Source organism: Alishewanella sp. WH16-1, from assembly GCF_001441695.1.
Lineage (GTDB): Bacteria > Pseudomonadota > Gammaproteobacteria > Enterobacterales > Alteromonadaceae > Alishewanella > Alishewanella agri.
The window spans coordinates 57,672-111,879 of record NZ_LCWL01000092.1 but is presented as its reverse complement, the minus strand read 5'-3'; the positions used below and the strand labels follow the sequence as shown (position 1 = coordinate 111,879).

The following is a 54,208-nucleotide window of genomic DNA, read 5'->3' as shown; positions in this document are numbered from 1 at the left end:
TTAACTGACCGGCATTACGCAGATGCGGCCTTTTTTATTTTTGCAAAAAGAAGCTTACTTCTTCTTCGCTTTTGGATTTGGCAGGTCGGTGATTGAACCTTCGTAGATCTCTGCTGCTAAACCGATAGACTCGTTTAGCGTTGGGTGAGCGTGGATGGTTAACGCGATATCTTCGGCGTCGGCACCCATTTCTACTGCTAAACAGATTTCCCCCAGCATTTCACCGGCGTTAATACCAACAATGGCGCCACCTAAAATACGGTGAGTTTCTTTGTCGAAGATTAACTTAGTGAAGCCTTCAGTACGGGCTGAAGCAATAGCGCGGCCAGAGGCTGCCCATGGGAAGGTAGCGGTTTCTACTTTTAAGCCTTGCTCTTTTGCTTCTTTCTCAGTTACACCTACCCAAGCCATTTCCGGATCGGTATAGGCGACTGATGGAATGCAGCGTGGATCGAAGAAGTGCTTTAAGCCAGAGATCACTTCAGCCGCTACATGGCCTTCGTGTACCGCTTTGTGCGCTAACATTGGCTGACCGATCACGTCACCGATAGCATAGATGTGTGGCACGTTGGTGCGCAGTTGCTTATCAACATTGATAAAGCCACGCTCATCGACGTTAACACCGGCTTTCGCCGCGTCTAACAGGTTACCGTTTGGCTTACGGCCAACCGCAACTAAGATCTTGTCGTAACGCACTGGGTTAGCCGGGGCGTTTTTGCCTTCAAACGTCACATATAAACCATCTTTCTTGGCTTCTACTGCTGTTACCTTGGTCGACAGCATAATGTTGAAGTTTTTGCTGTTGTACTTGGTGTAGGCTTTAACGATATCGGCATCAGCGGCTGGTACTAACTGATCAGCAAATTCTACTACTGATACTTTAGAACCCAACGCACGGTATACGGTACCCATTTCCAGGCCGATAATACCGCCACCTAATACCAGCATTTCGCCTGGGATATCTTTTAATTCCAGCGCGCCGGTAGAGTCGATTACGCGGTCATCTTTTGGAATAAATGGCAGCGCCACTGGCTCTGAACCGGCTGCGATAATAGCGTGTTCAAACGTAATGGTAGTATCGCCAACCTGTAAGGTGTTCGCGCCGGTAAATTTACCGTAGCCGTTAACTACCTTCACTTTGCGCATTTTCGCCATGCCGCCCAGGCCGTTGGTCAGCTGACCAATGACCTTGTCTTTCCAGGCACGGATTTTATCTAAATCAATTTCCGGTGCGCCAAAGGTCACGCCGTGTGAGGCCATTTCTTTGGCATCATCGATCACTTTTGCAACGTGCAGCAGTGCTTTAGATGGGATACAACCCACGTTTAAGCACACGCCACCTAAGGTGCTGCGTGCTTCAACCAGTGTTACTTCTAAGCCTAAGTCTGCGGCACGGAAGGCTGCAGAGTAACCGCCAGGGCCTGCGCCCAGCACTACCACTTGGGTTTTGATTTCGTTGCTCATCATTTTACCTTTTATCATCAGTAAATTTTTCCAACAGCCAAGTGTAGGGCAAGGGCTGTCAGGCGAAAAAATTGGCGGAATTTTAACATCAGAGCCGCCGCTCTGTAACCATAGATTGCATGGCTGAGTGAAAATTACGCCACTTTTCGTGGCGTAATGGCTTTTTTACATAATAATTTGCCGGATATCGGCCAGATAACTGGCTAAGGTGGCAGTAAAGCGCGCCGCCAGAGCACCGTCAATTACCCTATGGTCGTAGGATACCGATAATGGCAGCATCAGCTTAGGCTCAAACTCTTTGCCATTCCATTTTGGTTTGATGTCGGATTTAGAGACACCCAAAATGGCCACTTCCGGCGCGTTAACGATAGGGGTAAAGGCGGTACCGCCAATGCCACCCAGGCTGGAGATAGTAAAGCAGCCGCCCTGCATATCGCTGGCCGTCAGTTTACCTTCGCGCGCCTTCACCGAAATGTCCTGCAGCTCGCGGGATAATTCGATAATGCCTTTTTTGTTAACATCCCGTACCACCGGCACCACCAAGCCATTTGGCGTATCAACGGCAATGCCTAAATGCACATACTTTTTCAGGATCAGGCTGGCGCCATCTTCTGATAAAGAACTGTTAAAGGTTGGGAACTCTTCCAGCGCCTTGGCCACCGCTTTCATAATAAAGACCAGCGGGGTGTATTTAACGCCCATCTTTTTCTTATCCGCCAGCGCATTCTGCTCTTTGCGGAAGTCTTCCAGGCCAGTGATATCGGCTTCGTCAAACTGGGTGACATGCGGAATGCGTACCCAGTTGCGATGCAGATTGGCACCAGAGATTTTCTGGATCCGTGACAGCGGTTTCTCTTCTACGGCACCAAACTTGGCAAAATCGACTTTTGGCCAGGCCAGTAAGTCAAAGCCCATATTGTTACCACCGGTAGAGGCTGAGGCAGCAGCCGGTGCCGCACCGCTTTCTACCTGCTTCACTAATTGCTTCACGTAGTTCTGCACGTCTTCTTTCACGACGCGGCCTTTACGGCCAGTACCTGTTACCTTGGCCAGGTTAATGCCAAACTCGCGCGCTAAGCGGCGGATCACCGGCGAAGCATGGGCATAGGCACTATTGGCCACAAAGCCATCAGCCGCTGCCGTTGTTGTTGGCGCAGCCGCTGGGCTGGCGCTAGCCGTTGGCGCGGTAGCAGTGGTAGCAGCTACACTGGCAGCGGCAGGCGCGGCCGCTTTGGTGGCGCCGGCCACTTCGAACACCATAATCAGGCTGCCGGTTTTCACCTTGCTACCGGTTTGCACCTTGATTTCTTTTACCACACCGGCGAACGGTGCTGGCACTTCCATCGAGGCCTTGTCGCCTTCAACGCTAAGCAGTGACTGATCGGCCGCAACGGTATCGCCAACCTTGACCATAATTTCGGTGACTTCGACTTCGTCACCACCGATATCAGGTACCTTAACGTCTTTTTGCTCTGTGCTGGCAGCAGCCGGCGCAGCCGCAGCCGGAGCACTGACTGGAGCCGCAGCGGCCGGTGCTTTGCCGCTGCCGGCAACTTCAAACAGCATAATCAGGCTGCCGGTTTTCACCTTGCTGCCGGCCTGTACTTTGATTTCTTTTACCACCCCGGCGAACGGCGCTGGCACTTCCATCGAGGCCTTGTCACCTTCGACGCTAAGCAGTGACTGATCGGCCGTGACGCTATCGCCAACCTTAACCATAATCTCGGTGACTTCCACTTCATCACCACCGATATCCGGAACCTGTACTTCTTTTACTTCTGCACTTTTAACCTCGGCGCTGGCCGCTGCTGCGGGTGCCGGGGCGGCTGGCGCTGGCGCAGCCTTGGCTTCGGTTTTGGCTTCGGCACCGGCAAAGACCATAATCAGGCTACCGGTTTTAACTTTATCGCCTACCTTAACCTTAATTTCCTGCACTGTGCCGGCAACGGCAGCGGGTACTTCCATTGAAGCCTTGTCACCTTCTACGCTTAACAGCGACTGGTCGGCAGCAACAACGTCACCCACCTTTACCAGGATCTCGGTCACTTCTACTTCATCGGTACCAATATCTGGTACTTTAATTTCAATCGTCATGACAAATCCTCTTATGCGTACAGCGGGTTGGTTTTGTCGGCGTCAATGCCAAATTTCTTAATCGCTTCGGCCACTACCGCTTTTTTCAGCTCGCCTTGCTTCGCCAGTTCGTTTAGCGCTGCTACCACGATATAGCCGGCGTTAACTTCAAAATGGCGGCGCAGGTTTTCGCGGCTATCTGAGCGACCGTAACCGTCGGTACCCAGTACCTTGTAGCTATTGGCCGGAATAAAGGCACGGATCTGTTCGGCGTAGTTTTTCATATAGTCGGTGGCTGCAATCGCCGGCGCCTTGTTCAGCACCTGCGCCACAAATGGCACCTTCTCGGCCGCTTCCGGATGCAGCATATTGAAACGCTCGCAATCCTGACCATCGCGCGCCAGCTCGTTAAAGGAAGTCACAGAGTACACATCTGAGGCAACATCGTAGTCTTTACTCAGAATGTCGGCCGCTTTACGCACTTCGTTCAGGATGGTACCTGAGCCCAGTAACTGCACCTTCCCGCGCCCACCGTTGTACGACTCCAGCTTGTAGATACCCTTGCGAATGCCCTCTTCGGCGCCTTTTGGCATCGCCGGATGATGGTAGCTTTCGTTCATTACGGTAATGTAGTAATAGATATTTTCCTGCTCCGGGCCATACATGCGACGGATACCGTCTTGCAGAATCACCGCCAGCTCGTAAGCATAGGTCGGATCATAAGAAATACAGTTCGGTACTGTACCGGCCAGAATATGGCTGTGACCATCTTCGTGCTGTAAGCCTTCACCGTTTAGCGTAGTACGACCGGCAGTGGCACCTAACAGGAAACCACGCGCCTGCTGATCACCGGCCAGCCAGGCCATATCGCCAACGCGCTGGAAGCCGAACATCGAATAGTAGATATAAAACGGGATCATCGGCAGATCATTGGTGCTGTAAGACGTTGCCGCCGCTACCCAGGACGACATGGCACCCAGCTCATTGATACCCTCTTGCAGTACCTGACCCGCGGTATCTTCTTTGTAGTAAGACACTACTGAGCGGTCTTCCGGCGTATAGTTCTGACCGTGCGGGTTATAGATACCAATCTGACGGAATAAACCTTCCATACCAAAGGTACGGGCTTCGTCGGCAATAATCGGCACGATACGCTGACCAATATGCTGATCTTTCAGCAGGATATTCAGCGCCCGCACATAAGCCAGCGTAGTGGAAATTTCGCGCTTTTGCTCTTCCAGCAGCGAATCAAAGGCCGACAGCTCTGGCAGTGTCAGGGTTTCGCTGAACTTCGGTAACCGCACCGGCGTATAGCCATGTAAGGCTTTACGGCGATCGTGCAGGTATTGCAGTTCCGGCGAGCCTTCCGGCAGCTTGATATAAGGTAAATCGGCAACCTGCTCTTCGCTGATATAGTCTTCTAGACCCAGGCGGGTACGCAGCTGTTTAACATGCGTCAGGTCCATTTTCTTGACCTGGTGCGCAATGTTTTTACCTTCGGCGGCGTCACCCATGCCGTAACCTTTAACGGTTTTCGCCAGAATAACCGTTGGCTTATCGGTGCAGGCCTGGGCTGCTTTAAAGGCCGCATACAGCTTCGATGGCTCATGACCGCCGCGTTTTAAGGCGAAGATCTCTTCGTCGGTCATGTCGGCAACCAGTGCCGCCGTTTCCGGGTAACGGCCAAAGAAATGCTCGCGTACATAGGCGCCATCTTTGGCTTTGTAAGTCTGGTAGTCACCGTCTACTGTTTCATTCATCAGCTGCAGTAACTTACCGGTAGTATCCTTGGCCAGCAGCTTGTCCCAACCACGGCCCCACACCACTTTGATCACGTTCCAGCCGGCGCCGCGGAATAACCCTTCCAGCTCCTGGATAATCTTGCCGTTACCCATTACCGGGCCATCCAGGCGCTGCAGGTTACAGTTAACCAGGAAGCACAGGTTGCCCAGTTTTTCACGGGCCGCAAACGAAATGGCGCCGCGTGATTCCGGCTCGTCCATCTCACCGTCACCGAGGAAGGCATAAACGCGCTGTGCGCTGGTGTCTTTTAAACCACGACCATTTAAGTACTTTAAGAACCGCGCCTGATAAATGGCGGTAATTGGGCCTAAACCCATCGATACGGTCGGAAATTGCCAGAATTCCGGCATCAGTTTCGGGTGCGGGTAGCTCGACAGGCCCTTGCCATCCACTTCCTGACGGAAGTTATCCAGCTGCTCGGCGGTTAAACGGCCTTCAACAAAGGCACGGGCATAGATACCCGGTGAAATATGACCCTGATAGTACACCAAGTCGCCGCCGTCTTTTTCGTTCGGCGCGCGGAAGAAGTGGTTAAAACAGGTTTCATAAAAGGCGGCAGAAGACTGGAACGACGCCATATGGCCACCCAGTTCCAGATCTTTTTTCGAGCCACGCAGCACGATCATAATGGCGTTCCAGCGGATCACCGAGCGAATACGCCGCTCCAGGTTCACATCGCCCGGATAGGCCGGCTCTTGTTGCGGTGGAATAGTATTGATGTAGTTGGTGGTGACACCGGTCGGCATATCGACGCCTTCCAGCCGGGCCTGCTCCAGTACCTGCTCCAGCAAAAACTGCGCCCGCTCTACCCCTTCGGTACGCACCACCGACTCCAACGCTTCCAGCCACTCTTTGGTTTCCAGAGCGTCGATGTCAACCTTACTGACTTCAGACATATCGAGGTTTCCTTTGGTTAATCACGCCGAGGCGTGCTGCAAAAATAATTATGCCTGCTGCGACCGTCGCAACGAGCGCTCAATACGGGAGCGCTCTTTGCTCACTTCCAGCAAAGCTTCTTCTATATAAGCTAAATGCCCGTTACTGGCCTGACGGGCCAATTCGGGCTCCCTGCTAATTACCGCCTGCATTAACCGGCGCCGATGCTCATTTAATTTGTCGGCGTAGCCGTCACGCTGTTGCAAGGCGGCTAAGTTTAAGCGGATATTCTGTTCGGTCAGCGGTGTTAGACTTCTGACCAGATGTAACAACACGATATTGTGTGACGCCTCCGCCACCGCCAGATAAAACTGGGTCACGGCTTTGGCTTCGGCATCACTGTCCTGCAACTGCTGCTGCAGGCAGATATCCTCATACGAGGCTTTAATCTTTTTATGATCGGCTTCAGTACCACGCAGCGCCGCGTAATAGGCGCAAATACCTTCCAGTGCGTGGCGAAATTCCAGAAAGTCGAACTGCGAGTCCGGATATTGCGCCAGCAGCATAAACAGCGGATCAGTCAGCTGTTTGACCATATTGTCGCAAACGTAAGTGCCACCGCCCTGGCGCCGGTTGACCAGGCCCTTGGCTTCCAGCTTTTGAATAGCTTCCCGCAGCGATGGACGCGATACCGCAAAGCGCTCAGCCAGCTCGCGCTCTGAAGGTAGCTTCTGGCCGGGCTTAAAGCTGCCCTCCAGTAGTAAATGTTCCAGCTGCGCCACTATCTGATCGGATAATTTGGCAGGCTTAATTTTTAAATCAGCCATAATGGGTGGCAGAGATCCTTTATTTGCTCGCCAGGCTAGCTGCAATTTCGCGCCCGGTAAATTGGTCTTACCAATTTTCAACATTTGGGCAGCAGGCTAGCATTTTCTGCACAGCTTGTAAATAAAGCAGAATTTTTCGGGGCTGGCAAGCCCGATTTCGTTAGAGTAATTACTCAATAATTGACAAATGTTTCAATACTGAAATAAATTGGTCTGACCAATTGAGCAAGATGTTTACTATGCCTTGTTATGAGCAAGAAATAAGGCGCCAAACGGCGCCTTAGTATGAGAAAATTCCCGCGGCCTGTTTTAACCCAACCAACCGGTTAACGTTAAAATCGCGGTAAAGGCCAGGAAGAACAGCATATTACGTTTAGATAACTGCACCATGCTGCTGGTATCTTCAATACCATTCAGTGCTTCTTCCGGTAAAGGTTCAGCGGCACGCGCCACATCCTTTACCACCTGTTCGTTGCTGGCAGTAAAATCCAGGAAATAGCCAAGCAAGGCATTCGAGGCGCGCGAGAAATGCCCCACCAGCGCAAAACCCAAACCAAATAACCGTGCCGGGAACCAGTCCGCCCAGTGCAGCATGCAACTTAAGGCATCTTTTTTCGCAACTGCTGCGCTGCTGTCAGGCGTATCGGCTGCGGTTTCGGCAAAGACAACAGGCTCATCAACCGTCACCGCATCTGCTGTGCTGGCGGCACCGGTTTCAGTCTCTGCCAGCGCATCATCAGTGGCGGCAAAAGTATCACTGCTGGCAGCGACCGGTTCAGCACCGGTTTGGGTTTGCTCATTCAGATGCCGTAATAAGGCATAGGTAATCACGCCAAAAGCGCCTAACACCAGGAACCAGAACACCACGGCAGCGTAATAGCGGAAATTCAACCACACCAGGGTTAAACCGTTACTGCTATCGATATCGCTTCGGCTATCGTGGCGGATCTGCTGCATCGCCAGATAAGCGGCTTCTTCATCACCGCGTTCCTGCGCATTTAAATACTGCTTATACAGCTGCCGGTAATGCCAGCAACCAATCCCCACCAGTAACACTAGCGTATTCACCACCAGTGTCAGTAAACGGTTATCCAGCAGGTGCAGCAGTAATGCGACCAGTAAGCCGGGTAACAGGATCCAAAGATAACGGCCAAGCTGATGCTCAGCCAGTTTAGTCAGGCCGGAACCTGCGGTCAGTTTCAGATACGCCTGGCAATAAGGGCGGGCTTGCCAGGCGTCGCTACGCACTGCCAGCCGCTCAATAATTAATGCCAATAACATACTTATCAGGGTCATGCCTTGTTCTCCTTTAGCGCCGTTTTATAGCGGGCCCAATCAAAAGCCGGGCCAGGGTCAGTTTTGCGACCGGGCGCGATATCGCAATGGCCAACAATCCGCTCCGCGGTGATGGCAGGGTACTGCGCCAACACATAACGGCTTAGCTGAAGCAAGCTGCTATATTGTTGTTCAGTATAGGGTATATTGTCGGTGCCCTCTAACTCAATACCGATCGAAAAGTCATTACAGCGTTCGCGACCGGCAAACTGGCTGACACCGGCATGCCAGGCGCGTTTTTCGAACGGCACATACTGGAAGATTTGACCATCGCGCCAAATCACACAATGCGCCGCCACTCTGAGGTTGGCTAAATCACTAAAACTCGGATGGGCGCTGCAATCCAACTGGCCGCAAAATAGCGCATCGACATAACTCTGCTCCGGGCGGGCCGCAAATTCACCGGCGGGTAAACTGATATTGTGGATCACCAGTAAACTGATATCGGTGGGGTCAGGTCGCTCATCAAAATGCGCACTGGGGCGAAGGATCAGCGGTGGCTTGGCTGCAATCATCGGGAATTTTGCCGTCGCGCTCTGGTCTTAGTACACTGTAGGCCTATTGTCGATGCTGGGGATCTTTTATGCAAGCACCTGAAGTCAGTTCTTCCTTTGGTCGGATCTTTCATATCCTGGCCTGGATAGTGCTGCTGGTTGTGCTGTTCTGGTTCTTCCAGGATTATCTGGGCAAGCAACAAAACCCGAATCAGCAACTGCAAAGCAGCCGCAGTAATGGCGAAATTATTACCCAGCTAACCCGCAATCGTGCTGGCCATTATCTCGGCGTAGCGCTAATTAACGGTCAGCGCGCCGAGTTTTTACTGGATACCGGCGCGACCACAGTTGCAGTCTCAGAGCGCAGTGCGGCCTTACTTGGCATGCAAAAGGGTCAGCCAATTCGGGTCGCCACTGCCAATGGCGTCAGTAACGCCTGGCGCAGTGAAATTGCCGAGTTACAGCTTGGCGATATAGTGTTGTATCAGGTCCCGGCCAGCATAGTGCCCAATTTAGGCGGAACTGAGATTTTGTTAGGTATGAGTGCCCTAAAACAGTTAGAATTTCGCCAGCAAGGTAATCAACTAACCCTGATCCAACCTTTGTAGCCGTGTCGCCTTGCTCAAGTCACCTTGTTCAAGGCGCATTCAGCTTTGGCGTTGTATACCCTTTTTAAACCGGATAGTGACCATCACCATGAGTAGCTCTGTAAGCCCTTTTCAGCACCCTTTGTTAGCCGACGAACTGCGCCGCGCTGTTACTGCCGCCCTGGCTGAAGATCTTGGCCAGCAAAACGCCGAGCTTGGCGATATTACCGCCTCGCTGATCCCTGCGACCCAGCAAGCCGTTGCAACCATAATCACTCGCGAAGACTGTGTGCTGTGCGGCAGCGGCTTTGTTAATGAAGTCTTTCTGCAGCTGGGTAATCAGGTCAGTATTCAGTGGCACGCCACTGATGGCGATCGCTTAAGCGCGAATAGTCTGATCTGTACCTTGCAAGGACCGGCAAGAGCACTGCTTACCGGCGAGCGTACCGCACTGAATTTTCTGCAACTATTAAGCGGCACAGCTACCACCACCGCCCATTATGTGCGCTACCTAGAAGGCAGCAACACCCGGCTGCTGGATACCCGTAAAACCCTGCCCGGCTTACGCTTTGCCCAGAAATATGCTGTCAGCTGTGGCGGTGGCCTGAATCATCGTTTTGGCCTATTTGATGCTTTTTTAATCAAAGAAAATCATATCGCAGCGGCCGGCTCAATCAGCCAGGCGGTGCAACAAGCGCGGCAAAATTTCCCCGGCAAGCCGGTCGAGGTGGAAGTGGAAAACCTGGACGAGCTGAAACAGGCACTGACTGCCGGCGCCGATATTATTATGCTGGATAATTTCTCGACGCCGGAAATCCGCCAGGCAGTACTGCTAAATCAGGGTCGGGCCAAGCTGGAAGTATCAGGCAATATTACCAGTGAGCGGCTAGGCGAACTGGCAGCAACCGGCGTCGATTTTATCTCCAGTGGCGCTCTGACCAAACATGTCCAGGCCATCGATTTATCGATGCGCTTGCAGCAAAGAGGCTAAGAATGCGCCCGCGCTCTGCTACACTTAAACCTTGGGTGCACCGGGAGTGTGGCAGATGCAGCTGACGGGTAAGGTAGTATTCTGGCAGGATAAAAAGGGCTTCGGCTTTTTGCTGTGTCAGCAAACTGAGCAGAAGCTGTTTTTTCATATCCGGGATTTTACCGATAGTAAAAGCCGCCCGGCCGAAGGCGATGAGCTACAGTTTAGTCTTGGCACCGACAAACAGGGGCGGCCTATCGCCACTGCGCTGAGCATCCTGAGCGCCAACCCGGCGGCCCGGCAACAACCTTTGCCGCAACTTAGTAATGTCGATTTGGATTATACCCAGGATATGGCGCTGTATTTTCGTGCTGCCTTTTTGATGCTGGTGATTATTGCGCTGCTGTTCGGCACCTTGCCCTACCTGTTACCTATCTTGTATCTGGAAGCCAGCCTCTTTACCTACTGGTTGTATCAGGCCGATAAAAATGCCGCTGTTGCCCGGCAAACTCAACGCCTGCCGGAAGAAAGTCTGCAAATGTTTAGTCTGATTGGTGGTTGGCCCGGCGCGCTGGTGGCGCAGAAAAAACTGGCGCATAAACGCAGTAAGCCATTATTTCAGCGGGAATTCTGGTTAGTGGTACTGGGTAATTGCCTACTGTTAATCTGGCTGCTATCCCAGCATGGTCAACAGTTTTTAAGCCGGCTGGCCTTATTCAGTTAGCTGCTACACCTTAAAAATCCAGCCGCGACGATAGCAGTAAAGCATGCCGATATAAGACAACAGCAAAAAGCAGATGGCGTAGGCTAAGGAGCCGTTATAGTCACCAAACAGTGGCTGGAAAGTACTGCGGTACAGCCAGTTTCCCAACGTAGTGCCGGCAACCGGCACCATTGATAACACCCGCGCTGCCACTCCGGCCAGCATAAAAAATAAAATAGCATTAACGCCAAATACCAGCAGCGGGGCCGTCCAGAGCCGGTAACGTTTCATTTCTGTGAGCCACAAAAACAACCCAAGGATTAGCGCAGTGAAGCCACTACTTAGCAGCACAAAGGTTGGCGTCCACAGCATCTTATTAATTGGCAAGGCCGGATGTGCCAGCTCAGCAACCCAGATTGCCGCTAAACCCGCTAAAAATAATACCCGCAGCTTAAATGCCAGCTCCGCCTTACTCTGTAGCAGCTGCGCCATTAATACCCCGCTCAAACAGCTGGCAATGGCCGGCAGGGTGCTTAAAATCCCTTCAGGGTCAAAGGCAAAGGGGGTGGCGCTACGAAAGAACACATGGTTTGGACCCAGCACATGGTGATCGAGCCAGGCCGCCAGATTATTGCCATGCTCCCACAAGCCAACAAAGGTATGGCCGTAGTTATCGCGGTAGGGCACAAACTGCATCAGCAAAAAATAAAACAGGCATAACCCGCTTAACCACAGCACACGGCCACGGGTACCGCTGTACAGCACAATCACTAAAGTACAAAAATAGACAATACCAATGCGTTGTAATACGCCGGACCAGCGCACTGTCAGCAGTTTCTGTTGCAGGTAGCTGTAATTAGGATCGCGGAAATTATAGTAAAACAGCACCAGAAACAGCCCCAGCAGATACAGCTTCAAAGCGCGAATGGCACCCTGACGGATCTGCTCAGCTTTAGGTAGCGTCTGCCGGCCAGCCAGGCTGTAGGGGATCGCCATCCCCACCATCACCAGAAAGGCCGGGAAAATCAGATCGGTGGGCGTCCAGCCATGCCATTCGGCATGTAACAGCGGCGGATAGACATACTGCCAGCTGCCCGGGTTATTCACCAGGATCATCGCCAGGATCGCCAGCCCGCGCAGCGCATCCAGCGCCAGCATGCGGTTGGCCGGTTGCTTGGCTAAAATACTCTGGCAATGCTGACGCAACGGGCTAAGCACCAGGCGCCTCAACCAGGGTCACCGGTAAGCGGCCGGTTGCTTTACTCTGGCCTAATAACACCTCGGCCAATGCCTGATACACCGGGCTAACCCAGTTACCTGTTTCATCCTGCCAGCCATGGTAGGCATAGGTCGCCAGTGCCCGCTCGACATAAGGGGCATACAGGCTAATTTCATAAGGCGAGCGCAGGCTGACGAAGGTTTGCGGCTTTTTCAGCGCGGCACCGTATTGCAGTAGTTGTAAAAAATACTGCTGCTGTTGTTGATAGGCTTCACCGAGATTGCGAATGCCGGATAAGTCATCCATGCCACCGATTTCCGCTAACGACTGCATTGGCGAGATAAAGCCAGCGATTACCTGATCAGCCGCGGCAATTTGCCGCTTGGCAAGATCCAGGTCCAGCCGTTGCAGGCTAATCAGTTCAATCTTGCCGGCCTCCGGTGCCAGCTGCTGCAGGTAGTTTTTTAGCAAGGTGCCTTTGCTCAGGTCAGGCATCAGCAGCACAGTAGTTTTATGGTTTACCGTCAGCGGCAAGCTGGCCTCACCTTTTACTACCGTGACCGCAGCGCGTGCCAACGCCAATTCACTGGCGCGATGCAATGGATTCGCCAGCACACTTTGCGCCAGAGTTGTATCAGCTTTGGGCAGTTCCTTTAAACGCTGCTTGGCGGCAACGATACGTTGGTAGGATGCCAGCAGTTCCTGCTGTTGTAATTTACCGCTTTGTACTGCAGCTTCCAGCTCGTTCAGCAACGCCGCCAAATTTGCCAGCTCAGCCGGGCTTTGCAGCTTAACCGGCATCAGCGCAATGTCAGCGCCAGCAGCAAAGGTTTCAATCACCGCCTGCGGCACAGTAAAGAAATGGCTGATCCCCGCCATGTCCAGTGCATCAGTAACAATCAGGCCACGGAACTTCAGCTGCTCGCGCAGCACACCGGTCAGAATACTGCGCGATAAGGTCGCAGGCTTGATCATCTGTTCACCGGTTTTGCTGCTAAAGGTGCTACTGTCTAATGCCGGAAACTGAATATGCGCCGTCATAATCATCGCCGGCGCGGCCTGCTCAATAATTTGCGCAAACGGCAATAAATCGACACGGGCGATCTGCTCTTTACTGTGATCAACCCGCGGCATGCCAAGGTGACTATCTACATGGGTGTCGCCATGGCCAGGGAAATGTTTTAGCGACACCAGCATACCCTGCTGCTGCATCGCCTCAGTCATCGCCTTACCCAGCAGGGCGACCTGCTGCGGATCCTCACCGAAGGATCGCACATTAATCACCGGATTTTGCGGATTCACGTTCACGTCGACCGTCGGGGCAAAATTAACATTGATTCCCAGGCTCAGCAGCTCTTTCGCCATAATTTCGCCAACTTCGGTGGCGAAACGGTTACCATGCTCAGCAAAGGTGGCACCAATCGCCATATTGCCGCTAAAGGAGGTTGATTGCTGGCGCGGTAGCCGGGCAACCCGACCACCTTCCTGATCGATACCAATAAATAGTGGCAAGCCCGTACCCTGGGCAGCAGCAGCCTGTTGTAACTGCTGATTCAGCGTCACGATCTGCTCTGGATGCTGCAGGTTTTCTGCAAACAGGATCACCCCACCAATATGATGTTTGCTAATTAGCTCTGCCAGCGCCGGTGGCAATTGCGTTAAGGGGGTGCGGCAGGCACCTGGCGCTACCGGCTGCTCACAGTAGTAGCGCAGATCCAGCATTAACTTCTGTCCCAGCACCTGCTGTAATGAGGGCGTTGTTTTACTGGCGGCGGCAGTAACCAAGCCAGAGGCTGCCATACTACACATGACGATTACACTCCCGAGCCATCCGCAGATGGCAGATCTTTTGCGTTGTGACACACCCTGGTCCTTTTGCTGATTTTGTGGCCATGGCAAACATAAATTATTCATAGAAATTTCGCAAACAAGAATAGTTTAGTCTGTTCAACCAATTCGAGTTATGCTTTACTGCTGCTTAAAATAACAGCCGGCATCTGATGCCGCGCAGTTTACCTGATTCGGAACCGGCTTATGCAGCTCACCTTAGTAGATTGGCTGGTCTTTTGCAGCTATTTTTTTATCCTGGCCCTGCTTGCCTGGTGGGTTAATCAAAAGCGCGCCAGTAACAGCAGCGACTACTTTCTTGGCGCTAATACTATGCCGGCAGCCTTAGTCGCGATCTCAGTGCTGGCGACCTCTCAGTCTGCGGCCACCTTTCTTGGCGGGCCCGATATGGGGTTTCGTGGCAATCTGAGTTATCTGGCCTCTAATCTTGGCGCGATACTGGCCGCGTTTTTTGTGATCCGGTTTTTAATCCCGCGCTATTACGCCCTGAAAGTCACCACCGTCTACGAACTGCTGGAGCAGCGCTTTAGCGCCAGTGCCAAAAACCATGCTGGTCAGATGTATCTGTTTGGCCGGGTTTTTGCCAGTGGCGCCCGGCTCTTTATGGCAGCCCTCGCTGTTTCAATGTTGCTGTTTAATCATATCAACGCCGATGGCATCATTCTGTCGGTGCTACTGTTAGCCGTGATTGGTTTGTTAAGTACCATGGCCGGCGGCATCCGCTCGGTGATCTATACCGATGCGCTGCAGTGTGCGGTCTATGTTACTGCCGCACTGGTGGTGCTGGTGTATCTGTACAGTAGTTTAAACCTGCCGTGGCCAGTATTGCTGGAAGCATTACGCCATCCGATTGATCAAGACGGGTCGAAATTATTGCTGTTGGACTTTTCGGTCGATTTTAGCAGTAACGGCGTCTTTAATATCTGGTCGGCACTAACCGGCTTTGTACTGCTGAATATCGCCGCCTTTGGTATGGATCAGGATATGACGCAGCGGGTGCTGACCTGCAAAACACCACGGGAAGGCGCCAAAGCACTGCTATCTTCGGCATTACTGGTGATTCCGGTAATGCTGGTGTTTATTGTAATTGGCTTTTTGCTCTACATCTTTTACCAACGCGGCGATTTGTATCAGGGCAGTGCGCTGTTAGCCGATAGCTTTCAGGGCGAGAAGGTCACGGTCTTTATGTACTATGTATTAAACGAACTGCCCTCTGGCCTGCGTGGCTTGGTGGTGGTGGGTGTGATCGCGGCAGCGTTATCAACCATTACCTCAGGTCTGAATTCTATGGCGTCGGTGCTGGTGGCGGATCTCTATGCCCCCTGGCGGCGCAAACGGCAGCCGGCAACCAGCGAGCGGCATTTTGTGCGGGCCGGCCAACTGGCGATGTTAGGCACCGCTATAGCATTAGCGCTGATGGCGATTCTCTGCTACTACTGGCAACAGTATTCCGATATGCCACTGCTGGCCTTTGCTCTGAGTGTGATGGTGTTCTCCTATAGCGGCTTGCTGGGTGTGTTCTTTACCGCGCTCTTTACCCGGCGCGGCAACAGCCGTAGCGTGACAGCGGCATTGCTCACGGGTTTTGTCATCACCTTGCTGCTGCAACCTTATGTACTACAAAAAATCAGCCCAACGCTGGCGGCGCTGGATCTTGGCTTTACCTGGCAGCTTTGTCTGGGTAGTCTGATTGCCTTTTTAGTCTGTGTTAGTGGTGCCCCGGCCAGGCCGGTGCCAGGCACCCCCGCCCATGGCGGGTAAGAGGAAGCGTTATGTCATACCTTCTGGCCATCGATGGTGGCGGAACCAAAACGGCGGCGGTGCTGTATCACCAGCCGACAGGTCAACGCTGGCAAGCCGTGAACGGCCCGGCGCAGTTAACTAACGACTTGCAGCAGGCCCTGCTAAATGTGCGCGCCTTGATTCAGGACCTCTGCCAGCAAGCCGTCATTGCTCCGCATCAACTGAGCGCGGTGATCGGTCTGGCCGGCGCCGGTAATCCGGTTTTGCACCAAGCTTTTAGTCAACAGTTAGCATTACCCTTTGCCCGCTGGCAGCTGACAACAGATGCGCGTACCTCTTTATATGGGGCCAATCACGGCCAGCCCGTCGCCGTAGTCGCTATTGGTACCGGCTCAGTCGGTATGCGGCTGCAGGCAGATGGAACTGAGCAACAAGTCGGCGGCTGGGGTTTTAATATTGGTGATGAAGGCGGTGGCGCCTGGCTGGGACGCGAGTTAGTGCGGCAGTTACTATGGTATCTGGATTGGCAAAAGCCGCTAACCCCGCTCTTGGTCGCCGTTGCCACACAATGTGGTCGCGATGCTGCTGCGCTTTTACCCTGGCTTAAGCAGGCCACGGCCAGCGACTTTGCGGCGCTGGCGCCGTTAGTTTATCAACATGCTGCTGATCCAACCGCCTTACAGCTGTTACAACGTCAGGCTACCGCCATCAACGAGCTGGTGGCTTGTTGCCTCGCCGGGCAGCCGTTACCGCTGGTACTGTTGGGTGGCTTAGCTGAGGCCTGCCGCCCTTATCTGACAGCTGAACTACAACAACGTATTCAACCGGCGGCGGGCGATGCGCTGTCGGGCGGCCTGGTGTTAGCGCAAGCGCTGGCCAACGGCACAAAAATTTGAGGACCCTATGAGTACTACCGCATTACTACAACAATTGGCCAGCCTGAGTACCGAAGCGCGTAACGCCGCCAGTTTACAGCTTGACCGGCTAAACAGCCTGGAGCTGGTGCAATTAATTAATCAGGCTGATCAGCAAGTTGCCAATAGTATTACGCCTGCTCTGCCCCAAATTGCGCTGGCGATTGATGAAATTGTTAAAGCCTTCGCCAACGGCGGGCGTTTAATTTATCTGGGAGCCGGCACCAGCGGCCGGCTCGGGATCCTGGATGCGGTGGAATGTCCACCGACTTACAGCGTACCGGATACCCAGGTCATGGGCCTGATTGCCGGTGGTGCCAATGCAATCTATAAAGCGGTAGAAGGCGCTGAAGATAATCCACAGTTAGCGGAGCAGGACTTACAGGCCATCGGCTTTAGTGCCAGAGATATTCTGGTCGGTATCGCCGCCAGTGGTCGCACGCCTTATGTGTTAGGTGGTCTGGCGTACGCGCGGCAACAAGGTGCCGTCACCGTGGCCATTAGCTGTAATGCCAGCGCGCCGATTCTGGAGCAGGCCGATATTGCGATTTGTGCCGAAGTGGGACCGGAAGTGGTCACCGGCTCAACCCGGATGAAAGCCGGCTCAGCGCAAAAAATGATTCTGAATATGCTGAGCACCGGCGCCATGGTACGCAGTGGTAAGGTCTATCAGAATTTGATGGTCGACTTGCATGCCAGTAACCAGAAATTGGTGGCCCGCGCCATCCGGATTGTGATGCAGGCCACAGACTGCGATCAACAGACGGCCGAACAGGCGCTGGCGCAGTGCCAGCAAAGCGCTAAACTGGCCATTCTGCATCTGTTAAGCGGGCAGCCGGTAGCGACATGTCAGGCGCAACTGGCGGCGCAGGGAGGTTTTGTCCGTCTGGCATTGGAGGCAATGTTATGAAATGGCTACTGACGCTACTACTGCTTATCATGGCGCCGTTACTGGCGGCCAGAGATCCGATCCTCACCGGAGCGGAGCAACCTGAACGTTATTTACCGCTGTTAGCCGGTAAGAAAGTGGGTTTACTGGTTAATCAGACCTCGCGCGTCGGTGAGCAACATCTGGTCGATTTCCTGTTGCAGCAACAAGTGCAGGTGGTTGGCATCTTTGCACCGGAACATGGCTTTCGTGGCGATGCCGATGCCGGCGCTAAAGTCGAAGATAGCCGGGATGCCCGTACCGGTCTGCCGATCTGGTCGATGTATGGCGCCAGTAAAAAGCCCGATCTGAGTTTGCTGCAACAATTGGATGTGGTGATCTTCGATATTCAGGATGTCGGAGTGCGCTATTACACCTATATCAGCTCGATGCACTATATGATGGAGGCCGCCGCTGCCGCAGGTGTTGCGATGCTGGTATTGGATCGGCCTAATCCAAATGGTGCTTATCTGGATGGCCCGGTACTGGAGTTAAAATTTCAGTCTTTTGTTGGTATGCACCCCATTCCGCTGCTGCATGGCATGACAGTGGGCGAGCTGGCACTAATGATTAAAGGCGAAGCCTGGATTGCCAATGCTGATAAGCTGCAACTGACCGTGATCCCAAATGCCAATTACCAGCGCGATCTACCCTATGAGCTGCCCATTCCGCCCAGCCCGAATTTACCTAACAGCCAGGCCATAAAGTTGTATCCGTCACTGGGCTTTTTTGAAGCCACGCCCATGTCGGTGGGGCGCGGTACGCCCTTCCCGTTTCAGGTGCTGGGTTATGATCAGTTTGCAACGGGTGAATTTAGCTTTATACCGGTAAGCACACCGGGGGCAGCATTAAATCCACCGTTAAAAGATAAGCAACTCTATGGTGAAGACTTACGCCAGGTGGCGACAGATGGCCTGACGTTGGCGTATCTGATGCGCTGGCAGCAACTGTTTGCCAGCCATGCCAAGGTATTATTCACCGCACCCGATTTTATGGATAAGCTGGCTGGCACCGATAAGCTTAGGTTACAAATCGAGCGCGGTGACAGCGAGCAACAAATCCGCGATAGCTGGCAAGGGGCGCTGCAGCGGTTTAAACAGCAGCGCCAGCCGTACTTGCTTTATCCGGAATAATCAGGGGAGCCTGGCCGCTACCTCAGCGCTGACTTTTGCCAGCCGGTAATGCTCTGCCAGCTCACCGCTAATCAGTTCCGCCTCTAAATCCAGCTGCCGTAACGCATTTTCTTCAACCCGAAACCAACGCGCTTCATTGCTCTCTGAGTTGAGCCGGATTTTCCCACCACTGTCATCCCAGCTAAAGCTGCCGCTTTCGTCAAATTGATTAGCCGGCTCTTCACCCAGATAAATACTTTGCAGTTGATACTGGCCGTCTGCCGTCAGCGTAATAGTGGTTTTAATACCCTCACAACTGGCGCAAGGCAATACTCCCTGATAGGTGCCGGCCCAATCCAGGGCATTGCGGCTATTACTGCTCATTGCCGCTGCGGTACTGGTCGAAGCTTGCTGGGCGTTGCCTGCTGGCTCAGGCGAACAGCCACTTAACAACATCGCAGTCGTGGCGACAAATAATGGTAGATAAAGGGCGCGTTTTAACATCATCAGTTCCTTATGTCTCAAGTTCCCAGAGGATTAAGTACCTCTAACTTGGCTAAGTCTAGCAGCTGGCCGTTTAACAGCACCTGAATCACCTCGCCCTGAGCATTCACCAGTAAAAAGGTGGCACCTTGGCGTAGTTGCGGCGAACTCTGCGTCGGGCGCAGCGGATTAACCAGTACCGGCAGATTAGTCTGGCGCTGCAACAACTTGGCGTCACCACTAAAGTGGGTATAACCGAGCCGTAACAACTGCTGGTAGCGCTGGTCATCCAGTAGTAGCGGTTCACTTAACGAATAAGCCCGCCCCTGTTGATAGCGCAAGCCGCTGACATCAAACTGATGATAAGCACCATACCCGCTCAGATCGCCCAACTCGTGGATCCGCGCATAGCGGTCGCCTTCGGTATGAAAGTTGATGCCGATATCCAGCGTCGCCTCAGTATCCGCCACCCTGACTTGCAGCTTGTTTAAGATCAGATCTTTTAAACCGCCACTGTTATTAAACGGAATCGCCTCGTAATCACTCAGCGCGGCGTCACGATAACTGCCGCTGACAATGGCATTGATCCAGGCAACATAGAGTTGAAAGTTCAGGCGTCTGGCGACCTGACGATTGTCATCATTGCGATGGCCACCGGCTTCGACCAATACCGTGCTAATACCCATACCGGCAAAGGTATCGCCAAAAGAACGTGGTGACCAGGTATCGTTGTAACGGCCAAGATGGTCAGGGATCTGCCGATCGAGCCAGGGTTTAACGTGCGCGATCAGCTGCATCGCCCGGCGGCGGCTGTCATTAATGTCCCGCTCAGCATTATAAGCAGGTGCCAGTAAGGATATGGTCGCGGGATTGGGTGCATCACCGGCGGCGTGATAGCGGTTTTGATCATGAAGATTAAAACCATAGTGCGGCTGAATTCGACGTGCCAGTTGCATCAGCAGACGGCCCTCCGGGCTTTGCAGCGCCAGCGCATCCCGATTGATATCTATGCCCTGGGCATTAACCCGGCTATTACGGGCAGCACCATCCGGGTTTAACATCGGCACGATATAAAGCGTAATCTCAGAGAACCACTGCTCGCGCCAGGCTTGCTGCTCAGGCGCTAACGTGTAGTTAAGAAAGTCGAATAGGGCCGCTGTCGCGGTATGTTCATCACCGTGCATTTGTGACCAGGCCAGCACGCGCTTCTCGCCTTGTCCCAGTTGCAGCAGATAGATAGGGCGATTTTCCACCGAGCGCCCTAACTCGGTTACCTTGAGTGCCGGATCCGCCGCATACTGTTTAATTAAGGGCTCAATATCGGCAAGTTGCAGCCGTGCTTTATCCAGGCCTGGCTGCAAGTAGGGTTGATAATTTTCTATGGTCGTTGCCTGTGCCAACATCATACTCCCCAGCCAAAGTAAGATTAGTATAAATTTATTCATAAAAAACCCCTTGCTGCTGCAATACTTATTCAGACACAAATACAAAAGGTTGTAAAGACACTAGAAAATGTCACTCCGACAAGCCTTGCAGCGCTGTCGTTTCCCCTGTATAAAATCTTAACAGAAGAAACTGCTATTGCTACGGCGGCAAGCCTGTTATCGGCTCAGCACCCTGACAAATAAGGCAGACCGAACCTAATGGAGAATCCCGTGACAGACTGGCTCACCCTGTTACCGGCAATAGTCGCTATTGCTGTCGTACTGTGGCGCAAGGAAGTGATCCTGGCGTTATTGTTATCGCTTTGTACCGCTGAATTATTGATCTTTATCCAGCAAGGTCAGGGACTGGGCGCTAGTTTATTGTTAAACGGCAGTATCCAGACGTTGGAGCGAATTATTGAGGTCACCGCCGACGCCGGCAATGCCCGCATTCTGATGTTCTCATTGTTGGTGGGGGGCTTACTGGCCTATCTGCGTTACTCCGGTGGCGTGACGGCCATGGTCGATTTACTGGTCCGCAAAGGCGTCGCCCGCACCGGGCGTCAGGCTGGCTTGCTAACCTTTGGCATCAGCTTTTTTACCTTTATTGAATCGAATTTAAGCTCGCTGACTAAAGGCATCAGTACCCGCGGTCTGTTCGATAAATTTGGCATGAGCCGGGCGCGGCTGGCCTATATCATCGATAGTACCAGTTCGCCGATATGCATTATTATTCTGCTTAATGGCTGGGGCGCTTATGTGCTGGGACTGCTTAGCACCTACGAATTATCCGTACCTGCAGTGTCGGTGCTGCTCGGCACCATTCCACTGAACTTCTATGCCCTCTTCACACTGGCCGTGGTGCTGTACACCATTATTAGCGGTAAGGTCTATGGCCCCTTACGCCGTGCCGAACAACAGCAAAACCGGTTGGCTGATCATACTGAAATTGATACCCCGGCCAGCCATCCGTCTTATATGCTGGTACCGCTACTGACACTGGTGTTTTCGATGGTTGCCTTTATGTTGATGACCGGTAACGGCAATCTGGTGCAGGGATCAGGTTCAAAATCCGTGCTGTATGCCACTGTACTCGCTTGTCTGGTTGCCTACAGTATGATGCTGTTTAGCCGGCGTTTTCAGCACCAGCAACTGGTCAATATTGGCTTTAAAGGTATCTCGGAATTATTACCGGTGGTGACTATAGTGCTGCTGTCGATGGCGCTGGGCACCAGCTTAAAAGTGCTGGGTACCGGCGCCGTGATTGCCGGCATCGTCGATCAAAACGTGCCGCATTTTTTAATCCCGGCACTGCTGTTTTTGGCGGGTTCGCTGATCTCTGTTACCACCGGTACCAGTTGGGGTACTTTTGCTATTCTGGTACCCATTGGTATGCCGATGGTGACGCTACTCGACTTACCGCCACAACTGGTGCTGGCGGCCATCCTTAGCGGTGGTATTTTTGGCGACCACTGTTCACCGATCTCCGACAGTACCGCGGTCAGCTCGGTCGCAGCCGGCTGTGATCTGCTTGAGCATGTGAAAACTCAGCTGCCCTATGCGCTGTTTTGTGGCGTTCTGGCCTTGCTGGCCTTTGTCTTGACCGGATTTTTGATGATTTAACTCTGGCTTAGCGTGGTATTTCAGATCGTAGTGTCAGTTGCAAGAGCGTGCTACACTGCCCAGACCTTGAATAACCGGTAACCCGGATGGCACGAAAAACGAAAGCAGAAGCCGAGGCGACCCGAGAACAGATCCTGGATGCAGCTGAGCAGATGTTTTTTCAGTACGGTGTATCACGCACCACGTTGGAAAAAATTGCCGTTGCGGCGGGGGTCACCCGGGGCGCCATCTACTGGCATTTTGATAACAAATCGGCGCTGTTTAGCGCCATGTTAGATCGGATCCGCCTGCCATTTCAGCAAATGCTCGGCCAGCTGGATAGCGAGCAGCAAGCCGACCCTTTGGCGCAATTGCGGGATTTTCTGATCCAATCCTTAACCCTGATCACCAGCAGTGAACGGCACTTCCGGGTACTGTCGATTGTCTTTTTGCGCTGTGAATATATTGACGAGCTTAACCCGGCGGTTTCGCGGCAGGAAGAACTGGATAAAACGGCCAATGACATTATCAGTCGTGCCCTGCAACGTGCCCGCACTGCCGGTACGCTGCAAGCTGGCGTAGAGCCGGATCAGGCAGCCTGCGCTATTCATGCGTATCTGGGGGGGTTGATCCGTAAATACTTACTGAAACCTGATTTTTGCGATTTGCAGCAAGCCGCAGCCTATATTGATTTGATGTTAAACGGTATAAAAAAGCCAGTCTGAAACCGGAGTTAACAGACTGGCAAAAGGTACAACCTTTACCAAAAGTGGCTTACGCCACTTTTGGTTTCGCAGCAAAGAACCGCATCACCACATAGTAGAAAATTGGCACTAAAAACACCGCCAGTACTGTTGCCGAGATCATCCCGCCTAATACCCCGGTACCAATCGCATTACGGCTGGCCGAACCGGCACCGCTACTGATCACCAGTGGCAACACCCCTAATGAGAATGCCATTGACGTCATAATAATCGGTCGTAGCCGTAAACGAACCGCTTCGATAATGGCGGCAGTTAACTCGCGCCCCTGCTGCTGCAATTCGCGGGCAAACTCGACAATCAGAATGGCGTTTTTCGATGCCAGCCCCATGGTGGTCAGCAACCCCACCTGGAAATAGACATCATTACCCAGGCCACGCATATAGGCGGCACAGAGGGCGCCGAAAATCCCCAGCGGTACCACTAAGATCACGGCAAAAGGTACCGACCAGCTCTCATACAGTGCGGCCAGACAGAGGAAGACCACCAAAATAGACAGTGCATACAGCGCCGGCGCCTGCGAGCCGGACAGCTTTTCCTGATATGAGGTTGCCGTCCACTCAAAATCGATACCGGCAGGTAACTGACTGACCAAACGCTCCATCGTCGCCATCGCATCACCCGAGCTCACGCCCGGCGCCGGCTCACCCTGAATTTCCATCGCACCTACGCCGTTATAGCGCTCTAAGCGCAAGGGCCCATATTCCCAGCGACTGCTGGCAAAGGAGCTGAAATTCACCATCTCGCCGCGATTATTGCGCACATACCATTTGTTCAGATCTTCTGGTGTCATCCGGAACTCCGGTTCAGCCTGCACATAAACCTTTTTTACCCGGCCGCGATCAACGAAATCATTGATATAAGCCGAGCCCCAGCCAATGGCCAGTGTCTGGTTAATTTCGCTTAAGGATACCCCCAGTGCCTGAGCTTTTAGCTGATCCACCTCAATTTTTAGCTGAGCAGCATCTTCCATACCATTGGGCCGCACCTGCATTAATGTCGGTTCCTGTGCCGCCATGCCCAATAACTGATTACGGGCGTTAAGCAGGGCTTCATGGCCAAGGCCACCACGGTCCTGCAGGTACAGGTTAAAGCCGGTTGCCCGTCCCAGTTCGGCAATAGGTGGCAGGTTAAAGGCAAATACCTGCGCTTCTTTAATCGTACTAAAGAAACCATAGGCCCGGCCAATCACCGCCTGCACGCTGTCCTCCGGACCACGCTCTGACCAATCTTTCAGCCGCACAAAAGCCAAACCGACATTCTGCCCACGGCCAGCGAAGCTAAAGCCACTAACGGTGAACGCTGAAATGACGGCCGGATCCTGCTGATAGTGGGCACTGATTTTGTCCATGACCGCTTCAGTGCGCTCTAAACTGGCGCCAGCAGGTAATTGTACGATCGACAAGAAAATACCCTGGTCTTCTTCCGGCAGAAACGAGGTAGGCAGCCGTATAAACATCACCGCCATAATGGCAACAATAGCTCCGTACACTAGCATGGAGCGGCCGGGCCGCTTTAACATGGCAGCCACACCGCGCTGATAGCCTTTATTGCTGCGATCGAAGTTACGGTTAAACCAACCGAAGAAGCCCTTGTTAGATGGTGCATGACCGGCTTTCAACATGGTGGCACATAGCGCTGGAGTAAAAATTAATGCTACCAGCACCGACAGCGCCATCGCTGTCACGATAGTGATGGAGAACTGTTTATAGATGGCACCGGTCGCGCCACCAAAGAATGCCATCGGTACAAAGACAGCCGACAACACCAGACCTATACCAATCAGTGCACCGGTGATCTGCCCCATCGACTTACGGGTTGCTTCCTCCGGTGGCAAACCTTCTTCGGTCATTACCCGCTCAACGTTTTCCACCACCACGATTGCATCGTCAACCAATAAACCTATGGCCAGTACCATACCAAACATCGTCAGGGTATTAATCGAAAAGCCAAAGGCAGCCATCACGCCAAAGGTACCCAGTAACACCACTGGCACTGCCAGGGTTGGGATCAGGGTCGCGCGGAAATTCTGCAAGAACAGATACATCACCAGGAATACCAGGATCACCGCTTCAATCAGCGTTTGTACCACTGAGGTAATCGAGATTTCGACAAAGGGCGTGGTGTCATACGGAATTTCCGTCGCCAGACCTGCCGGAAAGTAAGGTTTTAACTCTTCCAACCGCTGCCGCACGGCCGCTGCCGTATCCAGAGCGTTAGCACCAGTCGCTAACTCTATCGCAATACCGGTTGCTTCCTGACCGTTAAAACGGCCCATAATGGAATAGTTTTCACCACCGAGCTCAACCCGGGCTACATCACCCAATTTTACGGTGGAACCGTCGGCATTAACCCGCAGCAGAATATCGGCAAATTCTTCGGCTGAGGTTAAGCGGGTTTGCGCCAGTATCGGTGCATTAAACTGCTGACCGGGCAATGCCGGTGCGCCGCCTAACTGACCGGCGGTGACCTGATTATTCTGCACCCTAACCGCCGCCGTAACATCGGCCGGCGTCAGATTAAACTGGTTTAATTTGGCAGCATCGAGCCAAATCCGCATCGCATACTGGCTACCAAATACCGTGACATTACCGACGCCCGGGGTACGGCTGAGCGGATCGCGGACGTTCGCCACCACATAGTCGGCAATATCATCGCGGCTTAAACTGCCGTCAGCCGAGATAAAGGCGACTACCATCAAGAAGGCACCATTGGATTTAGCGACCCGCACCCCTTGTTGCTGTACTTCCTGTGGCAGTAACGGAATGGCCTGCTGTAACTTGTTTTGTACCTGCACCTGCGCGATATCGGCGTTGGTACCGGTTTCAAAGGTCAGAGTTAAACTGATATTGCCAGACGAATCACTTTGCGCCGACATATACATCAGATTATCTAAACCGGTCATCGATTGCTCAATCACCTGGGTAACCGCATCTTCAGCCGTTTGTGCCGAAGCACCTGGATAGCTGGCAGAAATGGTTACCGCAGGCGGTGCAATACGCGGGTATTGCTCTACCGGCAGCTGCATAATCGACAAGGCACCGGCCAGCATAATAACGATGGCGATAACCCAGGCAAAAATCGGCCGGCTGATAAAGAAATTCGCCATCTGTTACTCCTGTACTGCTACAGCATTAACCTGAGCACCCGGCTGCACTTTTTGCAGGCCGGCAACGATTACCCGTTCACCCGCGGCCAGCCCATCCTGTACTACCCAGTACTGTTGATAACTGCGACCGAGCGTGATTTGCCGGGCTTCAACCTGTTGCTCGTTATTCACCACCAGGACCTGAGTCGCGCCTTTCGGCAAACGCTGTACTGCGGCTTGTGGTACTAGTACAACATTGGCCTGTTCAGCCTGCGCCAGACTGGCACGGACAAACATACCGGGTAATAACAGCCTATCCGGATTCGGGAACACCGCTCTTAAGGTCACCATACCGGTGCTGGGATCAACACTGGCTTCTGAGAACTGTAACTCACCCGCAGCCGGATACTGACTGCCATCTTCCAGCGCCAACTTGACGCTGACAGCCTGTTGCTGCGTACCGGTTAATTGCCGCCGTAATTGCAGCAATTCGCTACTGGATTGCGTTAAATCAACGTAGATAGGATCAAGTTGCCGGATAGTGGCTAATACTTCGCCCTGATTTGCTGTTAACAGTGCGCCTTCAGTAACCATCGAACGGCCAATCTGACCGGCGATGGGAGCGGTAATGCGGGTGTAATCCAAATTGATACGAGCAGCTTGTCGCTGTGCGGCTGCGGCTTGCACTTCCGCTTCGGCTTGCAGTACGGTGGCGCGGGCATCGTCAACATCTTGCTGGCTAACCACTTGCGAAGCTATCAGCCCCTGTAACCGCTTCAGACGCTGCTGAGCATTGGTTGCGGCCGCCTGTGCCCGGCTTAAATTAGCCTCGGCGGTGGCGAGTGCCGCCTGATAAGGCGCCGGATCGATTTGATATAACAGCTCACCGGCGCTTACTTGCTGCCCTTCGGTAAAATGCCGCTTTTGCAGGATACCGCTGACCTGTGGCCGGATTTCTGCTTGTCTGAAATCGGTGGTACGGCCGGGTAATTCGGTGACCAGTGCTAACGACTGAGACTGGATTTGATAGACCCCGACTTCCGGTAACCCCGGCGCGGCTTGCGCTTGCGGAGCCGGTTCACTGCAGCCACTTAACAGCCCGATTAGGATCGCGAAAACGCTGCTCTTGCGCAGAATAACTTGAAATTGCTGCATGCTTGCCCCTGAAGATTGAAGAAATTATGTCAGGCGGATTTTGCCAATCCTACCTTGCCCAACAATATACATACACGACTGTATGTTATCAAGCGCAAAAATTCCAGCTTGCGTTTAATAGCGTCAGGCATGGGATAAAGTGTAGCAGTCATGTCGCACTGCATCGAAAAGTAATGCAGCAGGTGCAAGACTAACGAACGAAGGTGGCTTTAACCCGGGTCGAGAACAGCATATAAGGCACCCAAATCAGAACCATGATTAACGAACGAATAAACTCCGTGCTGGTATTTTTATTAAACAGCGGCTCATCTGGCAAAATTAGTTTTAGCGCTAAGGCATCAAGAAAAATAAAAACCAACGTAAACAAAGCAATACCGATATACCATTTCGGAAACCCCTGACGTCGCAGAAAGAATTTATAGCCAATCACCAGCCACCCCAACACTAAACTACAGTTAATGGCCAGTTCGGTAAAAATAAACGGCGCCCAAAACGGGTTGTAATGAGCACTCTCTGGGCTAGTCAGTGTCCGCCAAATATCGACATTAAAGAGTTCAGGATAGGTATTGTAGATTAACAGACTAATTTTAAACGGGCTGACAACAATGCCAATTCCAACCAAAATTAGCCAACCGCCAAGCTGTCGTGCTTCCATTTTGTCACTCATTCTGCCCTCCGTGAGCAATACTAATTGTCGCCAGTGTCAGGAGTGAGCTCCTCAGACACTGGCCATATTTAACCGAACAGATAGTCGCAGATTTCTTTGAGATTAGCAAAGCAGCTTGCGCTGCTCCGGTAGCCCCATACTAAGCACAAAGGGGGATGCTGCCTGCTGCGCCTGACTAAAATCGGCTTTGTTTTGCCAGTTGTGCCAGTTAACAGCAATCAGACTTTGTGCGACTGCGCCACCAAGGCTACTGCCAGGGCCGAGTAAGATCAGATGGTCCGGCGCAAACTCTTTTACTGCTACCTCGATAGCCTTACTAAAGTGATAGGTCTGACAGACCTGATCGCCAAGGGTATAGGCTTTTAGTGCCGTGGCCTGGGCTAAACCGGCAGGCCAAATCTGGCCGCGGCCATCAATCAGCGGGATTTGCGGCGGGTGAAACAGTTGCTCGGAAAAACGACTCATCGCCTGATCTGAGGCCGGCTGCATCAGTGGGCTATGAAAGGCGGCATGGCCGGGTAACAATAGCGGAAAACGCTCATCACAGGGCGGCAGGGCCTGCATCGCGGCTTGCACAGCCTGCTGCGTCCCCGCCAGTACCGCGTAACCACCATACACAATCGACATAAAGAGCGCACCCTGATGCTGCCATAGCTGCTCTGCTACGGCGCGTTGCTTTACGGCATCGGGCTGCCAGTCGCTATTAACCAGCGGATAGATAAACTGCGCCCCGGCCGCCTCCGCCGTCAGCTGCGCCATACCGGTGACCAGCTGCATCTGACTGTCGCCCTGCCAGACACCGGCACAGCCGAGCGCAGTATACCAACCCATCGAATTGCCGGTTACCGCCACGATCTCTACCTGTTCGCGATAAATGGCCGCAAAATCGGCGATGCCACAGCCATAAATCAGTGCTGCCGCATTCTCGGCTTTTAAATGCTCGCGACTACTAAAGGCCGGCGCCTGATCCAGTGCCGTTACCGTGCTTAACCCGAGCTGCTCCCGCACAGTATCAAATTGCTTAAGCCAGCTACGGTCGGCGGCGACCTGTTTCAGATAGCCCAGCTCAGTGCGGTTATAGCTGCCACGACCGGGGCAAACGACGACGGCGGTTTTTTTACCACTCATACTAATACCTCCGCAGTCAGTAACTGCTGCATGGCACTGCTGATTTGCGCTTTCGATGGCAGCACCTGATAGGCGGCCGCCCCCAGTGGAATAAAGCTGTCTTCAGCGGTAATACGCTGGATCTGATAAAACCCGGGCCGCGCTTCATGCAGCAGTGTAAACAGTTCTTCGCTGAGTGAACCGCGACGGCGGCATTCATCCACCAGCAGAATTTTGCGACAAGGGCCCAGCGCCTGAATAATGGCATCGATATGCAGCGGCACCAGACAGCGCAGGTCAAGTAAGCGGATGTCCGCTGCCTGCTGCGGCAATTCCGCTAACGCCTGGCGACTTAAATAATAACCATTAGCGTAGCTAATGACCGCCAGCTGCTCACCCTCGCCATAAACCGCCGGCTCGCCGAGCGCTGGCAACGGTTGCTCAGGCTCTGGGTACTGACAAAGCCATAAGCCATCGCCAGGGTGTAGCAGATCCCGCGTCATATAGAGCGCGATCGGCTCGAGCAGGATCACCAGCCGCTTTTGCTGATAGGCCAGCTCAACCGCCTGGCGTAATAGCAGCACCGCATCAGCACCGTTAGACGGACAGAGCAGAATAATGCCCGGAATATCGCGAAACACCGCAAAGGAATTATCATTGTGAAAGTGGCCACCAAAGCCGCGCTGATAGGCCAGACCCGCTATACGGATCACCATCGCATTATGGTACTGGCCATTGGAGAAAAACGGCAGCGTTGCCGCTTCACCACGGATCTGATCCTCGGCATTATGCACATAGGCCAGAAACTGAATTTCCGGAATAGGCAAAAAGCCCTGCTGCGCCAGTCCAATCGCCAGCCCGAGAATACTTTGCTCATCGAGCAAGGTATTAATCACTCTGTTGGCGCCAAAAGCATGGACCAAATGCTGCGATACGCCATAAACGCCGCCTTTTTTGCCGACATCTTCGCCAAATAGCAGGGTTTGCGGGTATTGCGCAAAGAGATCGTGCAGCGCCCAGTTTAACAGCTTGGCTAAATGCTGGCCTTTACCCAGGTTATGCTGGTCAAAGGCAAATAACGCCTGTCGCACAGCTGGCAGCGGCAATGGCGGTGTCGGTAAAGCGGGATAATTCGGCGCAATCGAGGCCATCACAGCGGCCGCGCTGGTCAGTTTGGGCCGGCTACTGGCCACGGCAGCCACGCGGGCAATTTGCGCCGCCAGCTGCTGCACACTTTGTAACAGTGCAGCCTGCGATAAGGTGCCGCGACTGAGTAGCATACCGCTGCTGGCTAATAACGGGTCCTGCTCCAGCTCGCTTTCAATTTGCTGTTTGCTGCGATAGGCCACTTCCGCATCGGCGCCGGCATGACCAAATAAGCGTACCGTCGATAGATGCAGCAGTGCCGGTGCGCGTTTGCTGCGGACATAGTGTGCGGCCGCCTTGGCGACGCGCAGTGTTTCGGCTAAATCGCTGCCATCAGCGGCAAAGTAGCGCAGCTCTGGCCGCTCAGCCAGGCTTTGTTCGATCCAGCCTTGCGGTGTCGGGGTGGAGATCCCCAGGCCATTGTCTTCACAGACCAGCAAAATCGGCAGCGGCACATGCTGATAAGCCGCCCAACAGGCTGAGTTAATGGCGCCCTGTGCCGTCGAGTGGTTGGCCGAGGCATCACCAAAGCTACAGACCACTATCGCATCTTCCGGCCAGTTACCGGGCTGGCCAAGCCGCTTACTAAGATCAATGGCAAAGGCCGTGCCGACCGCTTTGGGTAATTGCGAAGCAATGGTACTGGTTTGCGGCGGAATATTCAGTGCCAGGCTACCCAGCACCTTATGCCGGCCGCCGGAGATCGGATCTTCACTGGAAGCACAAAACGACAACAACATATCATACAGCGGTGTACTGCCGGGTAGCTGCTTGCTACGCTCAATAAAAAAGGCGCCGCTGCGGTAATGTAAAAATGCCGGATCGCTCAGGCGCAGTGCTGCGGCCACCGCAGCATTAGCCTCATGGCCAGCACTGCCAATGGTATAAAAACTCTGGCCTTTGGCTTGCAGTAAGCGTGACTGTAAATCCAGCAGCCGGCTGCAAAGCTGGCTGTGCCACAGCCGGTACAGATCGCTATCGCTCAGACTGTCCGGCCAGTGTGGTGTGGGTAAGGCGCCTTGTTCGATGCGCGCCAAAAACCCCTGCAACCAGGGGTGCAAGGCTTCGGTCATGCTGGCCTCCGGCTTAGCTAAAGGCTTGCAAGCCGGTCTGGGCACGGCCCAGGATCAGCGCATGCACATCATGGGTACCTTCGTAGGTATTCACCGCCTCGAGGTTCATCACATGGCGAATAACATGGTATTCATCGGCAATACCATTACCGCCGTGCATATCGCGGGCGATGCGGGCAATCTCCAGTGCTTTGCCACAGGAATTACGTTTAATCAGCGAAATAGTTTCTGGTGGCAGCAAACCGGCATCCATTAAGCGGCCGGCCTGTAAGCAGGCCAGCAAGCCAATGCTAATCTCGGTTTGCATATCGGCCAGTTTCTTTTGTACTAATTGGGTTTGCGCCAGCGGCCGGCCAAACTGGATCCTATCCAGCGTATATTGCCGCGCCGCATGCCAGCAAAACTCGGCCGCACCCAGTGCGCCCCAGGCAATGCCGTAACGGGCTTTATTCAGACAGCCAAAGGGGCCTTTCAGGCCACTGACATTAGGTAGTAAGGCATCTTCCGGCACGGCGACATTATCCATCACGATTTCACCGGTAATAGAGGCACGCAGTGAGAACTTGCCTTCAATTTTTGGTGCCGACAAACCGGCCATGCCTTTTTCCAGCACAAAGCCGCGAATTTCACCGTCCAGCTTAGCCCATACTACAAACACATCGGCGATCGGGCTATTAGTGATCCACATCTTGCTGCCGTTAAGCAGATAACCGCCGTCAATCCGTTTGGCGGTAGTGCGCATACTGGCCGGATCGGAGCCGGCATCCGGCTCGGTTAAACCAAAGCAGCCTACCCACTCACCGGTCGCCAGCCTGGGCAGATATTTCATGCGCTGCGCTTCGGTGCCATATTCGTAGATCGGATGCATCACCAGCGAGGATTGCACACTCATGGCACTGCGATAACCGCTGTCCACCCGCTCCACTTCGCGCGCGACCAGGCCATAGCTGACGTAGTTAACGGCTGAGCAGCCATATTTTTCCGGCAAGGTCGCGCCAAGCAAGCCTAATTCGCCGAGCTCATTCATAATTTCACGGTGAAAATGCTCTTCGCGGTTGGCCATTAACACCCGGGTTTGTAAGCGTTCCTGACAATACTGATGGGCGGTATCACGGATCAGCCGCTCTTCTTCGGTTAACAGTTGGGAAAATTGAAACGGATCTTGCCAGTCAAATTGTGGACGCGCCATCTTACACCTCATTATGTCATGGGAAACGCCTGACATTCGCTGTAATAACCGACAGTTAACGCCAAAACGTCTTACTCTGTTGCTCACTCTACTGCGGCCTGATATAAAGTTAAAATATATTAATTCTGTAGATGCTATAGCTTTTAACTATGGATATTCGCCAACTCAAATACTTTGTTGCGGTCTATGAACAGCGCAGTATCAGCGCTGCGGCGCGCCAATGCTGTGTCGCCCAACCCTCGTTATCGGCGGCCCTGTTGCAGTTAGAGCAGGAGTTGGGAGTGAGTTTATTTCTGCGCCTGCCCAAAGGGGTTACCCCAACGGAGGAAGGCGATAAGCTGTATGGCCATGCCGGTAAGTTACTGGCACAGCTGGCCTCGCTAAAAGCCTCGTTTCAGGCCCCGGCTGCCAAGGTACGTTTTCGCCTAGGCTTGATCCGCGCCCTGGGCGTCGAGCGGATGAGTGCACTGCTGCGTGAGTTTAGCCAGCAAGTGCCGGGGCTGGAACTGCACCTGGTCGAGCCGGATGCGCCTTGCGATGCGCGGATTATTACCCCGGCGCAGCAACAAGGTGGTGAAGTATTACAACCGATCTGGCGGGACCGCTATTTATTGGCACTGCCACCGGCCTGGCCGCTCAGCCTGCAATCGCAGTTGACACTGGACGATTTTCAGGACCTGCCACTGATTAAACGCACGCCCTGTGATGCCTGGGATTTACTGTACCCGCAGCTAAGCCGGCGCAATATTCAGCCGGCGATCCGTGCTGATATTCAAACCATAGAATATGCCTTGGGCCTGGTATCGGCCGGGGTGGGTTGTGCGCTGGTACCGGATTTTGACAACTTGCTAGAGCGTAGTGATGTGGCGTTAAAACCCATTGCCGGCCTGCAGCTGGAGCGCACCATTGCCCTGGCCTATCGCAGTGACAACGCCCATCCGGCCTTGCCGGTACTGCAACAGCTCTGTAGCCAGAGTAGTGCGCTTTAACACTACACTTAGAAAGTTATCAGGATTTAGGCTTAGGATCTTGGAGCTCAGGATTTTACTGCCAGCGGCTTTAACCAACGCTCAGCAAACTCATCGGCCGGTACCGGCTTACCAAAATGGTAGCCCTGCGCCCGGGCACAGCCGAGCTGCAACAGATAAGCCGCCTGCTCTGCCGTTTCCACCCCTTCGGCAATGGTCAGCATATCCAGACTTTTTGCCATCGCCAGAATGGTTTTTACCACCATATTATGATGGTGATCACCGGGGATATTATTGATAAAGGCTCGGTCAATCTTTAGCGTGGAGGCACGAAAACGGGTCAGATAAGCCAGCGAAGAATAGCCGGTTCCAAAATCATCAATGGCCCAGCTGAAACCCATGGCTTCTAACTCGGCCATTTGTCGCAGCGAACGCTCCGCATTTTCCATAATCAACGATTCGGTGACTTCCAGTTCTATCTGAGTAGGTGTAATACCACTACTGCAAGTCGCAAAATCACTGACCAGTTGTTCATTATCCAATTGCCGGGCCGAAACGTTAACTGATAGGCGTCCGGGTAAACGATAACCTCTTTGCTGCCATAAATTCAGTTGCCGGCAGGCGGTTTGCATTACCCAGTTTCCCAGCTCCGGCATCAGGCCGCGCTCTTCCGCCAGCGGAATAAAGGTATCCGGCCGCACCCAACCCCATTCCTCATCATACCAGCGACACAGCGCCTCGGCGCCGGAAAGCTGACAACTGGCTAAATCGATCTGCGGCTGATAGTGCAAACTGAGTTTGCCACTGCGTAGCGCCAGCATAAAGCGCTCCAGCACGATTTGCCGCTGACTCAGTGCCTGGCTCATCGACGGCTCGAATACTTTCAGCCCACCACCACTGCTCTTCGCCTCGGCCAGCGCAATGCTGGCAAACCGCAGCAATTCCGGACCATTTAATTCATCGCTGGCAACCAGGGCACAACCCAAATTTACATGCAGCGCAAAATCCTTACCGGCACAATGAAAGGGCCACATAAACAGCTTTTGTACCTGCCGGCATAATTGCTCCAGCTCCCGCACAGAATACACCGGGCTGAGCAGCGCAAATTGATCGGCAGAATAGCGCGCCAGATAACAGCTCTCTGGTAAATCCTGGCGCAAGCGGCCGGCTACGGCCGCTAATAACTCATCACCGACTTTAAAGCTAAACAGATCATTCAGTTCTTTAAAACGGCTGATATCAATTAACGCCAGACCCAGTGCAGCTTTCGAGACATCAGCTTTCGGCCAGTTTTGCAGTTTTTCCAGCAAATGCGCCCGGTTAGGCAGTTGTGTGACGTTATCCCGATAGGTCAATTTCCGGATAAAGCGTTCGCTCTGCGTGCGCTCGAGCTCAGCACCCACTTGGGCTGCCGCAATCCGCAGCACTTCGCGACCGATTTCCGGCATTTGTAGTGGTTTGGTCGCCATAATGCTCAGAATACCCATCTTCTGACCACTGGTGTTTAAAATCGGCATACCAAGATAGCTTTCGACCCCCAGGTCAACCAGCAGTACATCATCCGGAAATACCTGACAAACGCCCTGTGCATAAACACAAGGCTCGCGCTCCGGCACGGTTTCGCAGGGCGTGCCCTTCAGCGGGTAAGTGATATTATCGAGCAGCTGGCCCTGGCCCCACAGCGCTATGGTGCGGGCTTCGGTTGAGGTCGCTGTGGCTTCAGCAATCAGACAGTATTCAACGTCAAGAATTTCGGCCAATCGCTGTACCAAGGTGGGTAAAAAATCCGGATAGCCGCTCTGTGTTAACACATCGGCTAATTGCCGGAAAATTTCCTCGGTACTGAAGCGTGCTTGCATAGTTTGGCTAACTGCTGCCCTTTGGTTACAACATATTAGACATCGCACTACATCAATGCAAGCACAGTGTTAACTGACAATTTCGATACAATCAATCGGGCAAACTTCAATACAGGTTGGTTTATCGTAAAACCCAACGCACTCGGTGCAGCGTGCCGGATCGACCTGATAGTGCAGAGGCCCCATGCTAATGGCCTCGTTTGGACACTCCGGCACACACATATCACAATTAATGCAACTTACCTCAATAACGGCCGTCATCTTAAGCAATCTCGGTCGCTAAACCGGCTGTTGCCGCACTGGGAACGGGTAGCTGTTTTAGCAACATCGCATGCTGCAATAGAACCTGCTCCGGCAACTTTACTTTCAGCTGATAACAAGCACCGGGTGCCAGCAGCAGCTCCTGATCCTGCTGATTACGCAGTGCTTCCAGTCGGAAGATTTGATTGCCCTTTGGCATCATTAGAATCAGCTGATCGCCAACCGCAAACTGGTTTTTTACCTCCAGTAAGGCAAAACCTTCGCTATCCTGCTCAGCGATAAATTCGCCAACCAGTAACTGCTCACCCACACTGTGACTGGTATCATAATTTTGCGTATCCTGCGGCTTATGGCGACGTAAAAAGCCCTCCGTAAAACCACGATTAGCCATGCCTTGCAATTCACTTAACAGCTTGCTATCAAAAGCCTTGCCGGCCACCGCATCATCAATCGCCTTGCGATACACCTGAGCGGTACGGGCAACATAATAAGGTGACTTGGTGCGGCCCTCAATTTTCAGGGAATGCACGCCCATAGCGGTTAACGCCTGCACATGCTCAACCGCGCGTAAGTCTTTTGAGTTCAGAATATAGGTGCCATGCAGATCTTCGTCGATGGTCATCAGTTCACCGGGCCGCCCTTGCTCTTCCAGCAGCGCCGGGGTACTGATCGGCTTAAATTGCCCGACCTCATCTTCTACTGCGGCATGCACCTGATAGGGCCAGCGGCAGGAGTTAGTACAGGTGCCCTGATTCGGATCCCGCTTATTGATATAACCCGAGAGCAAACAACGCCCGGAATAGGCCATACAGAGCGCGCCATGCACAAAGACCTCCAGCTCCATTTCCGGCACTTCACGGCGGATTTCAGCAATTTCCTCGACAGATAATTCGCGTGACAGAATCACCCGCTCCACCCCCTGCGTTTGCCAGAACTTTACCGCCGCCCAGTTAACAGTATTGGCCTGCACCGATAAATGTAGCGGCTGCTCCGGAAAATGCTGCCGCAGCAAATAAATCACGCCAGGATCAGACACAATCAGCGCATCCGGCTTTAACGCCACCACCGGCTGCATATCGCGGACAAAGGTGGTCAACTTGCTATTATGTGGTGCGATATTCACGACCACATAAAAGCGCTTACCCAAGGCATGGGCTTCGTTGATCCCTGTCTCCAGCGCCGCTAAATCAAACTCATTATTGCGTACCCGCAAGCTGTAACGTGGCTGGCCGGCATAAACGGCATCGGCACCATAGGCAAAGGCCAGCCGCATTGCTTTTAAACTGCCGGCGGGTGATAAGAGTTCAGGTTTAAACATCAATAGGGTCTCAGTCAGGATCAGGGCGCCGATTTTAACCGGCTATTTTCACCTTGCATTGATCCAGCGCAAGCTTCACCAGCTGACTAAATCACTCTTTCTTCATATACTGGTCAGTCCAATCTCTGTGTTCACTTCTTAAGCAGCCTTGTTCCAGATCAATAACCCTTAAACTGATACTTTTATACTACCGCCATCTTACTGCTACATTGAGCAATCTATGTCTGAGCTGTTATTAGGTACTGAAAATACCGACGCCGAGCCGACCATCGCTGAGCTGATTAAAAAGCCCTTGCTAACCTGCCCGCCACAAACCAGCCTGCAACAAGCGGCAAAGCTGATGCGCAGCCATGGCGTCAGCTGTATTTTGGTAGAAGAGCAAGGTCAGATCACTGGCATCTGGTCCGAAGCTGACACCCGGAAACTAGACTTTGCCGGCAGCAAACCGTCAGAGATCAAGGTTGGCTCAGTGATGTCATCACCGGTGATCAGTGCCAGTGGTTTGACCCGGGTTAGCGGTGCAGCCAGTTTAATGCTGAATCATAATATCCGCCGCTTGCTGGTAGTGGACCCACAACAACGGCCGATAGGGTTACTGACGCAAAGCGATATTATCCGCCAGCAAAAAATTGAATTTTATCTGCGCTTTCGGGACGTTGGCAGCTGTGTTGACAAGGCACCGCTGCATTTGGCTGCCGCCTTGCCTTTGGCTGAAGCAGTGGCGGAAATGCGCCATCACCGCGCTGACGCCGCCATTATTTGCTTTGGCGCTGATGATTACGGGTTGGTCACTGAACGCGATTTGGTGCGTTTACTGGCAGAGAACTGTGACGTGTCATCAATAGGCGAGCTGGCCAGCCGACCACTACTAACGGTAGCGCCGGAATTGACGCTGCTGCAAGCGGTAGAACAGTTAACCGAGCATGGCATTCGTCATCTTGGCGTCACCAAAGATGACAATATTTGTGGTTTACTGTCTTTTAGTGCCATTCTGCGCAATGTTGAATATGCCTATATTGAACAGCTAAAAACGGAGCTACGCGATCGCGATAACGCACTACGTACTTCGGCCGACTATTTACGGCTGGCACATAAAGTGATTGATGCGTCGATGGACGGCATTATGATCACCGATCAGCATGGCTTTATTCAGTCGGTGAATCCCAGCTTTACTAAGCTGACCGGCTACAGCAAGGAAGAGGCAATGGGTCAAACCCCACGCTTGCTCAGCTCCGGTTTGCATACTACCGATTTTTACCGCCGCATGTGGCAGACTCTGCTCGAGCAAGGCCACTGGCAAGGTGAAATCTGGAATAAGCGTAAAAATGGCGAGCTTTATCCACAGTGGCTAAGCATTACGGCCATTCGCGCCGAAGATGGCCAGATTACGCAATATGCGTCAATTTTTAGCGATATTACCGAGCGCAAACAGCAGGAAGAAAAAATTCACCAACTGGCCTATATGGATGAGCTTACCGGCTTGGCGAACCGGCGGATGTTTTTCGATCGGCTACAACTGGCACTGGCCAATGCCCATCGCCATCAACACACGCTGGCGGTGATGTTTCTCGATTTAGATTTATTTAAACGGATTAACGATACGCTGGGGCATCTGGCCGGCGATCAGGCATTAAAAGAAGTAGCAAGGCGCTTACAGGCCACGGTGCGCGAAGGAGAATCGGTGGCGCGTATTGGTGGTGATGAATTTACTATTTTGATCCCGGAAGTCAGTTGTGTGAAATCGCTGGAGCGGCTGGCACAGCGACTGATTTCGCAGTTTGAACGGCCGGTGCAGTTGCTGGAACAAGAGTTTTTCTTAACCACCAGTATTGGCATCAGCGTTTATCCGAAAGATGGTCATAATGCCGAGCTGTTAGTCAAACATGCTGATGTTGCCATGTATCAGGCAAAAAGTGCCGGCCGTAATCAGTTTAGTTTTTATCAGGCCAGTAGCGGCTTACAAAATGAAGAAGAACTAAAACTGGAGCAAGCCCTGCGCCTGGCACTGCGTCAGCAACTGCTACAGGTCTATTATCAGCCCAAATTTGCGTTACAGAGTGGCGATATTATCGGCCTGGAAGCGCTGGTGCGCTGGCAGGATGCGGAGCTGGGGATGATTTCACCAGCGCTGTTTATTCCACTGGCGGAAAAACTTGGGCTAATTCATCAATTGGGCGAACAGGTATTACGTCAGGTTTGTCATCAACTGAGGCGCTGGGGTGAGCGGGCGCTGCCGGTGGCAGTTAATATTTCGGCATTACAGCTGGCTGAAAGCGATTTTCTGCCCCGGCTACGGGCAATTTTGCAGCAAAGTGATATCAACGCGTCCCTGCTGGAGCTGGAGCTAACCGAAAGCTGCTTAATTCCGGAGCACGCCGACTATACCTTAAGTGTATTGACGGAACTCAAAGCCCTGGGCTTGCGGCTGTCGATTGATGACTTTGGTACCGGCTACTCGTCATTATCTTATCTGCGCCGCTTACCGCTGGATGCGCTAAAAATTGATCGCAGCTTTATCCGCGATTTACCGCAAAGTGAAAGTGATAGTCAGATCACCCTGGCCATTATCGCTATGGCCAAGGCATTGGGCTTAGAAGTCATTGCCGAGGGTATCGAGCAGCAGGCGCAGCGCGACTTTCTGCTGGCGGCCGGCTGCGACACCGGTCAGGGCTTTCTGGTTTCACCGGCGGTGCCGGCGACAGAGCTGGCACCATTACTAGCGCAGAGCAGCCAGCTCGCGGCAAGCTAATCCGCTACCCCCAAAGGGGTAGCCAAACGCTCCTTCATGGCAATAACAAAAGCTGCTTCACTACTTTAAGCTTACTACACAACGCCGAAGCCACCGGCTCTAACCCTGCCTGCAGGTATGAACGGTGTGCCGTGGTAATAATACCACCGGGTGTGGCGGGAAACGGCCTCACCTCCCAACCTGGAAAGGTGTCATTAGTATGCTTATTGATGCGTATCAGCGCCGTTTTACCTATTTACGGCTCTCCGTAACCGAAAGCTGTAACTTTCGCTGCACTTACTGCCTGCCCGATGGCACTGATTGCGACTCCCGGGCCGGCGAGCTGACACTGCCGGAAATCCGCCGCCTGGTTACTGCCTTTGCCCGCCTCGGCACCCGCAAAGTGCGGATCACCGGTGGTGAACCTTCGCTCCGTAAAGATTTAACGGAAATTATCGCCACCTGTAAGGCCGTACCCGGCATCGAAAAAGTCGCCCTGACGACTAATGGTTATCGCTTAAAACGTGATGCCGCCGCCTGGCAAGCTGCAGGGTTGGATGCAGTTAATGTCAGTATCGATAGCCTGGACGCGGCAACCTTTCATCTGGTTACAGGCCAGGACAAACTGGCCGACATCCTGGCCGGTGTCGCCACAGCCAAAGCCGTTGGCATTCAGCAAGTCAAAATCAATACGGTGCTGTTAAAGCAGCATAATGCGTTGGCGTTGCCGGATTTTCTTAGTTTTGTAAAACAGCAGGACGTGTCGCTGCGCTTTATCGAGCTGATGCGCACCAATGACAACCTCAACTTCTATCAGCGACAGCATTTAAGCGGCGCCAGCATTCAGCAGCAGTTGGAAACCCAAGGCTGGCAGTTACTGCCAAAAGGCCTGAGTGATGGCCCGGCGCTGGAATATGCTCATCCGCACTATCAGGGCCGCATAGGCCTGATTATGCCCTACAGCAAAGATTTCTGTGCCGATTGCAATCGCCTGCGGGTGTCCAGCAAAGGCCAGTTATATCTGTGCCTGTTTACCGACAGCTATCAGGATCTACGCAGCTTACTGCAAAGTGAGCACAGTGCGCCCTTGGAGCGCTTTCTGCAGCAAGCAGTAGCCGGTAAAGCCGAGAGCCATCAACTGCAACAGCAGCACAGTGGCAGCACCCGGCATTTAGCGCAAATTGGCGGCTAAGACGCAGTCTTGTCTACAACAGCATGCTGGAGTAACCAATGTCATTTAGCGCCCTGATTTTAGCTGGTGGCCAATCCCGTCGGATGGGACAGGATAAAGCCGAACTGCGCCTGGGTAAGCTAAGCTTGCTGCAACATATGCAGCAACTGGCGCAGCAAGCCGGCGCCAGCCAGATTCTGCTTAGTCGCAATCAGCCCGGCACGACTTATATTCAGGATCTCAGGCCTGGTCAGGGGCCACTGGCCGGTATCGCGGCTGCACTGCGCTATTGTACTGAGCCGGTGTTGCTGGTACTGCCGATTGATTTACCGCTGCTTAGCGCCAGCAGCCTGCAACTATTAATGCCCGGCGACAACGAACAAGCAGTTTGCTTTCGCGATTGGCCGCTGCCACTGGCGCTGCGCCCCGCCCCCAAGCTGGCGCTCCTGATCGAACAGCAACTGGATGCCGGTGAACGCTCAGTTAAAGCACTGCTGGCAAAACTGCACTGCACAGTACGTCCGGCGCCCGCGGCTGAACTATTTAATACCAATACCCCGGCAGAGTGGCAGCAGTGCCTGAGCGCACTGCTGCAGGCTGCCGTTTTGGAGGAACCATGTCATGACTAAAATTGCCCGGCAATTTTATCCGCTACAACTGGCGGTATTGACCGTCTCCGACAGCCGTACAGCGGAAAATGACAGCAGCGGCGATCTGCTGTGTCAGCTGTTAACTCAGGCCGGTCATCAACTGGTAGAGCGTGCGGTACTGCCGAATAACCTCTATCAGCTGCGCGCCCTGCTCAGCCGCTGGATCGCCAGTGCTGAGGTACAGGCTATTCTGATTAATGGCGGTACCGGTTACGCCGCCGATAATTGCACCGTTGCTGCTGTCACACCGTTATTGGATCAAACGGTACCGGGCTTTGGCGAGCTGTTCCGGCAATTATCCTGGCAGCAACTCAGCTCGGCGGCAATGCAATCCGGCGCTTTAGCTGGGCTGGCTAATGGCACCTTAGTATTTGCGATGCCGGGCTCAGGCTCCGCCTGCACCCTGGCGATGCAACAACTGATTTTGCCACAGCTGGATGGCCATACCGGCCCCTGTAATTTTATTCCACACCTGAAAAACAGCCCGGCCAGCGGCTGTACTACTGCGGAGACCGGCGCATGAATACCCTAACCCATCTCGATCAACAAGGTGCGGCGGCGATGGTTGATATTAGCACTAAAGCCGACAGCCAACGCCTGGCCCGCGCCGGCGCCCTGGTGCAAACCCGCCCCGAGGTAATTCTGCTGATTGAACAGGCACTGCTAAAAAAAGGCGATGTGCTGGCCACTGCGCGCATTGCCGGCATTATGGCGGCCAAAAAAACCAGCGACCTGATCCCGCTCTGTCATCCGCTGCTGTTAAGCAAAGTCAGTGTCGATTTTCAGCTGGATGCGGCCGCCGGTCAGATCCGTATCGAAGCCTGCTGTCAGCTTAGCGGCAGTACCGGTGTCGAGATGGAAGCCCTGACCGCCGCCAGTGTCGCCGCCTTGACGATTTACGATATGTGTAAAGCGGTAGATAAAACAATGACCATTAGCGATTTACGTTTGCTGGAAAAAACCGGCGGTAAATCCGGTCACTATCAATATCAACCTGAGTTGCAGCAGAACCAATCTGCATGGGAGAGCGCCGATGCTTAAAATTTTGTTTTTTGCCGCGCTGCGCGAACGTTTAGCTTGCGCCAGCACCACACTGGATATCACTGGGCAGCACCTGACCGCGCGCGAGGTGCTGAACAAACTCGCCAGTCAATCTGCGCACTGGCAGCAACATCTAGCCAACGCCGAGCTGCTGTGTGCCGTTAACCAACAATTGGTCGATTTATCACACCCGGTTGCTGCCGGCGATGAACTGGCCTTCTTTCCGCCGGTGACCGGAGGCTAGCATGACGCTGCGAATACAGGTACAACAACAGGACTTTTCGGTTGCCAGCGAATACGAGCTGCTGCGGCAAGATGCCCGCTGCGGCGCCGTCGTCACTTTTACGGGTCTGGTAAGGGAGTTGGCAGAGGCAGAGCTGCTAAGCATGACACTGGAACATTATCCGGGCATGACCGAGCAGGCGTTAACCCAGATCGCAACCGAGGCACAGCAGCGCTGGCAACTGGGCGCGGTTACCATTATCCATCGGGTCGGCACCCTGTTACCCAACGAGCAAATCGTGTTTGTCGGCGTCGCCAGTGCGCATCGGGCCGCAGGCTTTGCGGCTGGCGAATTTATTATGGATTACCTGAAAAACCGCGCACCGTTCTGGAAAAAAGAACACACGTCCAGCGGCGAATACTGGGTTGTGGCGAAAGTCAGCGATCAAGCTGCATTAAAGCGCTGGCAATAAGCTGTTCGCTAAAACCATAACGAGGGCAAACTGATGCAGCTGATGTTACGCTTTATCCTAACCCTGCTCTGCTGGCTATGGGCTACCCCTGTCAGCGCGGCGGAGCAGCCAACTACAGAACCACTGCGTATCGCCGTGACGGCTAACTTTCACGGCACTCTGCAGCAACTGATTAGCCGCTATCAGCAACAACAGCCTCAGACCTTTTTACTCAGCGCCGGCTCCTCCGGCGCGCTCTACACCCAAATCCGGCAGGATGCACCCTTTCATCTGTTTTTTTCAGCGGATAGTGAGCGGCCGGCAAGCCTGGAACAGGCCGGGCTCACCCGGTCCGGCTCACGTTTTACTTATGCTGAAGGCGTGCTGGTACTCTGGTCTGCCGATCCGACACTGATCGATGCCAGGGCCAATATCCTGTTCAGTCAGCACTTCCGGCATCTGAGCATGGCAGAACCACGCCACGCGCCCTATGGTCTGGCGGCACAACAAGTGCTGACTGCACTGGAACTGTGGCAACCGCTGGCACAACAACAAAAATTGGTGCGGGCCCAGTCGATTGCCCAAGCCTATGGTCAGATTGCCTCTGGTGCCGCAGCGTTGGGATTTGTCGCGCTGGCGCAGCTTAAAGACAGTGCCGGTCAAATCAGCGGCTCTTATTGGTTGCCGCCGGCAGAACTATACCAACCGATAATCCAACAAGCGGTGATCCTGAACCGTGCAGCAGCCGATCCACAACTGCTGGCCGCCGCCGAACACTTTGTTACCTGGCTACAAAGCGTTGAAGCCGTTGCCATTATCGAAGCTGCCGGCTACCGTGTTACTAATACGGCACACTAACGCTACGGGGAGTAACCAATGCTATCAGCCGATGATCTGAGTGCTTTATGGGTTACCTTTAAACTGGCCCTGATCAGCACCGGCCTGCTGTTAGCGCTCTGTACGCCGCTGGCCTGGTGGCTGGCGCACACCCGCTGGCGGGGTCGCAGCATCATTGAAGCGATGATTATGCTGCCGCTAGTGCTGCCACCGACAGTATTGGGCTTTTATCTGTTGCTGCTGCTTGGCCCCCATGGCTGGGTTGGCGGCAGCCTGCAAGCCATGGGCTTTAACCATCTGGCTTTTACGTTCAGCGGGTTGGTTATCGGGTCGATGATCTATTCACTGCCATTTGTGATGCAGCCGCTGACAGCAGCGTTTCAGGCGGCCGGTGGCCGGATGCTGGAAGTGGCCGCCACCTTAAGAGCATCTCCGCTGGATCGCTTTCTGTACGTGGTATTGCCGTTATCGCGAAGGGGGTTTCTCACCGCTGCCGTGTTATCCTTTGCCCATTCCCTGGGCGAATTTGGCGTCATTATTATGATTGGCGGTAATATTCCGGGACAGACTCAGGTTGCTTCTATTGCCATTTACAACCATGTTGAGGCGATGGACTACGCCGCCGCCCATACCCTGGCTGCCATTCTGGTGGCATTGTCTTTTACTCTGCTGCTGCTGGTATACGGGCTTAACCGTAAATTTAAAGTGGTGAGTATCGCATGAGTATTGAAGCCAGACTGCAACTGCAACAGGGCAATTTTGAACTGGACGTGACGCTTGATCTGCCCGGCAGCGGTGTGAGTGCGCTGTTTGGCCGTTCTGGCTCCGGCAAAACGACTATTCTGCGATGTCTGGCCGGGCTGGAACGGCATGCCGGCATCGAGCTGCGGGTCAATGGAGAAATCTGGCAAAGTCAGCAACACTTTGTGCCGGTACATCAGCGCCCGCTGGGTTATGTCTTTCAGGAAGCCAGTTTATTTCCGCATCTGACGGTCGCTAAAAATCTTGAGTTTGGCTATCGCCGCCTGCCCCCCGCCCAGCGCAAGGTCGCACTGGACGAAACCATCAGCCTGATGGGGCTGGAAACACTGCTCGCACGCTACCCGCAACAACTGTCAGGCGGACAACGGCAACGGGTAGCGATGGCGCGTGCCCTGCTAACCAGCCCACGCTTACTGCTGATGGATGAACCGATGGCGGCTCTGGATCAGCGCAGCAAAGCGGAAATTCTGCCTTATCTGGAACGTCTGCACCAGCATCTGGCTATTCCAATCATTTATGTCAGCCACGCCATCCATGAAGTCTGCCGGCTGGCCGATTATCTGGTGTTACTGGAACAAGGCAAGGTTCAGGCGCAGGGGCCATTGCAACAACTGCTGACCCAACCCGACTTACCACTGGCGCAGGATGCCGATGCCGCCTCGATGCTACTTGCCACCGTATTGCAGCATACCGCTGATGAAATGAGTGAATTACAGCTGCCTGATGGCCAGCGGCTACTGATCTCACGCCTGCAACTGGCCGAAGGCCAAAATGTCCGCACCCGGATCCTGGCCCGTGACGTGGCAGTCAGTCTGGTGCAACCGCAATTTTCCAGCGTGAATAATTGCTTAAGGGTAGAACTGGAACAGATTGAGGCCGATCCTCATCCGGGGCATCAACTGTTGTTACTGCGTTTGGCCGGACAACCCTTATTGGCCAGGTTAAGCCGCCGCTCCGTCAGTCGCCTGCAATTACAACCCGGCCAACAGCTGTTTGCCCAAATTAAAGCGGTGGCGATGGATTAAGCACTATTGCAGCAGCTTCCCAAAAGGCTGAATAGTCACTATTTCGCCGCTGGCAACACTGCCGCTGTCTTGCGGCAGCACGATATAGCAATTGGCATTGGCGATGGAGCTAAGCATACCTGAGCTTTGGCTGCCCAAGGTTTTTACAAACAGCCCCTCGGCAGTGGCCCAATAGTAACCACGCTGATAATCCGCGCGACCTGGCTGTTTTTTTAAGGTCACAGTCGTCACTGCTGTGAGTTGGTTAGCTGGCGAGACAGTAGCACCGGCCAGTTTTTGTAGCACCGGCTGCACCAGTTGATCCAGCGTCACCACAGCCGCCACCGGATTACCGGGCAAACCAAAAAACCAACAGTTTTCCAATTTACCAAAGGCAAAAGGTTTACCGGGTTTAATCGCTACTTTCCAGAAATTCACCTGGCCCAGTTCAGACAGAATTTGCCGCGTATAGTCGGCATCGCCAACCGAGACGCCGGCACTGGTAATCAGCGCATCCGCCTCCCGCATTGCCCTTTGAAAGGCCTGGCGGATCGCCTCTGGCTGATCCGGCAATAATCCCAGATCCAACACCTCGACCCCAAGGCGTTGCAGCATGGCGCGCAATACTACCCGGTTGCTGTCATAGATATGACCTTCCGGTAACGGCTGTCCCGGTAACACCAGCTCATCACCCGTAGAGAAGATCGCAATCTTTAGCTTACGCCTGACCGCCACATCAGCAATACCCAGCGACGCCAATAGGCCTAATTGTGGCGCAGTTAACCGGCAACCAGCACTGAGCACCTGCTGCCCATTTTTTAGATCTTCGCCAGCTTTGCGTACATTTTCACCCACTTTCGGCACAAAATCTGCGATGACTTTGCCATCTTGCAGTCGTACCTGCTCCTGCATAATGACCGTATCGGCACCCGCTGGCATTACAGCACCGGTCATAATCCGCACGCAGCTTTGTGGCGCTAACGCAGCAGTAAAGGCATGGCCGGCCAGTGCCGAACCTTGTAGCGTTAGCGCTTGCCCGGCTTTGACCTCAGCCGCCCGTACCGCATAGCCATCCATCGCTGAGTTGTCGTAGCCCGGCACGTCAAAACTGGCCAGCACCGGCTCTGCCAGTACCCGGTCCAGAGCCTGCGCCAGTGGCACCCGTTCGGTTGCTGTGACGGCACTGACTTGCGCTAACATCTGCGCCAGGGCATCCGCCACCGGCAGCAAAAGGCTTGCTGTCATAGCTTACCGCCCTGCTGGTTAACCATCCAGACGGCGGCCTCAACCCGTGAGCGTAAGCCCAGCTTTTTCAGCAGATGTTTAACATGTACCTTCACGGTACCATCAGAGATATTCAGTTCGCGGGCAATCACTTTATTGCTCATTCCTTTGGCAATCAGATGCAAAATTTCATATTCGCGGTTGGTTAAACTGTTTAGCTCAGCCGGCGTTTTTGCCTGTGGCCGGCGCAAGGCAGTGGCCAGCACCTGGGTAATGGCTTCACTTAACACCATTTTGCCTTCCAGCGCTTTTTTAATTTGATCCAGTAACACTTCCGGATCGGTATCTTTTAATAAATAGCCATCGGCGCCATTACTGATGGCTTTGACAATATCTTCATCGGCATCCGATACCGTCAGCATCACGATACGGGACGTCACGCCTTCATCGCGCATCCGTTTTAAGGTTTCCAGCCCATCCATGCCCTGCATATTCAGATCAAGAATAATCAAATCCGGATCCAGCTCAGCCGCCAGTTTAATCGCATCCTGACCATTACTGGCTTCCGCTATGACTTCTAACTCGTCTTCCAACGCCAGTAGCTGCTTTAAGCCTTTGCGTAATAAAGGGTGATCATCAACCAGCATTACGCTGGATTTTTGCTCTGACATAACCTGCTCCTGACTGCCTGTCTCGTGGCTTTACCCATATTAGCTTAGATCTATGCTACGGATACTTTGATATAAATCATGTTAGCCGCCGCTACCTATTTTGGCCGCTAGAGTTCTGCGGGCAGGCAACGCAACACTAAGCAGCATTATCTTATTGAAAATATTTGATAATTGCAGCCCTAATCCTTGCGACTACCACTTTAGTGATACCTCGTCTTAGCTGGCCCACGTCTTTGGCTAACTCCTTAGATACATTGTGTCTCCCGCCATTGCTAATCAGACTTGCTTCAGTAAGCACTCTGCCAAGACAACAGGAGTTACCAGATGTCTGATTTAAGAAAATGGCAGCCAGAAGACGAGAATTTCTGGCACCAAAGCGGGCGCAGTATTGCCAACCGTAATTTATGGATATCCATTCCGAGCCTGCTCTGCGGGTTCGCGGTCTGGATGATGTGGAGCATCATTAGTGTTCAGATGCTAAATCTTGGGTTTCCGTATTCCGCCTCGGAGCTCTTTACCCTGGCAGCAATCGCTGGCTTAAGTGGCGCGACCTTGCGCATTCCTGCCAGCTTCTTTGTCCGGCTCTGTGGTGGGCGCTATACCATTTTCCTTACCACCAGCTTATTGATGATCCCAGCGTTTGGCACCGGCATCGCACTACAGGATCCCAATACACCGTTCTGGGTGTTTCAGTTGATGGCCTTATTATCCGGCATCGGTGGTGGTAACTTTGCCGCTTCAATGTCGAATATCAGCTTCTTCTTCCCGAAAAAACAGCAAGGTTTAGCGCTGGGCATGAATGCCGGCCTGGGTAACTTTGGTGTCACCACCATGCAGATCCTGATCCCGCTATTTATGACCTTTGGTGCCTTTACCCTGGTCGGTGGCGGTGAGCCGATGATCCTGCAAAAGGCCAGTGGTACCCTGATTGGGAGTATCCCGGCTGGAAGTGAAACCTGGATCCAGAATGGCGGTTTCTTATGGCTATTGCTGTTAATCCCGCTGGCCTTTGCCATCTGGTTTGGCATGAATAACATCAATACTGAAGAGGTAACACCTAAGCTACCGAGCGCCGTCGGTTCCTTCTCCATTCAGCTGGCGATGTACGGCATTGGCTTGATCGCCTCGGTAATTGGTTTATGGCTGATTCTACCGGCCAGTGCCAATGGCTCCGGCTTTAGTATTCCGAAAGAACTGGTATTAGTGCTGGTGCCAATGGCCACAGTACTGGCGCTGAAAGTATTGCCGGGCGCCATCCGTGCCAGTCTGGACCGGCAGTATAAGATTTTCAATAATAAGCACACCTGGGTCATGAGCATTCTGTATGTTATGACCTTTGGTTCCTTTATCGGTTTTGCTGCCGCGCTGCCGTTATCTATCCAGGTGATCTTTGGCTACAGCCACCTGATGGTAGATGGCGTGATGACCCACAACACTCCGAATCCGAATGGTCCCAGCGCCCTGACCTATGCCTGGATCGCCCCCTTTATCGGCGCCTTAATCCGGCCAGTGGGTGGTTGGATCTCAGACCGTTTAGGTGGTGCTCTGGTTACCCAGATCTGTGCCGTGGTGATGGTACTGGCAGCCTTAGGTGCCGCCTTCTTTATGCAGCAGGCTTATCAATCGGCAACACCAGAGCAGTACTTTATGCCGTTCTTCCTGATTTTCCTGCTGTTGTTTGCCGCCAGCGGCATTGGTAATGCATCAACCTTTAAAACCATTGCCGTGGTGTTTCCAAAAGAACAAGCCGGGCCGGTGCTGGGCTGGACCTCTGCCGTCGCCGCCTACGGTGCTTTCTATATTCCACAGGTATTTGGTGAGCAGATCAAAGCCGCAACCCCGGAATATGCGATGATCGGCTTTGCCATCTTCTATGCGCTGTGTCTGGTATTAAACTGGTTCTTCTACCTGCGGAAAAGCGGCGAGTTTTATAACCCATAAACCAGGGTGGCTGGCTTGGGGCGCTGTGGCGCCCCTTATTTTATCAGGCGCTTTTCGGTTGCTGTAAATATTCCGGTAAAAACCGGAAATACACCCCGGTGCCACCTTCGGCGCGGCGCCGGATCATCAGCTCACCTGTCAGATGTTTGCTGCGCTCCTGCATAATCGCCAGACCATAGTGGTTCATCTTCTCAGCCCGCTCTGGGATCCCGACACCATCATCCTCCACCGCCAGCAAAATATGTTTACTGCTATCCTGCTGTAAGCTAATCGTCAGATTCTGACCCTGACTATGGTGAACTGCATTCTGACTCGCTTCACGAATAATTTGCAGTAAATGAATTTCCTCATTCGGTGCCAGCGGAATATTGCTTAACTGATAATCGAGCCGGATTTGCAGCTCCGACTGCTCAGTCAACTGCTGTACCGTCGTTTGCAGTGCACTCAGTAAACCGGCGCCATCGACCTTTAAGCGGAAGGTGGTTAACAGTTCCCGAAGTTGTCGGTACGCGGCATCCAGCCCACTTTTCAATTCAGAAGAGACGTCCTGCATCACCGCCCTATCGTCTTTGGCGATAGCTTTATTTAACCGGGTAACCTGAATTTTCAGGTAGGACAGCGCCTGCGCCAGCGAATCGTGCAGCTCGCGGGCAATCACTGTCCGTTCCTGCATCAATGCCAGCCGCCGCACCTGCTCCTCTTCCGATTTTAAACTCAGCGCCAGCGCCAGCTGATCGGCAATCGCCGTCACCAGCCGCTGCTGCCACAGTAATAATGGCTGTCCGGGTACCAGTCGCACCACCAGGACGCCGTATTGATTGCGATCGCGTTGCAACACAAAATTATGTAGCTGACAATCTGCCCGCAGCGGCTGCTCACTGCTTAAGCAGTCAGCACAGTTTTCAGCAGCACAAGGGTCCTGCCCCTCTGCAGCTTGTACCTGCAGGTACGGCTGATTGCCCTGCTCCGTAAATAAACACAGCTCAATGTCGCTTAACCCGGTGATCTGACGCAGCTCGCCAATAATTTCTGAAAAATCATGATATTCAGTCGTGTGCTCACTGATCCGCTGTGCGGTATTGTAAAGAAACTTCAGGGTAGTATTAGTTTGGGTCAGCTCTGCAGTTTGTTCTTCCACCCGCTTTTCCAGATTGCCATACATATAGCCAATGGCGGTATTCATCTTATTAAAACTGGTCGCCAGCATCCCCAGTTCGTCCGGATGCTGCGGCGTAATCCGATGGGTAAAATCGCCCTGCGCAATGCGGCGGGCACCACGGATCAACTCCTGTAACGGCTCTTCAACCATCACTTTTAACCAGTACATCACGATAATTGACAGCAGAATGGTCGCCAGTACCGCTATCACCTGTACCGAGCGAAAGGTTTTCACTTTACTTTCAGCATCTTGTTGAATTATCAACACCAACTCATCCAGCAAACGCACCTGCTCTGTCAGTTGCTGTTCCAACAACGGCAAGGCCTGGCTATCGCCGAACTGAGTCGCCAGTTGCAACCAATGCTGCTGTGCCGTTTGGTACTTCTCTGAAATCTCTGGTTGGTTTAAAAAGCGTTTAAATACCGGATGCTGCCAGCTATAGGAGAATTGCTGTAACGCCTGCTGCAGTTTTTGCTGATCCTGCTGTTGATGTAACCAGGCCAGCCGGTAGCTTTGCATCCGCAGCGAGCCGGCAACATTAACTGCATACGCATCGCTGTCAGCCTTATCCGACAACCAATACGACACCATCATCGTTGATAACGCCAACGCCACGATACAGGCCAGAGCGATATTGATCCGGGTAACAATTGAAAAGGTGCGCATCTGAAACTCCCACTACTATCTGTTCTAAGCTTAACCCGCCAGCGCCTTTCCTGCAGAAAAATCCGCTTACCAAATCTACGGGGATACTTGGGCTACCCCCTTTTCCCCAGCCAGAGTACACCTTCAGACAAAGTGAGTAGGCCCGCTCAGTCAAGGCTTGTATTTTCAAGCATTTAACCAATAACCACACTACCACCTTTGGGGTATTTTTCTTAATTTTCAGCAATTTAGACGCATGGCAACCTTGATCTGAATCAAGCAGAATTAGGCGGTAGTTTCTATAGTGTGCTTACTGAAAAAGCAAAAACGCTGTTCATGCAGGACAGGACCAGGAGTCAAGTATGAGTCATCTGTTAGATAAACTGCGGTTTTTTAAGACCCGCAAAACGCCCTTTGCCAATGGCCACGGGGTGACCACCAATGAGGACCGGACCTGGGAGCAAGGCTACCGGCAACGCTGGCAGCACGATAAGGTGGTACGTTCCACGCACGGTGTAAACTGTACCGGCTCTTGTAGTTGGAAAATCTATGTCAAAGACGGCCTGGTCACCTGGGAAACCCAGCAAACAGACTATCCGCGTACCCGTCCGGATCTGCCAAACCATGAACCCCGTGGCTGTCCGCGTGGCGCCAGCTATTCCTGGTATATCTACAGTGCCAACCGGCTGAAATATCCGAAAGTGCGGCAGCAACTGATGAAGCTGTGGCGTGAAGCCCGGGTGCAGCATAAAGATCCGGTGAAAGCCTGGGAATCAATCGTCAGCGATCCGCTAAAAGCCAAAAGCTACAAAGAACGCCGCGGTTTGGGCGGCTTTGTCCGTGCCAGTTGGGATGAGGTAAACGAGCTGATTGCCGCTTCTAACGTTTACACCACTAAAACCTATGGTCCTGACCGGGTGACCGGTTTCTCGCCGATCCCAGCAATGTCGATGGTGTCCTACGCCGCCGGTGCCCGTTACCTGTCGCTGATTGGCGGTAACTGTTTAAGCTTTTACGACTGGTACTGCGACTTACCCCCAGCCTCACCGCAAATTTGGGGCGAGCAAACCGACGTACCAGAATCCGCCGACTGGTATAACTCGAACTACATTATTGTTTGGGGCTCGAACGTGCCACAAACCCGGACCCCGGATGCGCACTTCTTAACTGAAGTTCGCTACAAGGGTACCAAAACCTGTGTTATCACCTCCGACTACTCCGAAGCGTCGAAATTTGGTGATACCTGGCTCCACCCACGTCAGGGTACCGATGCAGCCCTGGCCATGGCCTTTGGTCATGTCATTCTAAAAGAATTCCACGTCAACAACCCCAGTGCCTACTTCACCGACTACGTGCGTCGTACTACCGATATGCCGATGTTGGTACTTTTGGAGGAACAAAACGGGGTGCTAACCACCGGCCGCTTCCTGCGCGCGGCCGATCTGGTGAATAACCTGGGTGAAGACAATAACCCGGACTGGAAAACCATTGCCATCAACAAAGATGGTCGCCTGACCAGCCCGAATGGCGCCATCGGTTATCGCTGGGGCCAGGCCGGTAAGTGGAACCTGGAGCAAAAAGATAAAGACGGTGAGCTGGAGCTGCAACTGAGCTTAAAAGACAACAGTGACGAACTGGTGGATGTTGGCTTCCCATATTTCGGTGGTGCGCCACACGAGTATGAATACTTCCAGCATACCGAACATGCCGACGTGCAGATGCGTAAAATTCCGGCAAAACGAGTGGAGCTGGCTAACGGTGGTACCGCACTGGTCGCCACAGTATTCGATCTGATGCTGGCACAGTACGGCGTGGATAACGGTATTAATGATCCAAACCGCGCCCAGGCTTACACCGATAACGTGCCTTATACCCCAGGTTGGCAAGAAGCCATTACCGGCGTGAAACCGGATGACGTGATTCGGGTCGCGCGTGAATTCGCCCGTAATGCCGATAAAACCCGTGGTCGCTCGATGGTCATCGTCGGTGCCGCACTGAACCACTGGTACCATATGGATATGAACTACCGTGGCCTGATCAATATGCTGATGATGTGCGGCTGTATCGGTCAGAGTGGCGGCGGCTGGGCCCACTACGTCGGCCAGGAAAAGCTGCGGCCACAAACCGGCTGGACGCCACTGGCCTTTGCGCTGGATTGGCAACGGCCACCACGCCATATGAACGGCACCTCGTTCTTCTATAACCATTCCAGCCAATGGCGTTACGAAAAGCTGGATATGACGGAAGTCATTTCGCCGCTGGCCAATAAAGACAAATGGTCTGGCAGTATTGTCGACTATAACAGCCGCGCTGAACGCATGGGCTGGTTACCTTCAGCACCACAACTGGGCACAAACCCGCTAAAACTGGCAGCGGAAGCGAAAGCCGCCGGCAAAGAGCTGAAAGACTATGTGGTGGAACAGCTAACTTCACGCAATATTAAGTTTGCCTGTGAGCAGCCGGAAAATCCGCAAAACTTCCCACGCAATATGTTTATCTGGCGCTCTAACCTGCTGGGTTCCAGCGGTAAAGGCCATGAATATATGCTGCGGCACTTACTGGGCACCAAACACGGCTTGCTGGGTAAAGACTTAGGCGGTTTTGGCGGTAAAAAACCGGAAGATGTGGAATGGACCGATCAGCCAGCCGAAGGCAAAGTCGATCTGTGGGTGACGCTGGATTTCCGCATGTCTACCACTTGCCT

General features: G+C 53.2%; 44 protein-coding genes and 1 riboswitch (1 of these 45 running past the window's edge). Of the genes, 22 read left to right on the top strand and 22 right to left on the bottom strand.

The window, feature by feature from the left end:
* Positions 1-54: 54 nt before the first annotated feature.
* The 6 genes from lpdA to ampD form a co-directional block, all read right to left on the bottom strand.
* Positions 55-1,464, bottom strand: coding sequence for a dihydrolipoyl dehydrogenase (lpdA, locus tag AAY72_RS08575; protein ID WP_057786819.1), 1,410 nt, complete (start codon positions 1,462-1,464; stop codon positions 55-57).
* A 165-nt stretch (positions 1,465-1,629) separates the two neighbouring features.
* Complete coding sequence (aceF, locus tag AAY72_RS08570; protein ID WP_057786817.1) at positions 1,630-3,558, bottom strand: pyruvate dehydrogenase complex dihydrolipoyllysine-residue acetyltransferase; 1,929 nt, start codon at positions 3,556-3,558, stop codon at positions 1,630-1,632.
* Between the two features lie 11 nt (positions 3,559-3,569).
* The gene (aceE, locus tag AAY72_RS08565; RefSeq protein WP_008985399.1) at positions 3,570-6,236 is read right to left on the bottom strand and encodes a pyruvate dehydrogenase (acetyl-transferring), homodimeric type; all 2,667 of its coding nucleotides are present in this window, start codon (positions 6,234-6,236) and stop codon (positions 3,570-3,572) included.
* Positions 6,237-6,284: 48 nt separating this feature from the next.
* Positions 6,285-7,043 (bottom strand): pyruvate dehydrogenase complex transcriptional repressor PdhR, encoded by a 759-nt coding sequence (gene pdhR / locus AAY72_RS08560; protein WP_008609336.1) that lies wholly within the window; start codon positions 7,041-7,043, stop codon positions 6,285-6,287.
* A 309-nt stretch (positions 7,044-7,352) separates the two neighbouring features.
* Entirely contained in the window at positions 7,353-8,339 is a 987-nt protein-coding gene (ampE, locus tag AAY72_RS08555; RefSeq protein ID WP_057786815.1) for a regulatory signaling modulator protein AmpE, read from the bottom strand.
* On the bottom strand, positions 8,336-8,893 hold the full coding sequence (gene ampD / locus AAY72_RS08550) for a 1,6-anhydro-N-acetylmuramyl-L-alanine amidase AmpD (RefSeq protein WP_057786813.1): 558 nt from the start codon (positions 8,891-8,893) through the stop codon (positions 8,336-8,338). Before ampD ends, ampE begins: the two co-directional genes overlap by 4 nt.
* Positions 8,894-8,961: 68 nt before the next feature.
* On the opposite strand from ampD, the gene AAY72_RS08545 reads away from it, so the two are divergent.
* The 3 genes from AAY72_RS08545 to AAY72_RS08535 all read left to right on the top strand — a co-directional run bounded on the left by AAY72_RS08545 (position 8,962) and on the right by AAY72_RS08535 (position 11,153).
* Positions 8,962-9,480: a TIGR02281 family clan AA aspartic protease gene (locus tag AAY72_RS08545; protein WP_057786811.1), complete on the top strand. Its 519-nt coding sequence runs from the start codon at positions 8,962-8,964 to the stop codon at positions 9,478-9,480.
* An 88-nt stretch (positions 9,481-9,568) separates the two neighbouring features.
* Positions 9,569-10,450: a carboxylating nicotinate-nucleotide diphosphorylase gene (gene nadC / locus AAY72_RS08540; RefSeq protein WP_082628973.1), complete on the top strand. Its 882-nt coding sequence runs from the start codon at positions 9,569-9,571 to the stop codon at positions 10,448-10,450.
* A gap of 55 nt (positions 10,451-10,505) precedes the next feature.
* A complete protein-coding gene (locus AAY72_RS08535) occupies positions 10,506-11,153 on the top strand; it encodes a cold shock and DUF1294 domain-containing protein (RefSeq protein WP_057786810.1) in 648 nt (215 codons plus the stop codon).
* A 3-nt stretch (positions 11,154-11,156) separates the two neighbouring features.
* Here the strand turns inward: AAY72_RS08535 and AAY72_RS08530 are convergent, their stop codons facing one another.
* Together AAY72_RS08530 and nagZ are read right to left on the bottom strand one after the other, a co-directional pair.
* Complete coding sequence (locus AAY72_RS08530; protein WP_231728932.1) at positions 11,157-12,350, bottom strand: acyltransferase family protein; 1,194 nt, start codon at positions 12,348-12,350, stop codon at positions 11,157-11,159.
* Entirely contained in the window at positions 12,343-14,160 is a 1,818-nt protein-coding gene (gene nagZ / locus AAY72_RS08525; RefSeq protein WP_057786808.1) for a beta-N-acetylhexosaminidase, read from the bottom strand. The genes AAY72_RS08530 and nagZ overlap by 8 nt, the downstream gene beginning before the upstream one ends.
* Before the next feature lie 225 nt (positions 14,161-14,385).
* On the opposite strand from nagZ, the gene AAY72_RS08520 reads away from it, so the two are divergent.
* From AAY72_RS08520 to AAY72_RS08505, 4 genes are read left to right on the top strand one after another with little or no spacing between them, the layout of a single operon-like run.
* Entirely contained in the window at positions 14,386-15,960 is a 1,575-nt protein-coding gene (locus AAY72_RS08520) for a sodium:solute symporter (protein WP_008985391.1), read from the top strand.
* Positions 15,961-15,971: 11 nt separating this feature from the next.
* Positions 15,972-16,838: a BadF/BadG/BcrA/BcrD ATPase family protein gene (locus tag AAY72_RS08515; protein WP_057786806.1), complete on the top strand. Its 867-nt coding sequence runs from the start codon at positions 15,972-15,974 to the stop codon at positions 16,836-16,838.
* A 7-nt stretch (positions 16,839-16,845) separates the two neighbouring features.
* Positions 16,846-17,766 (top strand): N-acetylmuramic acid 6-phosphate etherase, encoded by a 921-nt coding sequence (murQ, locus tag AAY72_RS08510; RefSeq protein ID WP_008985389.1) that lies wholly within the window; start codon positions 16,846-16,848, stop codon positions 17,764-17,766.
* Positions 17,763-18,917, top strand: coding sequence for an exo-beta-N-acetylmuramidase NamZ domain-containing protein (locus AAY72_RS08505; protein WP_057786804.1), 1,155 nt, complete (start codon positions 17,763-17,765; stop codon positions 18,915-18,917). Before murQ ends, AAY72_RS08505 begins: the two co-directional genes overlap by 4 nt.
* Here the strand turns inward: AAY72_RS08505 and AAY72_RS08500 are convergent, their stop codons facing one another.
* Positions 18,918-19,400, bottom strand: a complete 483-nt coding sequence (locus tag AAY72_RS08500; RefSeq protein WP_082628972.1) for a copper resistance protein NlpE — start codon at positions 19,398-19,400, stop codon at positions 18,918-18,920.
* Positions 19,401-19,417: 17 nt separating this feature from the next.
* The gene (locus AAY72_RS08495; RefSeq protein WP_057786803.1) at positions 19,418-20,824 is read right to left on the bottom strand and encodes a M14 family zinc carboxypeptidase; all 1,407 of its coding nucleotides are present in this window, start codon (positions 20,822-20,824) and stop codon (positions 19,418-19,420) included.
* 210 nt (positions 20,825-21,034) lie between these two features.
* Here AAY72_RS08495 and AAY72_RS08490 point away from each other — a divergent pair, with 210 nt between their 5' ends.
* Together AAY72_RS08490 and AAY72_RS08485 are read left to right on the top strand one after the other, a co-directional pair.
* On the top strand, positions 21,035-22,426 hold the full coding sequence (locus AAY72_RS08490; protein WP_008985385.1) for a Na+/H+ antiporter NhaC family protein: 1,392 nt from the start codon (positions 21,035-21,037) through the stop codon (positions 22,424-22,426).
* Between the two features lie 86 nt (positions 22,427-22,512).
* Positions 22,513-23,130, top strand: a complete 618-nt coding sequence (locus AAY72_RS08485; RefSeq protein ID WP_057786802.1) for a TetR family transcriptional regulator — start codon at positions 22,513-22,515, stop codon at positions 23,128-23,130.
* Between the two features lie 49 nt (positions 23,131-23,179).
* Here AAY72_RS08485 and AAY72_RS08480 read toward each other — a convergent pair whose 3' ends face one another.
* From AAY72_RS08480 to AAY72_RS08455, 6 genes are all read right to left on the bottom strand, one after another.
* Complete coding sequence (locus tag AAY72_RS08480) at positions 23,180-26,275, bottom strand: efflux RND transporter permease subunit (RefSeq protein ID WP_057786800.1); 3,096 nt, start codon at positions 26,273-26,275, stop codon at positions 23,180-23,182.
* A gap of 3 nt (positions 26,276-26,278) precedes the next feature.
* Positions 26,279-27,409, bottom strand: a complete 1,131-nt coding sequence (locus tag AAY72_RS08475; RefSeq protein ID WP_057786798.1) for an efflux RND transporter periplasmic adaptor subunit — start codon at positions 27,407-27,409, stop codon at positions 26,279-26,281.
* A gap of 190 nt (positions 27,410-27,599) precedes the next feature.
* Complete coding sequence (locus AAY72_RS08470) at positions 27,600-28,076, bottom strand: DUF2569 domain-containing protein (protein WP_057786797.1); 477 nt, start codon at positions 28,074-28,076, stop codon at positions 27,600-27,602.
* Between the two features lie 102 nt (positions 28,077-28,178).
* Entirely contained in the window at positions 28,179-29,204 is a 1,026-nt protein-coding gene (locus AAY72_RS08465; RefSeq protein WP_057786796.1) for a hypothetical protein, read from the bottom strand.
* Positions 29,201-31,402 carry a thiamine pyrophosphate-dependent enzyme gene (locus AAY72_RS08460; RefSeq protein WP_057786794.1) on the bottom strand — a complete coding sequence of 734 codons (2,202 nt, stop codon included), beginning with the start codon at positions 31,400-31,402 and terminating at the stop codon, positions 29,201-29,203. Before AAY72_RS08460 ends, AAY72_RS08465 begins: the two co-directional genes overlap by 4 nt.
* A gap of 13 nt (positions 31,403-31,415) precedes the next feature.
* Positions 31,416-32,591, bottom strand: coding sequence for an acyl-CoA dehydrogenase (locus AAY72_RS08455; protein WP_057786791.1), 1,176 nt, complete (start codon positions 32,589-32,591; stop codon positions 31,416-31,418).
* Positions 32,592-32,740: 149 nt separating this feature from the next.
* On the opposite strand from AAY72_RS08455, the gene AAY72_RS08450 reads away from it, so the two are divergent.
* The gene (locus tag AAY72_RS08450; RefSeq protein ID WP_008985378.1) at positions 32,741-33,580 is read left to right on the top strand and encodes a LysR family transcriptional regulator; all 840 of its coding nucleotides are present in this window, start codon (positions 32,741-32,743) and stop codon (positions 33,578-33,580) included.
* 47 nt (positions 33,581-33,627) lie between these two features.
* Here the strand turns inward: AAY72_RS08450 and AAY72_RS08445 are convergent, their stop codons facing one another.
* The 3 genes from AAY72_RS08445 to yegQ all read right to left on the bottom strand — a co-directional run bounded on the left by AAY72_RS08445 (position 33,628) and on the right by yegQ (position 36,997).
* Entirely contained in the window at positions 33,628-35,418 is a 1,791-nt protein-coding gene (locus AAY72_RS08445) for a sensor domain-containing phosphodiesterase (RefSeq protein WP_057786790.1), read from the bottom strand.
* Between the two features lie 69 nt (positions 35,419-35,487).
* Complete coding sequence (locus AAY72_RS08440; RefSeq protein ID WP_040291969.1) at positions 35,488-35,679, bottom strand: YfhL family 4Fe-4S dicluster ferredoxin; 192 nt, start codon at positions 35,677-35,679, stop codon at positions 35,488-35,490.
* Position 35,680: 1 nt separating this feature from the next.
* Positions 35,681-36,997: a tRNA 5-hydroxyuridine modification protein YegQ gene (gene yegQ / locus AAY72_RS08435; RefSeq protein WP_057786788.1), complete on the bottom strand. Its 1,317-nt coding sequence runs from the start codon at positions 36,995-36,997 to the stop codon at positions 35,681-35,683.
* 220 nt (positions 36,998-37,217) lie between these two features.
* Here yegQ and AAY72_RS17005 point away from each other — a divergent pair, with 220 nt between their 5' ends.
* The 10 genes from AAY72_RS17005 (at position 37,218) to modC (ending at position 45,885) form a co-directional block, all read left to right on the top strand.
* Complete coding sequence (locus AAY72_RS17005; protein WP_057786786.1) at positions 37,218-39,746, top strand: EAL domain-containing protein; 2,529 nt, start codon at positions 37,218-37,220, stop codon at positions 39,744-39,746.
* A gap of 70 nt (positions 39,747-39,816) precedes the next feature.
* A riboswitch (molybdenum cofactor riboswitch) is annotated at positions 39,817-39,953 on the top strand.
* Positions 39,946-40,917, top strand: a complete 972-nt coding sequence (gene moaA / locus AAY72_RS08425) for a GTP 3',8-cyclase MoaA (protein WP_057786784.1) — start codon at positions 39,946-39,948, stop codon at positions 40,915-40,917. It overlaps the preceding riboswitch by 8 nt.
* Before the next feature lie 38 nt (positions 40,918-40,955).
* Positions 40,956-41,525, top strand: coding sequence for a molybdenum cofactor guanylyltransferase (locus AAY72_RS08420; RefSeq protein ID WP_057786782.1), 570 nt, complete (start codon positions 40,956-40,958; stop codon positions 41,523-41,525).
* Positions 41,518-42,069: a molybdenum cofactor synthesis domain-containing protein gene (locus AAY72_RS08415; protein ID WP_057786780.1), complete on the top strand. Its 552-nt coding sequence runs from the start codon at positions 41,518-41,520 to the stop codon at positions 42,067-42,069. The genes AAY72_RS08420 and AAY72_RS08415 overlap by 8 nt, the downstream gene beginning before the upstream one ends.
* Positions 42,066-42,587, top strand: coding sequence for a cyclic pyranopterin monophosphate synthase MoaC (gene moaC / locus AAY72_RS08410; protein ID WP_057786777.1), 522 nt, complete (start codon positions 42,066-42,068; stop codon positions 42,585-42,587). Before AAY72_RS08415 ends, moaC begins: the two co-directional genes overlap by 4 nt.
* Positions 42,580-42,831 (top strand): MoaD/ThiS family protein, encoded by a 252-nt coding sequence (locus tag AAY72_RS08405; RefSeq protein ID WP_057786775.1) that lies wholly within the window; start codon positions 42,580-42,582, stop codon positions 42,829-42,831. Before moaC ends, AAY72_RS08405 begins: the two co-directional genes overlap by 8 nt.
* A gap of 1 nt (position 42,832) precedes the next feature.
* Positions 42,833-43,282: a molybdopterin synthase catalytic subunit MoaE gene (gene moaE, locus AAY72_RS08400; RefSeq protein WP_057786774.1), complete on the top strand. Its 450-nt coding sequence runs from the start codon at positions 42,833-42,835 to the stop codon at positions 43,280-43,282.
* A gap of 33 nt (positions 43,283-43,315) precedes the next feature.
* On the top strand, positions 43,316-44,119 hold the full coding sequence (modA, locus tag AAY72_RS08395) for a molybdate ABC transporter substrate-binding protein (protein WP_156411307.1): 804 nt from the start codon (positions 43,316-43,318) through the stop codon (positions 44,117-44,119).
* 18 nt (positions 44,120-44,137) lie between these two features.
* Positions 44,138-44,821 (top strand): molybdate ABC transporter permease subunit, encoded by a 684-nt coding sequence (gene modB, locus AAY72_RS08390; RefSeq protein ID WP_057786773.1) that lies wholly within the window; start codon positions 44,138-44,140, stop codon positions 44,819-44,821.
* On the top strand, positions 44,818-45,885 hold the full coding sequence (gene modC / locus AAY72_RS08385) for a molybdenum ABC transporter ATP-binding protein (RefSeq protein WP_057786772.1): 1,068 nt from the start codon (positions 44,818-44,820) through the stop codon (positions 45,883-45,885). Before modB ends, modC begins: the two co-directional genes overlap by 4 nt.
* Positions 45,886-45,888: 3 nt before the next feature.
* Here the strand turns inward: modC and moeA are convergent, their stop codons facing one another.
* Both moeA and narL read right to left on the bottom strand, forming a co-directional pair.
* A complete protein-coding gene (gene moeA, locus AAY72_RS08380; RefSeq protein ID WP_057786771.1) occupies positions 45,889-47,109 on the bottom strand; it encodes a molybdopterin molybdotransferase MoeA in 1,221 nt (406 codons plus the stop codon).
* On the bottom strand, positions 47,106-47,759 hold the full coding sequence (gene narL, locus AAY72_RS08375) for a two-component system response regulator NarL (protein WP_008609382.1): 654 nt from the start codon (positions 47,757-47,759) through the stop codon (positions 47,106-47,108). The genes moeA and narL overlap by 4 nt, the downstream gene beginning before the upstream one ends.
* Positions 47,760-48,083: 324 nt before the next feature.
* On the opposite strand from narL, the gene AAY72_RS08370 reads away from it, so the two are divergent.
* On the top strand, positions 48,084-49,700 hold the full coding sequence (locus AAY72_RS08370; RefSeq protein WP_057786769.1) for an MFS transporter: 1,617 nt from the start codon (positions 48,084-48,086) through the stop codon (positions 49,698-49,700).
* Between the two features lie 43 nt (positions 49,701-49,743).
* Here AAY72_RS08370 and AAY72_RS08365 read toward each other — a convergent pair whose 3' ends face one another.
* Complete coding sequence (locus tag AAY72_RS08365; RefSeq protein ID WP_057786767.1) at positions 49,744-51,525, bottom strand: histidine kinase; 1,782 nt, start codon at positions 51,523-51,525, stop codon at positions 49,744-49,746.
* A gap of 341 nt (positions 51,526-51,866) precedes the next feature.
* On the opposite strand from AAY72_RS08365, the gene AAY72_RS08360 reads away from it, so the two are divergent.
* Positions 51,867-54,208: the 5' portion of a nitrate reductase subunit alpha gene (locus tag AAY72_RS08360; protein ID WP_057786765.1), read on the top strand. It continues 1,375 nt past the right edge of the window; the window shows 2,342 of its 3,717 coding nt (coding positions 1-2,342); the start codon lies at positions 51,867-51,869; its stop codon lies off the right edge, out of view.

Excerpts from the sequence above, each read along its gene's own strand:
- pdhR (WP_008609336.1), bottom strand. The coding sequence starts at position 7,043 with ATGGCTGATTTAAAAATTAAGCCTGCCAAATTATCCGATCAGATAGTG.
- nadC (WP_082628973.1), top strand. The coding sequence starts at position 9,569 with ATGAGTAGCTCTGTAAGCCCTTTTCAGCACCCTTTGTTAGCCGACGAA.
- nagZ (WP_057786808.1), bottom strand. The coding sequence starts at position 14,160 with ATGTGTAGTATGGCAGCCTCTGGCTTGGTTACTGCCGCCGCCAGTAAA.
- narL (WP_008609382.1), bottom strand. The coding sequence starts at position 47,759 with ATGTCAGAGCAAAAATCCAGCGTAATGCTGGTTGATGATCACCCTTTA.
- AAY72_RS08460 (WP_057786794.1), bottom strand. The coding sequence starts at position 31,402 with ATGACCGAAGCCTTGCACCCCTGGTTGCAGGGGTTTTTGGCGCGCATC.
- moaA (WP_057786784.1), top strand. The coding sequence starts at position 39,946 with ATGCTTATTGATGCGTATCAGCGCCGTTTTACCTATTTACGGCTCTCC.
- aceF (WP_057786817.1), bottom strand. The coding sequence starts at position 3,558 with ATGACGATTGAAATTAAAGTACCAGATATTGGTACCGATGAAGTAGAA.
- AAY72_RS08475 (WP_057786798.1), bottom strand. The coding sequence starts at position 27,409 with ATGCAGCAATTTCAAGTTATTCTGCGCAAGAGCAGCGTTTTCGCGATC.
- AAY72_RS08535 (WP_057786810.1), top strand. The coding sequence starts at position 10,506 with ATGCAGCTGACGGGTAAGGTAGTATTCTGGCAGGATAAAAAGGGCTTC.
- AAY72_RS08500 (WP_082628972.1), bottom strand. The coding sequence starts at position 19,400 with ATGTTAAAACGCGCCCTTTATCTACCATTATTTGTCGCCACGACTGCG.
- AAY72_RS08415 (WP_057786780.1), top strand. The coding sequence starts at position 41,518 with ATGACTAAAATTGCCCGGCAATTTTATCCGCTACAACTGGCGGTATTG.
- modA (WP_156411307.1), top strand. The coding sequence starts at position 43,316 with ATGCAGCTGATGTTACGCTTTATCCTAACCCTGCTCTGCTGGCTATGG.
- AAY72_RS08405 (WP_057786775.1), top strand. The coding sequence starts at position 42,580 with ATGCTTAAAATTTTGTTTTTTGCCGCGCTGCGCGAACGTTTAGCTTGC.
- AAY72_RS08445 (WP_057786790.1), bottom strand. The coding sequence starts at position 35,418 with ATGCAAGCACGCTTCAGTACCGAGGAAATTTTCCGGCAATTAGCCGAT.
- AAY72_RS08455 (WP_057786791.1), bottom strand. The coding sequence starts at position 32,591 with ATGGCGCGTCCACAATTTGACTGGCAAGATCCGTTTCAATTTTCCCAA.
- AAY72_RS08495 (WP_057786803.1), bottom strand. The coding sequence starts at position 20,824 with ATGAATAAATTTATACTAATCTTACTTTGGCTGGGGAGTATGATGTTG.
- moaC (WP_057786777.1), top strand. The coding sequence starts at position 42,066 with ATGAATACCCTAACCCATCTCGATCAACAAGGTGCGGCGGCGATGGTT.
- modB (WP_057786773.1), top strand. The coding sequence starts at position 44,138 with ATGCTATCAGCCGATGATCTGAGTGCTTTATGGGTTACCTTTAAACTG.
- AAY72_RS08545 (WP_057786811.1), top strand. The coding sequence starts at position 8,962 with ATGCAAGCACCTGAAGTCAGTTCTTCCTTTGGTCGGATCTTTCATATC.
- AAY72_RS08440 (WP_040291969.1), bottom strand. The coding sequence starts at position 35,679 with ATGACGGCCGTTATTGAGGTAAGTTGCATTAATTGTGATATGTGTGTG.
- AAY72_RS08505 (WP_057786804.1), top strand. The coding sequence starts at position 17,763 with ATGAAATGGCTACTGACGCTACTACTGCTTATCATGGCGCCGTTACTG.
- AAY72_RS08420 (WP_057786782.1), top strand. The coding sequence starts at position 40,956 with ATGTCATTTAGCGCCCTGATTTTAGCTGGTGGCCAATCCCGTCGGATG.
- AAY72_RS17005 (WP_057786786.1), top strand. The coding sequence starts at position 37,218 with ATGTCTGAGCTGTTATTAGGTACTGAAAATACCGACGCCGAGCCGACC.
- moaE (WP_057786774.1), top strand. The coding sequence starts at position 42,833 with ATGACGCTGCGAATACAGGTACAACAACAGGACTTTTCGGTTGCCAGC.
- ampD (WP_057786813.1), bottom strand. The coding sequence starts at position 8,893 with ATGATTGCAGCCAAGCCACCGCTGATCCTTCGCCCCAGTGCGCATTTT.
- yegQ (WP_057786788.1), bottom strand. The coding sequence starts at position 36,997 with ATGTTTAAACCTGAACTCTTATCACCCGCCGGCAGTTTAAAAGCAATG.
- lpdA (WP_057786819.1), bottom strand. The coding sequence starts at position 1,464 with ATGAGCAACGAAATCAAAACCCAAGTGGTAGTGCTGGGCGCAGGCCCT.
- AAY72_RS08450 (WP_008985378.1), top strand. The coding sequence starts at position 32,741 with ATGGATATTCGCCAACTCAAATACTTTGTTGCGGTCTATGAACAGCGC.
- AAY72_RS08370 (WP_057786769.1), top strand. The coding sequence starts at position 48,084 with ATGTCTGATTTAAGAAAATGGCAGCCAGAAGACGAGAATTTCTGGCAC.
- aceE (WP_008985399.1), bottom strand. The coding sequence starts at position 6,236 with ATGTCTGAAGTCAGTAAGGTTGACATCGACGCTCTGGAAACCAAAGAG.
- AAY72_RS08470 (WP_057786797.1), bottom strand. The coding sequence starts at position 28,076 with ATGAGTGACAAAATGGAAGCACGACAGCTTGGCGGTTGGCTAATTTTG.
- murQ (WP_008985389.1), top strand. The coding sequence starts at position 16,846 with ATGAGTACTACCGCATTACTACAACAATTGGCCAGCCTGAGTACCGAA.
- modC (WP_057786772.1), top strand. The coding sequence starts at position 44,818 with ATGAGTATTGAAGCCAGACTGCAACTGCAACAGGGCAATTTTGAACTG.
- ampE (WP_057786815.1), bottom strand. The coding sequence starts at position 8,339 with ATGACCCTGATAAGTATGTTATTGGCATTAATTATTGAGCGGCTGGCA.
- AAY72_RS08515 (WP_057786806.1), top strand. The coding sequence starts at position 15,972 with ATGTCATACCTTCTGGCCATCGATGGTGGCGGAACCAAAACGGCGGCG.
- AAY72_RS08365 (WP_057786767.1), bottom strand. The coding sequence starts at position 51,525 with ATGCGCACCTTTTCAATTGTTACCCGGATCAATATCGCTCTGGCCTGT.
- AAY72_RS08520 (WP_008985391.1), top strand. The coding sequence starts at position 14,386 with ATGCAGCTCACCTTAGTAGATTGGCTGGTCTTTTGCAGCTATTTTTTT.
- AAY72_RS08480 (WP_057786800.1), bottom strand. The coding sequence starts at position 26,275 with ATGGCGAATTTCTTTATCAGCCGGCCGATTTTTGCCTGGGTTATCGCC.
- moeA (WP_057786771.1), bottom strand. The coding sequence starts at position 47,109 with ATGACAGCAAGCCTTTTGCTGCCGGTGGCGGATGCCCTGGCGCAGATG.
- AAY72_RS08465 (WP_057786796.1), bottom strand. The coding sequence starts at position 29,204 with ATGAGTGGTAAAAAAACCGCCGTCGTCGTTTGCCCCGGTCGTGGCAGC.
- AAY72_RS08485 (WP_057786802.1), top strand. The coding sequence starts at position 22,513 with ATGGCACGAAAAACGAAAGCAGAAGCCGAGGCGACCCGAGAACAGATC.